This is a genomic window from Paraburkholderia sp. (assembly GCF_035656215.1).
GTDB lineage: Bacteria > Pseudomonadota > Gammaproteobacteria > Burkholderiales > Burkholderiaceae > Paraburkholderia.
The window spans coordinates 1-48,368 of record NZ_DASRSY010000081.1 but is presented as its reverse complement, the minus strand read 5'-3'; the positions used below and the strand labels follow the sequence as shown (position 1 = coordinate 48,368).

The 48,368-nt window shown below is 62.7% G+C and carries 47 protein-coding genes; 14 read left to right on the top strand and 33 right to left on the bottom strand.

From position 1 onward, the window contains the following. The 9 genes from VFE81_RS04625 to VFE81_RS04585 all read right to left on the bottom strand — a co-directional run. A partial coding sequence (locus tag VFE81_RS04625) for a CopD family protein (RefSeq protein WP_325043466.1) occupies positions 1 to 269 on the bottom strand: 269 nt, incomplete at its 3' end. Between the two features lie 124 nt (positions 270 to 393). After that, positions 394 to 1,665, bottom strand: a complete 1,272-nt coding sequence (locus VFE81_RS04620) for a glutamate-5-semialdehyde dehydrogenase (protein WP_325043465.1) — start codon at positions 1,663 to 1,665, stop codon at positions 394 to 396. Positions 1,666 to 1,760: 95 nt separating this feature from the next. Then, complete coding sequence (gene holA, locus VFE81_RS04615) at positions 1,761 to 2,879, bottom strand: DNA polymerase III subunit delta (RefSeq protein WP_325043464.1); 1,119 nt, start codon at positions 2,877 to 2,879, stop codon at positions 1,761 to 1,763. Positions 2,880 to 2,963: 84 nt separating this feature from the next. Further along, positions 2,964 to 3,515, bottom strand: coding sequence for an LPS assembly lipoprotein LptE (lptE, locus tag VFE81_RS04610; RefSeq protein WP_325043462.1), 552 nt, complete (start codon positions 3,513 to 3,515; stop codon positions 2,964 to 2,966). Between the two features lie 91 nt (positions 3,516 to 3,606). Continuing rightward, the gene (leuS, locus tag VFE81_RS04605) at positions 3,607 to 6,198 is read right to left on the bottom strand and encodes a leucine--tRNA ligase (RefSeq protein WP_325043461.1); all 2,592 of its coding nucleotides are present in this window, start codon (positions 6,196 to 6,198) and stop codon (positions 3,607 to 3,609) included. A 259-nt stretch (positions 6,199 to 6,457) separates the two neighbouring features. Then, entirely contained in the window at positions 6,458 to 6,889 is a 432-nt protein-coding gene (locus VFE81_RS04600) for a biopolymer transporter ExbD (RefSeq protein ID WP_325043460.1), read from the bottom strand. A 36-nt stretch (positions 6,890 to 6,925) separates the two neighbouring features. Then, a complete protein-coding gene (locus tag VFE81_RS04595) occupies positions 6,926 to 7,636 on the bottom strand; it encodes a MotA/TolQ/ExbB proton channel family protein (RefSeq protein ID WP_325043459.1) in 711 nt (236 codons plus the stop codon). 77 nt (positions 7,637 to 7,713) lie between these two features. Next, the gene (gene dapB, locus VFE81_RS04590) at positions 7,714 to 8,511 is read right to left on the bottom strand and encodes a 4-hydroxy-tetrahydrodipicolinate reductase (protein ID WP_325043458.1); all 798 of its coding nucleotides are present in this window, start codon (positions 8,509 to 8,511) and stop codon (positions 7,714 to 7,716) included. A 183-nt stretch (positions 8,512 to 8,694) separates the two neighbouring features. Continuing rightward, positions 8,695 to 9,525 (bottom strand): outer membrane protein assembly factor BamE, encoded by an 831-nt coding sequence (locus tag VFE81_RS04585; protein WP_325043457.1) that lies wholly within the window; start codon positions 9,523 to 9,525, stop codon positions 8,695 to 8,697. Positions 9,526 to 9,683: 158 nt separating this feature from the next. On the opposite strand from VFE81_RS04585, the gene fur reads away from it, so the two are divergent. After that, complete coding sequence (gene fur, locus VFE81_RS04580) at positions 9,684 to 10,112, top strand: ferric iron uptake transcriptional regulator (protein ID WP_325043456.1); 429 nt, start codon at positions 9,684 to 9,686, stop codon at positions 10,110 to 10,112. Between the two features lie 171 nt (positions 10,113 to 10,283). On the opposite strand, the gene VFE81_RS04575 is transcribed toward fur, so the two are convergent. The 3 genes from VFE81_RS04575 to VFE81_RS04565 all read right to left on the bottom strand — a co-directional run bounded on the left by VFE81_RS04575 (position 10,284) and on the right by VFE81_RS04565 (position 13,282). Further along, positions 10,284 to 10,796, bottom strand: coding sequence for an ureidoglycolate lyase (locus tag VFE81_RS04575; RefSeq protein ID WP_325043455.1), 513 nt, complete (start codon positions 10,794 to 10,796; stop codon positions 10,284 to 10,286). Between the two features lie 13 nt (positions 10,797 to 10,809). Next, the gene (gene alc, locus VFE81_RS04570) at positions 10,810 to 11,820 is read right to left on the bottom strand and encodes an allantoicase (protein ID WP_325043454.1); all 1,011 of its coding nucleotides are present in this window, start codon (positions 11,818 to 11,820) and stop codon (positions 10,810 to 10,812) included. 133 nt (positions 11,821 to 11,953) lie between these two features. Further along, positions 11,954 to 13,282: a C4-dicarboxylate transporter DctA gene (locus VFE81_RS04565; RefSeq protein WP_325043453.1), complete on the bottom strand. Its 1,329-nt coding sequence runs from the start codon at positions 13,280 to 13,282 to the stop codon at positions 11,954 to 11,956. A 226-nt stretch (positions 13,283 to 13,508) separates the two neighbouring features. On the opposite strand from VFE81_RS04565, the gene VFE81_RS04560 reads away from it, so the two are divergent. Then, on the top strand, positions 13,509 to 14,201 hold the full coding sequence (locus tag VFE81_RS04560; protein ID WP_325043452.1) for a FadR/GntR family transcriptional regulator: 693 nt from the start codon (positions 13,509 to 13,511) through the stop codon (positions 14,199 to 14,201). Positions 14,202 to 14,281: 80 nt separating this feature from the next. Here VFE81_RS04560 and gap read toward each other — a convergent pair whose 3' ends face one another. Together gap and tkt are read right to left on the bottom strand one after the other, a co-directional pair. After that, complete coding sequence (gene gap / locus VFE81_RS04555) at positions 14,282 to 15,292, bottom strand: type I glyceraldehyde-3-phosphate dehydrogenase (protein ID WP_325043451.1); 1,011 nt, start codon at positions 15,290 to 15,292, stop codon at positions 14,282 to 14,284. A 97-nt stretch (positions 15,293 to 15,389) separates the two neighbouring features. Next, positions 15,390 to 17,411 (bottom strand): transketolase, encoded by a 2,022-nt coding sequence (gene tkt, locus VFE81_RS04550; protein WP_325043450.1) that lies wholly within the window; start codon positions 17,409 to 17,411, stop codon positions 15,390 to 15,392. A gap of 281 nt (positions 17,412 to 17,692) precedes the next feature. On the opposite strand from tkt, the gene speE reads away from it, so the two are divergent. The 3 genes from speE (at position 17,693) to VFE81_RS04535 (ending at position 19,870) form a co-directional block, all read left to right on the top strand. Next, on the top strand, positions 17,693 to 18,583 hold the full coding sequence (gene speE / locus VFE81_RS04545; RefSeq protein ID WP_325043468.1) for a polyamine aminopropyltransferase: 891 nt from the start codon (positions 17,693 to 17,695) through the stop codon (positions 18,581 to 18,583). A gap of 113 nt (positions 18,584 to 18,696) precedes the next feature. Further along, positions 18,697 to 19,110, top strand: a complete 414-nt coding sequence (locus VFE81_RS04540) for a VOC family protein (RefSeq protein WP_325043449.1) — start codon at positions 18,697 to 18,699, stop codon at positions 19,108 to 19,110. Between the two features lie 19 nt (positions 19,111 to 19,129). Then, a complete protein-coding gene (locus VFE81_RS04535; protein ID WP_325043448.1) occupies positions 19,130 to 19,870 on the top strand; it encodes a 16S rRNA (uracil(1498)-N(3))-methyltransferase in 741 nt (246 codons plus the stop codon). A gap of 241 nt (positions 19,871 to 20,111) precedes the next feature. Here the strand turns inward: VFE81_RS04535 and VFE81_RS04530 are convergent, their stop codons facing one another. The 3 genes from VFE81_RS04530 to VFE81_RS04520 all read right to left on the bottom strand — a co-directional run bounded on the left by VFE81_RS04530 (position 20,112) and on the right by VFE81_RS04520 (position 23,851). After that, positions 20,112 to 20,672: a barstar family protein gene (locus VFE81_RS04530; RefSeq protein WP_115783446.1), complete on the bottom strand. Its 561-nt coding sequence runs from the start codon at positions 20,670 to 20,672 to the stop codon at positions 20,112 to 20,114. Positions 20,673 to 20,688: 16 nt separating this feature from the next. Beyond that, a complete protein-coding gene (locus tag VFE81_RS04525; RefSeq protein ID WP_325043447.1) occupies positions 20,689 to 21,099 on the bottom strand; it encodes a ribonuclease in 411 nt (136 codons plus the stop codon). Positions 21,100 to 21,511: 412 nt separating this feature from the next. Next, a complete protein-coding gene (locus VFE81_RS04520) occupies positions 21,512 to 23,851 on the bottom strand; it encodes an NADP-dependent malic enzyme (RefSeq protein WP_325043446.1) in 2,340 nt (779 codons plus the stop codon). Between the two features lie 207 nt (positions 23,852 to 24,058). On the opposite strand from VFE81_RS04520, the gene thiL reads away from it, so the two are divergent. From thiL to VFE81_RS04500, 4 genes are all read left to right on the top strand, one after another. Continuing rightward, positions 24,059 to 25,057 carry a thiamine-phosphate kinase gene (thiL, locus tag VFE81_RS04515; RefSeq protein WP_325043445.1) on the top strand — a complete coding sequence of 333 codons (999 nt, stop codon included), beginning with the start codon at positions 24,059 to 24,061 and terminating at the stop codon, positions 25,055 to 25,057. Further along, positions 25,047 to 25,619, top strand: coding sequence for a phosphatidylglycerophosphatase A (locus VFE81_RS04510; RefSeq protein WP_325043444.1), 573 nt, complete (start codon positions 25,047 to 25,049; stop codon positions 25,617 to 25,619). Before thiL ends, VFE81_RS04510 begins: the two co-directional genes overlap by 11 nt. A 73-nt stretch (positions 25,620 to 25,692) precedes the next feature. Further along, on the top strand, positions 25,693 to 26,193 hold the full coding sequence (locus VFE81_RS04505) for a CinA family protein (protein WP_325043443.1): 501 nt from the start codon (positions 25,693 to 25,695) through the stop codon (positions 26,191 to 26,193). 41 nt (positions 26,194 to 26,234) lie between these two features. Continuing rightward, positions 26,235 to 26,747: a cupin domain-containing protein gene (locus tag VFE81_RS04500; RefSeq protein ID WP_325043442.1), complete on the top strand. Its 513-nt coding sequence runs from the start codon at positions 26,235 to 26,237 to the stop codon at positions 26,745 to 26,747. A 143-nt stretch (positions 26,748 to 26,890) separates the two neighbouring features. On the opposite strand, the gene pyrF is transcribed toward VFE81_RS04500, so the two are convergent. The 16 genes from pyrF to mpl form a co-directional block, all read right to left on the bottom strand. Then, a complete protein-coding gene (gene pyrF, locus VFE81_RS04495) occupies positions 26,891 to 27,706 on the bottom strand; it encodes an orotidine-5'-phosphate decarboxylase (RefSeq protein WP_325043441.1) in 816 nt (271 codons plus the stop codon). A 121-nt stretch (positions 27,707 to 27,827) separates the two neighbouring features. Then, positions 27,828 to 28,880, bottom strand: a complete 1,053-nt coding sequence (locus VFE81_RS04490; RefSeq protein WP_325043440.1) for an aldose 1-epimerase — start codon at positions 28,878 to 28,880, stop codon at positions 27,828 to 27,830. Positions 28,881 to 29,102: 222 nt separating this feature from the next. Then, positions 29,103 to 30,059, bottom strand: a complete 957-nt coding sequence (locus tag VFE81_RS04485) for an SMP-30/gluconolactonase/LRE family protein (protein ID WP_325043467.1) — start codon at positions 30,057 to 30,059, stop codon at positions 29,103 to 29,105. Next, entirely contained in the window at positions 30,050 to 30,850 is an 801-nt protein-coding gene (locus tag VFE81_RS04480; protein WP_325043439.1) for an SDR family NAD(P)-dependent oxidoreductase, read from the bottom strand. Before VFE81_RS04480 ends, VFE81_RS04485 begins: the two co-directional genes overlap by 10 nt. A 52-nt stretch (positions 30,851 to 30,902) precedes the next feature. Then, entirely contained in the window at positions 30,903 to 31,919 is a 1,017-nt protein-coding gene (gene araH, locus VFE81_RS04475; protein ID WP_325043438.1) for an L-arabinose ABC transporter permease AraH, read from the bottom strand. A 54-nt stretch (positions 31,920 to 31,973) separates the two neighbouring features. Next, positions 31,974 to 33,515, bottom strand: a complete 1,542-nt coding sequence (gene araG, locus VFE81_RS04470; RefSeq protein ID WP_325043437.1) for an L-arabinose ABC transporter ATP-binding protein AraG — start codon at positions 33,513 to 33,515, stop codon at positions 31,974 to 31,976. Between the two features lie 265 nt (positions 33,516 to 33,780). Next, complete coding sequence (locus VFE81_RS04465) at positions 33,781 to 34,779, bottom strand: arabinose ABC transporter substrate-binding protein (protein WP_325043436.1); 999 nt, start codon at positions 34,777 to 34,779, stop codon at positions 33,781 to 33,783. Positions 34,780 to 34,970: 191 nt separating this feature from the next. Beyond that, positions 34,971 to 35,747, bottom strand: coding sequence for an SDR family oxidoreductase (locus VFE81_RS04460; protein WP_325043435.1), 777 nt, complete (start codon positions 35,745 to 35,747; stop codon positions 34,971 to 34,973). After that, on the bottom strand, positions 35,744 to 36,424 hold the full coding sequence (locus tag VFE81_RS04455) for a 2-dehydro-3-deoxy-6-phosphogalactonate aldolase (protein WP_325043434.1): 681 nt from the start codon (positions 36,422 to 36,424) through the stop codon (positions 35,744 to 35,746). Before VFE81_RS04455 ends, VFE81_RS04460 begins: the two co-directional genes overlap by 4 nt. A gap of 36 nt (positions 36,425 to 36,460) precedes the next feature. After that, complete coding sequence (locus VFE81_RS04450) at positions 36,461 to 37,522, bottom strand: 2-dehydro-3-deoxygalactonokinase (protein ID WP_325043433.1); 1,062 nt, start codon at positions 37,520 to 37,522, stop codon at positions 36,461 to 36,463. Next, complete coding sequence (locus VFE81_RS04445) at positions 37,519 to 38,496, bottom strand: IclR family transcriptional regulator (protein WP_325043432.1); 978 nt, start codon at positions 38,494 to 38,496, stop codon at positions 37,519 to 37,521. Before VFE81_RS04445 ends, VFE81_RS04450 begins: the two co-directional genes overlap by 4 nt. Positions 38,497 to 38,871: 375 nt before the next feature. Next, positions 38,872 to 39,600: a monofunctional biosynthetic peptidoglycan transglycosylase gene (mtgA, locus tag VFE81_RS04440; RefSeq protein WP_325043431.1), complete on the bottom strand. Its 729-nt coding sequence runs from the start codon at positions 39,598 to 39,600 to the stop codon at positions 38,872 to 38,874. 49 nt (positions 39,601 to 39,649) lie between these two features. Then, positions 39,650 to 40,513, bottom strand: a complete 864-nt coding sequence (gene aroE, locus VFE81_RS04435) for a shikimate dehydrogenase (protein WP_325043430.1) — start codon at positions 40,511 to 40,513, stop codon at positions 39,650 to 39,652. Beyond that, positions 40,510 to 42,624, bottom strand: a complete 2,115-nt coding sequence (locus VFE81_RS04430) for a ribonuclease catalytic domain-containing protein (RefSeq protein WP_325043429.1) — start codon at positions 42,622 to 42,624, stop codon at positions 40,510 to 40,512. The genes aroE and VFE81_RS04430 overlap by 4 nt, the downstream gene beginning before the upstream one ends. A 176-nt stretch (positions 42,625 to 42,800) precedes the next feature. Next, entirely contained in the window at positions 42,801 to 43,403 is a 603-nt protein-coding gene (locus VFE81_RS04425) for a YqiA/YcfP family alpha/beta fold hydrolase (RefSeq protein ID WP_325043428.1), read from the bottom strand. Continuing rightward, positions 43,400 to 44,806: a UDP-N-acetylmuramate:L-alanyl-gamma-D-glutamyl-meso-diaminopimelate ligase gene (gene mpl / locus VFE81_RS04420; RefSeq protein ID WP_325043427.1), complete on the bottom strand. Its 1,407-nt coding sequence runs from the start codon at positions 44,804 to 44,806 to the stop codon at positions 43,400 to 43,402. Before mpl ends, VFE81_RS04425 begins: the two co-directional genes overlap by 4 nt. Before the next feature lie 212 nt (positions 44,807 to 45,018). Here mpl and VFE81_RS04415 point away from each other — a divergent pair, with 212 nt between their 5' ends. From VFE81_RS04415 to VFE81_RS04395, 5 genes are all read left to right on the top strand, one after another. Further along, positions 45,019 to 45,672: a UDP-N-acetylmuramate--alanine ligase gene (locus VFE81_RS04415; RefSeq protein ID WP_325043426.1), complete on the top strand. Its 654-nt coding sequence runs from the start codon at positions 45,019 to 45,021 to the stop codon at positions 45,670 to 45,672. 11 nt (positions 45,673 to 45,683) lie between these two features. Further along, positions 45,684 to 46,232, top strand: coding sequence for a TlpA disulfide reductase family protein (locus tag VFE81_RS04410; RefSeq protein ID WP_325043425.1), 549 nt, complete (start codon positions 45,684 to 45,686; stop codon positions 46,230 to 46,232). Between the two features lie 194 nt (positions 46,233 to 46,426). Next, positions 46,427 to 46,882 (top strand): type II 3-dehydroquinate dehydratase, encoded by a 456-nt coding sequence (gene aroQ / locus VFE81_RS04405; protein ID WP_325043424.1) that lies wholly within the window; start codon positions 46,427 to 46,429, stop codon positions 46,880 to 46,882. Positions 46,883 to 46,958: 76 nt separating this feature from the next. After that, positions 46,959 to 47,426, top strand: coding sequence for an acetyl-CoA carboxylase biotin carboxyl carrier protein (accB, locus tag VFE81_RS04400; protein WP_325043423.1), 468 nt, complete (start codon positions 46,959 to 46,961; stop codon positions 47,424 to 47,426). Positions 47,427 to 47,554: 128 nt separating this feature from the next. Then, on the top strand, positions 47,555 to 48,368 hold an 814-nt coding region (locus tag VFE81_RS04395), incomplete at its 3' end, for a biotin carboxylase N-terminal domain-containing protein (RefSeq protein ID WP_325043422.1).

Below are 48,368 nucleotides of genomic sequence, written 5' to 3'. Positions count from 1 at the left end.
ATCAGCAACACCACCACCCCGACCTTCGCGTGAATCCAGCCTTGCCCGCGTCCAATGCCGACCGCGAGCCACAGCCACAGTCCGCATGCGAGCGCCGGCACCGCGATGAACGTCATGAAGCGAAACAGCTTGCGCGCCATGATGAGCAACCGCGCCGTGGCGGCCGGTTCAGTCTCCATCGCCAGATTGACGAAGATGCGCGGCAGATAGAACAAGCCGGCAAACCAGGAAGCAATCAGAACGATGTGAAACGTTTTTACCCAAAGCATCAGCGGCCCTCGCGATTTGTATCGTGGAAATCAGCGCTCGTGGCGGCGCGTTCGTAGTGAAAAATGCGTGACCGACAGCACTTATCGGCGGCGTTCGCGATGAAACGCTCAGCCGGCAGGCGACTTACTGCCGGCCTTCGCCATGCCCAAGCACGATGTACTTCAGCGACGTCAGCCCTTCCAGTCCCACCGGCCCGCGCGCATGCAGCTTGTCGTTAGAAATACCGATTTCCGCGCCCAGCCCGAATTCGAAACCGTCGGCGAAACGCGTCGATGCGTTGACCATCACACTCGCCGAATCGACCTCGCGCAGGAAGCGCATGGCCCGATCGTGGTCTTCGGTGACGATGGCATCCGTGTGCTGCGAACTGTAGGTGTTGATGTGTTCGATCGCCGCGTCGAGATCGTCGACCACCTTGATCGCCAGCACCGGCGCGAGATATTCGGTGCGCCAGTCTTCTTCGGTCGCGTCGACGAGCGGGCCGACGCCCGCATGCGCGAGCACCGTACGCGCTGCGGCATCCACGCGCAGTTCGACGTCCTTGTCGCGATACAGCTTGCCCAACGGCGGCAGCACTTCGGCTGCGATGCCCCGCGCGACCAGCAGCGTCTCCATCGTATTGCACGTGCCGTAGCGGTGCGTCTTGGCGTTGTCGCAAACAGTCAGCGCCTTCGCCAGATCCGCGCGATCGTCGACGTACACGTGGCAGATGCCGTCGAGGTGCTTGATCATCGGCACGCGCGCTTCATTCATCAGGCGCTCGATCAGGCTTTTGCCACCGCGCGGCACGATCACGTCGACGTATCCGGTCATCGTGATCAGCTTGCCGACCGCGGCGCGATCCGACGTTGCGACCACTTGCACCGCGTCCTGCGGTAAACCAGCGGCTTCCAGCCCTTCGCCGATCAGCTTCGCCAATGCCGTGTTGCATTCCAGCGCTTCCGACCCACCACGCAGAATTGTCGCGTTGCCGGACTTCAGACACAGCGCGGCGGCGTCGATCGTCACGTTCGGACGCGATTCATAGATGATGCCGATCACGCCGAGCGGCACGCGCATCTGACCAACCTGAATGCCGCTGGGCCGATACTTGAGATTGCTGATCTCGCCGATCGGATCCGCCAGCGCGGCGACTTGCCGCAAGCCTTCAACCATCGTCTTCAGTGCCTTGTCCGACAGCGTCAGACGATCGATGAACGCGGCGTCGAGACCTTTTCCGCGTGCGCGGGCTACATCGCGCGCGTTGGCCTCTTTCAGCAGCGCGGCATCGCGTTCGATCGCCTGCGCAACCGCGGCAAGCGCGGCGTTTTTCGCCGCCGTCGACGCACGGGCCATCGCACGCGAAGCGTGACGGGCGCGGCGGCCGAGGTCGGTCATGTACTGGTCGATATCCATGGTGATTCTCATGATGCCGCGCACATCGAGGTGCGGCGGACAGGCAGAACTAGCGAAAGATGAAGCGATTGTAAGTCGGGTGACCGAGCTTTGCTTCAGACTGGCCTTCGGGCCGGCGCACCTGGCGCGGCACGAGGTCGTGATGGCGGCACTGGCGCTGTTTGCGGCGAAGCGACTGTCATCGCCAGTTCGAACAGGCCATCCCACGGATCGGGCGGAAGATCGTTACGATGATTGCCCGGCGTGCCGCCCGACAAACCCTTCACCTGCCGATCCAGCCGCGCCGCCAAAGCAAGCGCCTTCTCCAGCGCGCCCTCGGTGACGCGCGACAGCGCCGGCCCAATCAACCGCTCGCGCGGCCCCCACACGCGGTTCTCGCGCACCAGCATCGCGAGCGGCTTGCCCGCCGCGACGCCGCGCTTGATCCGCAACAGCGTGCGCACTTCTTCGACCACCGCCCACAGCACCAGCACGGCAGCCTCGCCTTCACCCCGCAAGCCATCGAGCATGCGCGACAAACGGCCAACATCGCCCGCGAGCATCGCCTCGTTCAGCTTGAAAACGTCATAACGGGCGACGTTCAACACGGCGTCCTGAATCTGGTCGAAGCTCAACGAGCCGGCCGGATAGAGCAGCCCGAGCTTCTGGATCTCCTGATGCGCCGCAAGCAGATTGCCTTCAACGCGCTCGGCGATGAACGCCAACGCGCGCCGCCCTTCTTCGCCGGTAACGACCCTCTGGCCCTGAGCCGCGAGCCGTTGACCGACCCAATTCGGCAACTGCGCGCGCTCAACCGGATCGATCTTCAGCGCCACACCTGCATCGGAAAGCGCAGTAAACCACGCCGACTTCTGCGTGGCCGCATCGAGCCGCGGCAGCGTGATCATCGTCAGCACGTCGTCATTCACGGCGGCGGCGAGCGCCTTCAGCGTATCCGCACCTTCCTTGCCGGGCTTGCCCGACGGAATGCGCAACTCGACCAGTTGACGGTCGCCGAACAGCGACATCGATTGACTCGCGCCCAGCAGCGAACTCCAGTCGAAACCGCGCTCGACGGTGAACACCGAGCGATCGGTAAAACCGGCTGCACGCGCCGTCGCCCGAATCCGGTCGCACGCTTCCTGCGCGAGCAGGTGCTCGTCGCCGTACACAACGTACAGTCCGGCGAGTCCCTTGGCGAGATGCGCTTCGAGCGCGTCAAGTCGCAGTTGCATGGCTACCGATCGGCGAGGTTAAACGAGTACATGCGCGCGTGCACAAGCAAGCGCAGCAAGCTAAACAAAGACACAGCACGACGCTCACAGCGGCGGCGGCGGCAACGGCGCGCGCGGCGCAACCCCCGGCACCTGCTGACCCGGCGCCGGATGCAGCGAGCGCACCAGCGATAGCCGGCGCGTAAGCTGGTCGATCGCGTCGGTCTCCATGTCCGCGAACAGGATATCGGCTTCAGCAGCCTTGGCCTGCGAGTACTGGTCGCTATAGGTCATTGCGCGGTTCAGCGCGATCACGCTCGGCGGAATCAGCACGGTGCCGTCCTTGCCGACCAGCGAGTAGGTCATCGACAGCGCCATTGCATATTCTTCGACGACACCAAGCGAGTTCAGCGTGAGCGTATTGACGCTGCGGCCCTCGCTGATCTGCAGCGTCGCGTCGGAATTCGCGACGGAACTGACCACGACCGTATCGCTACCGCCTTGCACCAGGCGCGTCAACCGCGCGCCAGCCGCGGCCGATCCGCCGGAGATAAAGAGTCGTTTGAATGCGTAGTCCTGCTGGCCGCGCAGCTGGAAGCCGCAGGCGGACAACATCAGCACGCTGCATACCAGCGTCAATAACGATCTGCGAGTCACATTGGCTCCTGGTTCGCAGTAGATTCCGCAGCGAGAGGCAAGCGCCGCCGCGCGCAGTGGCGTTTGTCTGCTGTCATGTTTCGGTGGGCTGTCAAACGACAACGTTCACGAGGCGGCCCGGCACCACGACGATCTTCTTCGGTGCCTTGCCTTCGCTGAACTTCTCGACCGCCTCATGAGCGGCAGCGAGCTTTTCAATCGCGTCACGGGAAGCATCTTTCGCCACCGTGATCGCGCCGCGCACCTTGCCGTTCACCTGCAGCACGAGTTCGATCTCGGCTTGCTCCAGCGCCTGTTCGTCGACCTTCGGCCATGCTGCGTCAAGCAGCGAGCCGAATTCGTCCGCGTAACCGAGTTCCTGCCACAACTGGAACGTCTGATGCGGCACAACCGGATACAACACACGCAGCATCACGCTGTACGTTTCGCGCAGCACCGCTGGTTGCGCGCCCTTCGCGCTGTCGAGCGCGTTGAGCATCTTCATCGCCGCCGACACTACCGTGTTGTACTGCAGCCGCTGGTAATCGAAGTCGGCCTGCTTCAGCACGCTGTAGATCTCGCGGCGCAACACCTTGTCGACTTCGCCGAGTTGCGCGGCGTCGAACTTGCCGCCGGCGCGCAGCGCAGCTTCATTCGCGTGACCGAAGCTCCACACGCGGCGCAGGAAGCGGCTCGCGCCTTCCACGCCCGAACCCGACCATTCGAGCTGCTGCTCGGGCGGTGCGGCGAACATCACGAACAGACGTGCGGTGTCCGCGCCGTGTTGATCGATCAGCAATTGCGGATCGACGCCGTTGTTCTTCGACTTCGACATTTTCTCGACGCCGCCGAGGACCACCGGCTGGCCGTCCGCGTTCAGCACGGCGCCGACCGGGCGGCCTTTGTCGTCGAACGAGACGGTGACATCGGCCGGGTTGTACCAGGTCTTCTTGCCCGCGTCGCTTTCACGGTAATAGGTTTCGTTGAGCACCATGCCCTGCGTAAGCAGGTTCTTGGCCGGCTCGCCGAACTTGATCAGGTCCATATCGCGCATCACCTTCGCCCAGAAGCGCGAATACAAGAGGTGAAGAATCGCGTGCTCGATGCCGCCGATGTATTGATCCATCGGCGCCCAGTAATCGGTACGCTTGTCGACCATGGTCTTCGCGTCCGGCGCCGCATAGCGGTAGAAGTACCAGGACGAATCGACGAAGGTGTCCATCGTATCGGTTTCGCGTTTGGCCGCGCCGCCGCAGGTCGGGCAGGCACAGTTCACGAACGCTTCAGACTTCGCGAGCGGATTGCCCGTGCCGTCCGGCACGAGGTCTTCCGGCAGCACGACCGGCAAATCTTTTTCCGGCACCGGCACGTCGCCACACTTCGGGCAATGGATGATCGGAATCGGCGTGCCCCAGTACCGCTGGCGCGACACGCCCCAGTCACGCAGACGCCACGTGATCTGCTTGTCGCCGAGGCCGAGTTCTTTCAGGTCAGCGGCGATCCGGTCGACCGCATCCGTGTAATTGAGGCCGTCGTACTTGCCGCTATTGATCAGCGTGCCGGTCTTGTCGCCGTACCATTCTTGCCAGCCATCGGTCGAGTATTCCTTGCCTTCAATGGCGACCACCTGCCTGATCGGCAGCCCGTATTTCTTCACGAACGCGAAATCGCGCTCGTCGTGTGCGGGCACGCCCATCACGGCGCCTTCGCCGTAGCTCATCAGCACGTAGTTGCCGATCCACACTTCGACCTGCTCCTGCGTCAGCGGATGCGTGACGGTGAAGCCCGTGGCCATGCCCTTCTTTTCCATCGTCGCGACGTCGGCTTCGGCGACACCGCCGCGCTTGCATTCTTCAATGAAGGCCTGCAGTTCCGGCTTGTCTTTGGCGAGGCGCGTGGCGAGCGGATGCTCGGCGGCGACCGCGCAGAAAGTCACGCCCATGATCGTGTCAGCACGCGTGGTGAACACGCGCAACAGCTTCTGTTCGCCGTCGATCTCATACGGGAAACCGAAGTTCACGCCGAAGCTCTTGCCGATCCAGTTCTGCTGCATGATCTTGACGCGCTCGGGCCAGCCGAGGCCTTCGAGGTCGTTCAGCAGTTCATCCGCGTACTGCGTGATGCGCATGTAGTACATCGGGATTTCGCGCTTTTCGATCAGCGCCCCCGAACGCCAGCCGCGACCATCGATCACCTGCTCGTTGGCGAGCACGGTCTGATCGACCGGGTCCCAGTTCACGGTACCGGTTTTCTTGTACGCAATGCCCTTTTCGAGCATCTTCAGGAACAGCCACTGATTCCACTTGTAGTAATCGGGGCTGCAGGTCGCGACCTCGCGCGACCAGTCAATTGCGAGGCCCATCGACTGCATCTGCTTCTTCATGTAAGCGATGTTGTCGTAGGTCCACTTCGCGGGCGGCACGTTATTGGCCATTGCCGCGTTTTCCGCCGGCATGCCGAACGCGTCCCAACCCATCGGCATCAGCACGTTGTAGCCGTTCATCCGCAGATAGCGGTACATCACGTCGTTGATCGTGTAGTTGCGCACGTGCCCCATGTGCAGCTTGCCCGACGGGTACGGCAGCATCGAGACGCAATAGAACTTGGGTTTGTCGGTGGTTTCCGACGTCTTGTACGCGTCGATGGCGCGCCATTGCCCTTGCGCTGCGGCTTCGACGTCGGAGGGAACGTATTTTTCGTGCATGGTGTGATGGAATCGCTGGGTTCGGTGCTTTCGCACCGGCCGCTTTGGTGCTCTGCTGGATGAAATGGCGTCGTTTCCCCTTCTGCAGGGGAAAGGGCTGATTATACCGTTCACGGACAGGTGCGCCGCGTGGCGTGCTGCGCGGGGGCAACGGGTTGCGCCGGATCGAGGCCGGCGCGGAGACGGTATTGCATGGCGCCGCGCGGCAGCAATAACGGCGGCCCACTGGCTCGTGCCCGGCGACACGATGCCAGCGTTGCTACTGGCTTGCTCCCGGCGGCGGCGGGTCAGTAACGAAGCCGATCCGCTCGAGTCCGGCCTGCTGCGCTGCGCCCATCACCTGCGCGATCACCTCATAGCGCGTGGAGCGCTCGGCGCGCAACTGGATCTCCGGCTGATCGGCCTGTTTGGCCGCCTCGACGAATTGCGCGCGCATCTGCTGCAGCGTAATGACGGTGCCGTTCCAGTACAGCTTGCCGGCGGCATCGATCGAAAGAGAAATGGTTTGCGGCGTTTGCCGTGCGGGCGCTGCCGCGACTCTGGGCAAATCGAGCCGGATCGCGTGCGTGAATAAAGGCGCGGTAATGATAAAAATCACCAGCAACACGAGCATCACGTCGATCAACGGCGTCATGTTGATCTCGGCCATCGGCGCGGCCGTCTGCTTTTTCTCGAGTCCGCCGAATGCCATGTCGCCTCCTTCTCTCTTCTCGCCGCAGCGCCGCGCTTAGTGGGTCCGTGCCTGGACTTGCTGAGGCTGGGGTCGTGGCTGATCCGCTGGCGCGCACACATAGGCATGCAGATCGTGCGCAAAGCCATCGAGTTCTTCAGTCAACTGCCGCACGAGGCGCCCGAGCACGTTATAGGCGAGCACCGCCGGAATCGCGACCACGAGGCCGAAGGCCGTCATGATCAGCGCCTCCCCGACCGGACCCGCAACGTTTTCGATCTGCGCCTGACCGCTCGCCGCAATGCTGCCGAGCGCGTGATAGATGCCCCAAACGGTGCCGAGCAGGCCGACAAACGGCGCCGTGCTGCCCACCGACGCCAGCAGCACCTGACCGAACTCGAGCCTTCGCTGCGACGCGTTGAGCGCCTGACGCAGCGCTCTCAGCACCCGTTCGCCGCGCTCGACGCGCGCGAGCAGCGCGCCGGGAATGTCCACTTCGGCTGCGTGCAGCGCGGCTTCGGCGAGCGGCGTGAAGACGCGCTCGCGGTCCACACGCCTCAATGCCGCGACACCGTCCGACAACGTCGACGCCTGCCAGAACTGCGCAATCGCCGGCGTGGCCTGACGTTTGGCGCGCGTGAGAATCCAGCTTTTGACGATCAGAAAGCACCAGCTCGCAATCGACATAGCCAGCAGCACATACGCGACGCCGTGCGTGATCGCGTCGCTGGTTTCCAGGTAATGAATGATGCCGCTGCTGCCTGCCATCTGACCTCGCCGTGGGAAAGTGATTACAGGGTGCTACAAAGGAGCAAAGCGGGGCCGCAACCGGCCCCGTGACACGCTCAACGCAGACCGAGCACGTCCTGCATGTCGAAGAAGCCGTTCTTGTGGCCTTCGAGGAAACGTACAGCACGAAGCGCGCCTTGCGCATACGACAGACGGCTCGCCGATTTGTGCGTGATTTCGATACGCTCGCCGATGCCCGCGAACAGCACCGTATGATCGCCGACGATGTCGCCACCGCGAATCGCCGAAAAGCCGATCGTGGACGGATCGCGTTCGCCGGTCACGCCTTCGCGGCTGTAGACCGCGCAGTCGTCGAGATTGCGGCCGAGCGCGTTGGCGATCACTTCGCCCATGGTCAGCGCGGTGCCGGAGGGCGCGTCGACCTTGTGACGGTGATGCGCCTCGATGATTTCAATGTCGTAGCCGGTCGCGAAATGCTTCGCGGCGAATTCGAGCAGCTTCAGCGTGACATTGACGCCCACGCTCATGTTCGACGAAAACATGATGGCGATCTTGTCCGCTGCGGCGCGCAGTTGCGCTTTCTGTTCGTTGTCGAAACCGGTCGTGCCGATCACCATTTTGACGTTGTGGCGCTGCGCCGCTTCCAGATGCACCAGCGTGCCTTCGGGGCGCGTGAAGTCGATCAGGTAGTCGGATTCGGCGAACACGCGCTCGATGTCGTCCGTCAGCAGCACGCCCGTCTGTTTGCCCAGAAACGCGCCGGCGTCCTGACCGAGTTGCGGGGAGTCCGCACGGTCGAGCGCGCCGGACAGCGTGGCGCCGGAGTCGTTGAGAACGGTTTCGATGAGCATCCGGCCCATACGGCCCGATGCGCCAGCAATGGCAATTTTCATGGCTACGAGGGTTCGAAAAGGCAAAACCCGGCAAATGCGGGCAAAAGCGGCGGCGGGCAGCACACCCGGGCGCCACGCATACAGAAACAGACAACCTGCACAGGTACGGCAGAAAGGCTGACGGGCGCTGCACACGGCGCGGTGCCCGTGTGCAGCACCCGTCTTAAGACAGGGACAGCGCGATTAGCCGCCCGTTCCCGAAGTCGGCGAAGCGGTCAGCGGCGCGTTCAACGTCGGGCGGCTGCTGCTTTGCGGGCCGGTCGGTCCCACCGGATTCTCCTGCGTGCCCGGAACTTGCGGCGGCGGAGGACGGTGGAACTGAAACTGCGGCTGCCCGGCGGAGGTCGGACCCTGCGACGGAATACCGCCGCCATTCGCAGTCGGCGCTGTAGAGCGTACTGACGACTGCGCCTTCCCAGACGGCGATTGCACCGCGTTGGTCAACCGATTGGCGGCCTGCGCGGCTTCGGCGTTGGCGTCTGTTGACGGCGCGGCCGCTGCGGCAGCGCCGTCGACGGACGGCGAGCGCGTGGTGTCCACGGCAGTTGGCGCCGCAGCTACCGGCGCGCTGGCGCCAGTAGCTGCGCTTGCTACGTTCGGCACGGCGGCTTTCTTCTTGCCGAGCTTGTCACCGTCGATTTCTGCCAGTAATTCGAGGTTGGACGGCAGATCTTCGCCACCCGTCCAGCTGGCGACGCGGTCGCCCGCGAACAGGACCACGAAGTCGCGCTGCTGCACGACGTTAGTCGAGCCGCGCTTGAAATAGAACACGTAGTCCCAGCGGTCCGCATGGAACATGTCGGTCAGCAAGGGCGTGCCAAGCAACTGCTTCACCTGCACCCGCGACATGCCGACCTGCATCTGCGCAGCCGCTTCTTTCGAAACGAAATTGCCTTGCACCACTGTAATACGGTACGGCGTAATGCTTTGGGCAACGCGTTGCGTCAGGCTGTCGTAAGTGGAACACCCGGCAAGAACCGCGACAGTCGCAACAGCGATCAAGGTACCCCGCATGCGGCTCCCCCGGTAGATCAATTGAGATTTTGAAATCATTTCACTCACCGTGCGGGCCCGCTAACGAGCCGCGCGAGTTTCATTCCATCGAAGATGACCAGAACGGCAAAAACACATTACTATGAGAGCCCAGCATTGTACTCTAGGGATCCCTTGTCATGACCAATCCAACCGATCTCAAGAATATCGGGCTCAAGGCGACCCTTCCGCGCCTCAAAATCCTTGAGATTTTCCAGCATAGCCCAGTGCGTCACCTGACTGCAGAAGACGTCTACCGCAACCTGTTGCACGAAGAACTCGATATCGGCCTGGCAACCGTGTATCGCGTGCTGACGCAGTTCGAGCAGGCCGGTCTGCTCTCGCGCAGCAATTTCGAATCGGGCAAAGCGGTGTTCGAACTGAACGAAGGGTCGCATCACGACCACCTCGTTTGCCTCGACTGCGGGCTCGTTGAAGAGTTTTTCGACTCCGAAATCGAGAGTCGTCAGCAATCCATCGCGAAGGACCGCGGCTTCAAGCTTCAGGAACACGCGTTAGCGCTGTACGGCGCGTGTACCAAGGAGAATTGCCCGCATCGCAAGCACTGAGGTTGAATCAGTGCGATGCCGGCCGCGTCGGGGTGCGCGGTTCGGTGAGCAACGAAAAAACCCGGCCGATTTTCATCGGCCGGGTTTTTTTATGGGTGCGACGCTCCGGCCGCGCTGAGACGCCAGCGCCTCGTCGCATGTGGGGCATTGCCGCCGCATGCCGACGCCAGCCTATTCGGCCAACTCGACGCTCGCCTCAAATAGCAGCCGCCAGGGCTCGGCCAATGACAACTCGTCGCAATTGGGCTGCTCGCCGCCACGATCCACCACCACAAAACCGCTTACCCGATCGAGCGCAAGCAGCGGATGGTGCCAAACACCTTTCGCGTAGTTCACGCCCTGCCAGCCGTCGCTCCAGAACGCCCGCATGCGCGCCGGATCGAACTCGCCCGCCGGCGCGACGACCACCAGATAGCGGCACTCCGTTAAGGGAATGAAAGCCTGGCTGCCCAGCGGATGCCGCTCCATCATCGTGATTTCGATCGGCAGCGCGCGCGGTTGCGCCCGAAACAGATTGATCAGCGGCCGCCCGCCGTTTTCCGTTACGTCGACTTCCGCGAGGTCGTGATAGCGCTCGGTTGTGCCGCCATTGATTGGAAAATGGCGCGCGCCGTCCAGTTCGATGACGTCGCCGAACGGCCCGAAGGCCGCGCGCGTCAGAGGTTCCAGGTGCAAAGTCTTCATCGACGCGACTCCGTTATGCGATTTCGCCCCACAAACGCAGGCGCGATACGCCGCCATCCGGGAAGATATTGAAACGCACGTGCGTCACCGGCCCGAGCGGGGCGATGTCGTCCGCGAACGTGTGCACGTGGTCCATCTGCAGCTTCTGTTCGCCGAGCAGCACCGGCCAGAACATCGCCTGCGTGACGAGCGAATCGTCCGTGCCGCCGGTCACCGAGGCTGCCTGCAGCGAACAGCGATCGGGGTAATTGCCCTTGAAATGCGCCGTATCCACTTCGATTTTGCGAATCACACCCGGCCGCGCGAGCGCGACGATCGCCCAGTCGTTGCCTGGCTCGCGACGGCGCCGCGTTTCCCAGCCATCGCCCATATTGACGCCGCGGCCCGGCATCAGCATCTGCGAGGCCGGCCCGAAATGCTGGTTGTTCGCGGCGACGAGGTACGCGCCGTTTTCGATCGCGGCGAGATCCAGCAGCGTGCCGCGCTCGACGCTCTCCCAGTCGCGCTTCGGCTGGCCGTACACGCGCAAACGCGCGAGACCGCCGTCCGGATACAGATTCACGCGCAGATGGGTGAAGGCGCGGGCGTCGTTCACTTCGACGTAATGGTGGTGGTTGCCCTGCAGCGTGGTAGCCGGTACGAGCGCTTGCCAGTCGGCGTTGTCCGGCGGAACGTCGCCGTCCACGTAGCACGCGTCGATTGAAGCAGCCGGCGGGAAATTGCCGGTGAAGTGACTCGTGTCCAGATCGACGCCATACACGACGCCTGGCCGCGCGAGCCGGATCACGCAGTAGTCATGGCCGGTGGTCCGCTTGCGGCGCGTTTCCCAGCCGTCCATCCATTTGCCGTGGTCGTCGTACTTGCCGGGAATGAACACCGCCGGCTGCGGCTCAAGCATGCGTTCTTTCGGCGCGAAGAATTCGTCGCTCGCATGGAGCGCCTGCGCGCCCAGACGCGGGTCGGCGAGGTTCATGTAGCGACGGGTGAAAGCGGGAGCGTTGGGGTCGAGGATCGGATTAGCCATAGTCTCAGTCAGGCGACGAAAGGTGAGGAAGAGCCGGCGGAGTCAACGCATCCGCCGGGGCAGAACGCGCGCTGCGTGGGCGCGCTGATGAATGGCGATAGGTCTGGCCGCAGGGCGACGTGACTGCGCCTGGTCAGACCGCCGGTACGTGTTCGCCGACAGTGGGCTCGGCACCTGCGTCTTCGCCTGCGGGCACGTAGCGCATCGCTTCGTCACGGTTCAGCACGCGATGAGCGCGCGCCCGATCGATATCGTTTTCCCACACCGCGACCACCACCGTTGCGACGCAGTTGCCGATCAGGTTGGTCAGCGCGCGGGCAATCCCGACGAACCAGTCGACCGGCAGAATCAGCACGAGGCCGAGCACGGGGATCGCCGGAATCGCGGACAGCGTCGCCGCCAGAATCACAATCGCCGAGCCTGGAATGCCGTGCGCGCCCTTCGACGTCACCAGCGATACCAGCACCACCACGATCAGATCGTGGATCGACAACGGCGTATTGGTGGCCTGCGCGATGAAAATCACCGCAAGCGTCAAATAGATGGAGAAGCCATCGAGATTGAAGGAGTAGCCAGTCGGAATCACCAGGCCGACGGTCGAATCCTTGACGCCCATCCATTCGAGTTTGCGCATGATCTGCGGCAGCACGGCATCGGACGAAGCGGTGCCAAGCACGATCGACAGTTCTTCGCGCAGATAGCGGATCAACTTGAAGATGCTGAAGCCGGCCAGCCGCATCACCACGCCCAGCACGACCACCACGAACACAAAGCAGCTCGCGTAGAACACCAGCACCAGCATGCCGAGTTGCTTGAGCGACTCGACGCCATACGTACCGGTCGTGAACGCAATCGCACCGAGCACGCCGAGCGGCGCGAGCTTGATGATGAAACCCATCACACGGAAAAACACCTGCGAAAGCTCGTCGATCAAGCTGCTCACGCGCTGTGCCTTATTGCCCAGCAGCGACAGCGCCGAGCCGAACAGCACCGAAAACACGAGGATTTGCAGAATGTCACCGGTCGCGAATGCGTTGATCGCCGTGTCGGGGATGATCTTCAGCAGGAAGCCGGCCGTGTCCTTGAGGCTCTTCGCGTTCTCGGTGTAGGTCGACAGCGAAGCGGGGTCGAGCGAATGCAGATTAATGTTCATGCCGACGCCAGGCCGCGTTGCGTAGGCCAGCACCGCGCCGATCACGAGCGCAATCGTCGTCATGGCCTCGAAGTAGATCACCGCCTTCAATCCAACGCGGCCGACTTTGCGCAGATCGCCGGCGTGCGCCATGCCGCTCACCACCACGCAGAAGACGATCGGGCCGATCACCATCTTGATCAGCTTGAGAAAGCCGTCGCCGAGCGGGCGCAGCGATTGGGCGAAATGCGGGAACACGGCGCCGATCACGATGCCCGCTACCAGCGCTATGACGACCCGGCCAAACAGTGAATTGAAGAATTTCAACACGGCTTCCTCCTGGTTACGATTCGCATCTGTTCAGACTGGTCCGACCAGTTCTGTTATGGCAAATAGTAGGAAGCCGATATACTGACGTCAAGGATTCAAAGCACCGTGTTTACCCGTCTTTTTCTTCACGTTTCGGGGCCGGATTGTGCGTGTATCACGATGCTCGTACGAGCGTTCGGAACGCGTATTACAATGCTGGTCAGACCGCGCACCCGAGTGAGCCACGATGAAAAACGTTCCGCATACCGTCACTGATGCCGCCATCGCGACCATCCGCGAACGGATCGAAGCGGGCGTCTATCCGGTGGGCAGTTTGTTGCCGGCGCAGCGCCAGCTCTCCGAAGAACTGGCGATCAGCCGCGCATCGCTACGCGAGGCGCTCTCAACGCTCGAAGCGCTCGGCCTGCTGATGATCCGGCCTGGCAAGGGCGTGTATGTGGAAAGTGCGCAGGCCACGGCCGCGCAATCGTGGCGCTTCGCGGAGCAGTCGTCGCTGCCGGACACGTACCAGATGCGCTTCGCGCTGGAAGGCTTTATCGCGCGCATGGCGGCGCTGGCCGTGAGCGATTCCGACCTCGCCTGGTTCGAGGACAACATCACAGCCATGCAGACGGCGCTCGCCTGCGACGAACTCGACGAAGCCGCCCGCCTCGACTACGACTTCCACATGCGCATTGTGAGCATTGCGGGCAACGCGGCGATCGAGTCGATCCTGAGCAGTAGCGCGGACATCATGAAGGAAAGCCAGCGGATGCCGTTCTACCGGCGCGAGCTGGTGCTGTCTACGTACACCGAGCATCGGGCAATTCTCGACGCGCTTAAGGCGCGTAATTCCGCCGCCGCCGGCAACGCAATCGAAACCCATATCTCGAACGCCGCGCAGCGCGCCGGCGTCTACTTTCCGACACCGCAGGCGTAAAAAAAGCCGCTCCGAAGAGCGGCTTTTGCGGTTGCCCTGCAGGCCCTAACAAAGCCGCGGGGCAAGCGAAGCGAAACAGCTTACTTAGCGTTGGCCAGCGCCACAGCCGTGTCCAGCATGCGGTTCGAGAAGCCCCACTCGTTGTCGTACCAGCTCGACACCTTCACCAGGCGGCCCGACACCTTGGTCAGCGTGGAGTCGAACGTCGACGAAGCCGGGTTGTGGTTGAAGTCGATCGAGACCAGCGGCGCCGTGTTGTAGCCGAGGATGCCCTTGAGCGAGCCTTCCGATGCTTCCTTCATGATCGCGTTGACTTCCTCGACCGTCGTGTCGCGCGCGGCGATGAACGACAGGTCGACGATCGACACGTTGATCGTCGGGACGCGAATCGCGTAGCCGTCCAGCTTGCCGTTCAGTTCCGGCAGCACGAGGCCGACTGCCGACGCTGCGCCGGTCTTGGCCGGGATCTGGCTGTGCGTGGCCGAGCGCGCGCGGCGCAGGTCTTCGTGATACACGTCCGTCAGAACCTGGTCGTTCGTGTACGCGTGGATCGTGGTCATCAGACCATTCACGAGGCCAATCTTGTCGTTCAGCGGCTTGACGAGAGGGGCCAGGCAGTTGGTCGTGCACGATGCGTTCGAGATCACCGTGTCCGAAGCCTTCAGCACATGATGGTTCACGCCGTAGACGATCGTTGCGTCGACGTCTTTACCGCCCGGCGCCGAGATGATCACCTTCTTTGCGCCGCCCCTGATGTGCGCGCTCGCCTTTTCCTTGGTCGTGAAAAAGCCCGTGCATTCCAGCACGATGTCGACGTTCAGCTCGCCCCACGGCAGTTCTGCCGGGTTGCGATTGGCCAGCACGCGGATCTTGTCGCCGTTGACGACCAGGTAGTCGCCGTCCACCGACACTTCGCCCGGGAACTTGCCATGGGCCGTGTCGTACTGCGTCAGGTGAGCGTTGGTCCTGGCATCGCCAAGATCGTTGATGGCGACGATTTCGATATCGTGCTTCTTGCCGTTTTCATAGAAGGCGCGCAGCGTGTTGCGGCCGATCCGGCCGTAGCCGTTGATTGCGACGCGAATCGTCATGGTCTATCTCCTGATGGCTGAAAAAAAATCGTCCATATTGGTCTGATTTGCCGGAATTGCCGCGCGTGGGGTGCGCGCGGCAAACCTCGAACGCAGATCAGCCGAGTGCGGCTTTAGCCGTCTCTACCACGTGCTCGACGGTGAAGCCAAAATGCTTGAACAGCACGCCAGCCGGGGCCGATTCGCCGAACGTGTCGATGCCGACCACGCCGCCCTCCAGGCCCACGTACTTGCGCCAGAAATCCGACACGCCCGCTTCGATCGCGACACGGCGCACGCCGTGCGGCAGCACGCGGTCGCGGTACTCGGCGTCCTGCTTGTCGAACACGGTGGTCGACGGCATCGACACGACACGTGCCGCGATACCTTCACGAGCCAGCGGCTCGACCGCGTTCAACGCCAGTTCGATTTCCGAACCGGTGGCGATCAGGATGATCTTGCGCGCGACGATCTCGTCATTCCAGTCGCGCAGCACGTAACCGCCCTTCTCGATGTTGGCGATCTGCGCGTCCGTGCGCTCCGAGAACGGCAGGTTCTGACGGCTGAAGATCAGGCACGACGGGCCATGATGCTCGACCGCGTGGGTCCAGGCCACCGCCGTTTCGACCGTATCGGCCGGGCGCCACACTTGCAGATTCGGAATCAGACGCAGGCTCGCGACGTGTTCGATCGACTGGTGGGTCGGACCGTCTTCGCCCAGACCGATCGAGTCGTGCGTGAACACGAAGATCGACGGCGCCTTCATCAACGCGGCGACGCGCAGCGCGTTGCGGCTGTAGTCCGAGAACGTCAGGAACGTGCCGCCGAACGCCTTGAAGCCACCATGCAGCGCGATGCCGTTGATCGCGGCGCTCATGCCGAATTCGCGCACGCCGTAGTTCACGTAGTTGCCGGCAGCTTTGCCTTCAGCGTTCACACGCACCGGCTTGGCGGCCTTCCAGTTGGTCAGGTTCGAACCGGTCAGATCGGCGGAACCGCCGAGCAGTTCCGGCAGCACGGCCGACAAACCTTCGATAGCCTGTTGCGATGCCTTACGCGTCGCGACGGTTTCCGCGCGCTCGTTCGCGCCGGCGATGATGGCCTTCGCCTTTTCCTTCCAGTCGGCGGGCAATTGCTTCGCGTCGCGACGCGTGAACTCAGCGGCTTCCTGCGGGTATTTGGCTGCGTATGCCGCAAACGCCTTGTCCCAATCGGATTCGTTGCGTGCACCGGCTTCCGTCGCGTCCCATGCTGCATAGACTTCTTGCGGGATCACGAACGGCTCCCACTTCCAGCCGATCTTTTCACGCGTGGCCGCGATTTCCTTGTCGCCGAGCGGCGAGCCGTGCGAATCGTGGCTGCCGGCCTTGGTCGGCGCGCCTTCGCCGATCACGGTCTTGCAGCAGATCAGCGTCGGCTTGTCCGATTGCTTGGCCTGCTTGATTGCCGCGTCGACCGCGTCGACGTCATGGCCGACCACGTTCGGGATCACGTTCCAGCCATACGCTTCAAAGCGCTTCGGCGTGTCGTCGTGGAACCAGTGCACCACTTCGCCGTCGATCGAGATGCCGTTGTCGTCGTAGAACGCGATCAGCTTGTTCAGCTTCAGCACGCCCGCGAGCGAGCATGCTTCGTGCGAGATGCCTTCCATCAGGCAGCCGTCGCCAACGAACACGTACGTGTGATGGTCGACGATCTTCGCGTCAGGCTTGTTGAATTCGGTAGCGAGCAGCGATTCGGCGAGCGCCATGCCGACCGCGTTTGCCAGACCCTGGCCGAGCGGGCCGGTGGTCGTTTCGACGCCCGGCGTGATGCCGTATTCCGGGTGGCCCGGTGTCTTCGAGTGCATCTGGCGGAAATTCTTCAGCTCTTCGATCGGCAAGTCGTAGCCGGTCAGATGCAGCAGCGAGTACAGCAGCATCGAGCCGTGGCCGTTCGACAGAACGAAACGGTCGCGATCGGCCCACTGCGGGTTCTTCGGGTTATGGCGCAGATGACGCGACCACAACGCCACGCCGATTTCGGCCATGCCCATCGGCATGCCGGGGTGGCCGGAATTCGCTTTTTGAACAGCATCCATGGACAACGCGCGGATTGCGTTGGCCATCAGGGAGGTGCGTGCGGGAGACGGGGTCGTCATGTCGAGTCCGGAGACAGAGTCAGAAAGCGGTGCGCGCTTGAGGCCCGGATGCTCGAATGCCAGTCCACTTCGGCGCACGGTGCGGCGCCAGGAGACGCGAAACGGGCAGAGCAAACGGACAAGGCTGAAAGCGTGACATTCTAACAGAACGTTGACCCACGCCCCGCTCGGAAAGCCGCCTGCTTGTGTGGCAAGGCATGCCCGGCGGGGCCGCGCGGCGCTTCTGCCCTTTACAATTGGGCAACCTGAACCTACCGCGCTCCTGCCGGAGCCTGCCATCTGTGAGCGCTCCCCTGCTGTTCCAGCCAACCGCCGACGCAATCTACGGATTTCCAAACGCGCGGCCGCTTGCGCGCGTCGATTCGCCCTACCAGCGTATCGAGGTATGGGACACGCCGCAGCTCGGCCGGCTGTTTACGCTCGACGGCCGCCCGATGACCTCCACCGGCGACGAATTCATCTACCACGAATGCATGGTGCATCCGGCCGCTCTGGCGCATCCTTCGCCGAAAGCTGCGTTGGTGCTGGGCGGCGGCGATGGGGGCGCCGCGCGGCAATTGCTGAAGCACCCGGGCATCGAGCGGATCGTGGTCGCAGAACTGGATGCCGAAGTCGTGCGCATGACCCGCGAGTATCTGCCCGAAGTGCACGGCGGCGCTTTCGACGATCCGCGCGTCGAGCTGGTGATCGGCGACGCTGCGGAGTATGTCGCGAGGGCTGTCCGGGCGGAGATGGAAGCCACAGCGCAGTTCGATCTCATCGTTTTCGACCTGACGCCACCTGATTCTCCCGCCGCGAGCCTATACACGCCGGACTTCTACATGCGGCTCAAGCGCGTCATGAGTCCGACCGCAGCGCTCTCGCTCCACCTCGGCTCTCCCTATTTTCACCCGGAGCGCATTGCCGGTCTGCTCGCCGATCTGCGCAATACATTCAGCATCGTGCGCACGATGAGCACCTTCATCCCGCTGTACGGCTCGCTCTGGATGATGGCGACCGCCAGCGACACGCTCGACCCCGCCGCCCTTACCGTCCAGGCACTCACTGGGCAACTTGCCGCGCGTCGAATCGACTCGCTGAAGCACTACGACCCAGCCCTGCATGTCGGACTGTTCTCGGCATCCCGGTCAGTGCGCGATAAACTAAGTCAATTCTTAAAGCCATCAAGCTAACGCGTGGGCAAAATGCACGGTTCGGTCGGCGCGCGCTATCGGTGTATCGATATGCAACCGCCCACCTGGCCTCGCAGCATGCGTCCCGCAAACCCCTAGATCCGGAGAACCCCATGACCGCCTCCCGCCCAGCCGGTGTGCCCTGGTTGACCCCCTATCTGACCGTGCGCGACGCGCGTGCCACGACTGCGTTTTTCGAAGCGGCATTCGGCTTCGAAGAACGTGATAGCGTCCAGGACGACGGTGTCGTCATGCATGTCGAGATGACCTATCAAGGCCAGCTGATCGTGATGTTCGCGCCGGAAGGCGCGTTCGGCTCGGCGGCGAAAACACCCAAAAGCGCGGGCGCGATTGCGCCGCAATCGTTTTATGTCTATGTCGACGATGTCGACGCGGTTTACACGCGGGCGCTAGCCGCCGGCGCAAAATCGCTGAGCGAGCCACAGGATCAGTTCTGGGGCGACCGGTTTGCCCAGGTCGAAGATCTGGACGGCTACCGTTGGGCGCTCGCTCGCCACCTTTCCTGAACCAATGAGTATTTTTTTGATGCCTCGCTTCTTCGTCGGTAAGCCTCTCAAGCCCGACGACATCATGCAGTTACCCGATGACGTCACGCGCCACATCCTCGTGCTGCGTTTGCAGCCCGGTGATTCGATCGTGCTTTTCAATGGCGAAGGCGGCGAATACAGCGCCGAACTCGTCGAGGTCGAACGCCGCTCGGCCAAAGTGAGAATTCACGAATTCCGCAATATTGAAGTGGAGGCGCCGTACCACCTTACCCTCGCGCAGGGCATTGCCGGTGGCGACAAGATGGACTGGCTCATCGAGAAGGCGGTCGAACTTGGGGCATCGTGTTTTGTGCCGCTGACCACCACGCGCAGCGTCGTGCGTCTTTCCGGCGAACGCGCGCAGCGGCGGCATGTGCACTGGCAGGGCATCGTGCGCGCGTCGTGCGAACAGTGCGGGCGTAATCGCCTGCCGGAAGTGATGCCTGTGCGCGAGATCGCCACGTGGCTCGGCGCGCTGCCTCGCACACCTGAAGATGGCGAAATGCGCATTCTGCTGTCGCCGCGCGCCAGCATCAGCTTTTCGGCGCTCCCCGCGAATCCGCCGTTCGGGCGCGTGACCGTGCTGGTCGGGCCGGAAGGCGGTTTTTCGGCCGCGGAAGAAGCCGCGGCGACCGACCACGGATTTACCGCAGTCGGGCTCGGTCCGCGCGTGTTGCGCACGGAAACCGCGGGCATCGCAGTGCTTTCGGCGCTGGCAGCTCGCTGGGGCGCCTGGTAAACCAAGGTGCGCACACCAGCGGCCAGCTTGAGTCTGATAAGCGAAACGGCGGGCAAGAGCTACGCTAGTAAAGCTGTCCAGCCTTAGAGCCAAGCCCGGCTAAATAAAGCGGTGGCTTCGAAGCCAAGCCTCTGATTCAAGCGCCCAAGACAAAGGCCCGCCAATTGGCGGGCCTTTGTCTTTTCTTTGCTGCGGTAAGCGGCACTCAGGCAAACCGCCCGCGCAAACCACCCGGCACATTTCAGGCAAACGAGTAAAACACCCGGAACGCGACCTTGCGCTCGGCCCAGAACTCGGCCGCTTCGCGGAACACGTCGAGAAGCGTCTCACGCCCTTCCTTGTCGAACTTTTGCGCGACCGGCAATTGCTCGAGCACGATCACGAACCCGGGCTGCGCGCCTGCTTTGTGGACCAGATCGGTCAGGCAATCGTAGAGCGCGTCGTAGTTCTTGCCGAAATGCTTCGGAAACAGGAACGATGTAGCAATGGTCTCCAGCACTTCCTGTTTGGACTGAGCGTTCGCGCAGTACGCGTACAGAAAATGCTGGCCGAGTTGATTGGCTTCATCAGCTAGATCCTGCACACGAAACGCGCGGATCGACTGTACGATGTTCGGTCGTACGGTCTTGAAAAGACTCATGGGCTCCTCGTTCGATGAAAGCACAGTGCTGGCTTCGCTCTGGTTATCCCGGCCCTGGTCGCCGGCGCGCATTCGCATGACGCGCTGGAATAAATTGCCGTCGCCGGCCGCGAAAAGATCCGTCGCGACTCCGGAGTCGTGCGCGTAGACGTTGTCGCTCATGCCGTTCATCCCGATGTCATTCAACAATACGATTAAAACTGGTGTAGTGGTCGTCCGAGTAGTAGCAGTTGTCGATCCGCTGTACCGGACCTCCGCAGACGATGCGACGCGCCCCGCGGTTTCGTGCGCGAGGCGTGAGAACGGTGTATTCGTGGTAATAGCCGCGCCGATGCGGCGGTAGCAACCGTTCGCGATTGCCGAATACGATGCCGTCCTTCTCATACGGGTAAGGCCCGCCCGCGGCAATCAAGTTCAATGTATTGACCGCTTCGCGTGGTAACTGCGCCGCCGCGATAGCGCCCTGTGCTTGCGTATCGGCGGGTGCCGTGTAGTCGCGCGCAAACGCGCCAGACACGGAGCCTGATAAAGCGCAGAGCGTCAAAGCACCGATCAGCACGCCTTTAATGCGCTGCCACTTGCGTGCCATGAATCAAGGTTCCCCGCTGTTAGATCACGAGTTTGACGACCATGAAAGTCGTAAGGGTATCGCTAAAACCCCACAGAATCAACGTGCGCCGGACAGGCAAAAGCTTCCAATCACGCGGGAAAGAGCCACGGAACGGGCTTTGACGACTTTTGACAGAATATTTAGCTTGTGCAAGCTAAAATGAACTTATTGAAGCGAATGAGGCAAGCCTAAACCACAGGCGGCTCATCGCGCAGTCCATTCCCTGAAGTGAAAGCCTTGCGGTCCTGCGGTCTCTCGGAGGTGGAATGGTCTCATTCAGCCTCTTTTAGGGTGGCTATCCCCTGTTCACCCGCAGGCGTGCCCATTGCGGGCACGCCTTTTTTTTGCATGGCGCCTTAGTCACAACGCCATTTCAGTCCCGGATCAAGGATCAGCGGGCCGCGATCACGTCGGCAACCAGCAGCGCCGTCATGTTGACGATACGGCGAACCGTGGCCGAAGCCGTCAGCACGTGCACCGGCTTGGCCGCGCCGAGCAGCATCGGACCAATCGCGATGTTGTTGCCCGCAGCCGTCTTCAGCAGGTTGTACGAGATGTTGGCCGCGTCGATGTTCGGCAGCACCAGCAGGTTCGCATCGCCCTCGAGCGTCGAGTCGGGCAGCACTTCGCGGCGCAGATTCGCGTCGAGCGCGAGGTCGCCGTGCATTTCGCCGTCCACTTGCAGTTCCGGCGCGCGCTCGCGCAGGATCGCCAGCGTGTCGCGCATTTTCTGCGCGGTCGGCGCATTGCTCGAGCCGAAGTTCGAATGCGACACCAGGGCGACCTTCGGTTCGATACCGAAGCGGCGCACTTCCTCGGCTGCCATGATGGTGATCTCGGCCAGTTGCTCCGGCGTCGGATCGACGTTCACGTGCGTGTCGACCAGGAAAATCTGGCGGTTCGGCAACACCAGCGCGTTCATTGCCGCGTAGACCTTCGCGCCTGCCTTCTTGCCGATCACCTGATCGATGAAGTGCAGGTGGCGATGCGTGGTGGACACCGTGCCGCAGATCATGCCGTCTGCCTCGCCCTTTTCCACCATCATCGCGCCGATCAGCGTGGTGCGGCGGCGCATTTCGAGCTTCGCCATCTGCTCGGTGATGCCCTTGCGGGACATCATCTTGTGATATTCCTGCCAGAAATCGCGGTAACGCTCGTCATGGTCGGTGTTCACGACCATGTAGTCCTGACCCGGGACCAGACGCAGACCGTAACGCGCGATGCGCTGCTCGATCACCGCCGGACGCCCGATCAGTATCGGCTTCGCGAGCTTTTCGTCGACAATGATCTGCATCGCACGCAGCACACGCTCTTCTTCGCCTTCCGCGAACACGATGCGCTTCCTCTCCGGCTCGACGCCACGCGCCAGCTGGAAAATCGGCTTCATGGTCGTGCCGCTGTGATACACGAACTGCTGCAGATGCTGTTCGTACGCTTCCATGTCTTCGATCGGACGCTCGGCAACACCCGAATCCATCGCAGCCTTCGCCACCGCCGGCGCGACCTTGACGATCAGGCGCGGGTCGAACGGCTTCGGAATCAGATATTCAGGACCAAACGACAGATCCTGGATACCGTACGCAGTCGCGACGATATCGCTCTGCTCCTGGCGTGCCAGTTCGGCAATCGCATTGACCGCGGCGATTTCCATTTCACGCGTCACCGTCGTCGCGCCCGCATCCAGCGCGCCGCGGAACAGGAACGGGAACACCAGCACGTTGTTCACCTGGTTCGGATAGTCCGTGCGGCCCGTGCAGAGCACGGCGTCCGGACGCACTTCGAGCGCCAGTTCCGGCAGGATTTCCGGAGTCGGGTTGGCCAGCGCCAGGATCAGCGGCTTGTCAGCCATCTGCTTGACCATGTCCTGCTTCAGCACGCCGCCGGCCGACAGGCCGAGGAAAATATCCGCGCCGCCGATCGCGTCAGTGAGCGTGCGAGCGTCGGTTTCGCGTGCGAAGCGTTCCTTGTCCGGGTCCATCAGTTCGACGCGGCCCTTGTAGACCACGCCGGCCAGGTCGGTGACGGTGATGTTTTCGAGCGGCAGGCCGATGTCGACCAGCAGATCCAGACAGGCCAGCGCTGCGGCGCCCGCGCCGGACGACACCAGCTTGACCTTCTTGATGTCCTTGCCGACCACCTTCAAACCGTTGGTGATGGCCGCCGCGACGACAATCGCCGTGCCGTGCTGGTCGTCGTGGAAGACCGGAATCTTCATGCGCTTGCGGCATTCGCGTTCGACGATGAAGCAGTCCGGCGCCTTGATGTCTTCAAGATTGATACCGCCGAAGGTCGGTTCCAGCGCGCAGATCACCTCGACCAGCTTGTGCGGATCGGACTCGTTCAGCTCGATATCGAACACGTCGATGCCGGCGAACTTCTTGAACAGGACGGCCTTGCCTTCCATGACCGGCTTCGAGGCGAGCGGCCCGATGTTGCCGAGACCCAGCACGGCGGTGCCGTTCGTGACGACGCCGACCAGGTTGCTGCGCGCGGTGAAACGTGCGGCGTTCAGCGGATTTTCGACGATTTCCTCACACGCGAACGCGACGCCCGGCGAGTACGCCAACGCGAGGTCGCGCTGGTTGATCATCTGCTTGGTCGGGGCGATCGCGATCTTGCCCGGCGTCGGGAACTCGTGATAATCGAGGGCGGCTTCGCGGAGTTTGCTATTGGCGGGAGTCGTCATAAGGCGGGCTTCGAAGTGCGGATTAGAATAGATGTTCGACGGCATTGTAGCCCCAATTGCCGGCTCAATTCCTTCAATACGGGTACAACTGCCGCGACTGAAACAGAGCGAAAGGACGACGCCGTGTGCTTCCGGTTGACCACGAATTGAACCGGAGTTGAGTGCCAATCGAGTGTTTACCCGCATGCACGTCCCTACAATGCACGCCGTTAGCGGCTTTTCGTTGCACTTACCCGTTCACCCACCGCCACCATGCTCTCCGAGTTTTCGCTGATCGATCGCTTCTTCGCCCGCCGTGCAGCCGCCGCGACGTCCCGTGCCGCCGAAGGCACACTCGGCATCGGTGACGACTGCGCCCTGCTTGCGCCACGTCCGGGCGAAATGCTGGCGATATCGACGGACATGCTGGTAGAAGGCCGTCACTTCTTTCCTGATGTTGATCCCGAGGCACTCGGTCACAAAGCACTCGCGGTGAACCTGTCGGATCTCGCCGCAATGGGCGCACAGCCGCAGGCGTTCACCCTGGCGTTCTCCTTGCCAAAAGCCGATGAAGCATGGCTCGCCGCCTTCAGCGAGGGCCTTTTCGCGCTGGCTGAGCGCTATGGCTGCGATCTGATCGGCGGCGATACGACCGGTGGCCCGTTGAATCTGTGCATCACCGTGTTCGGCAGCGTGGGAGCGCATGTTGCGCTGCGCCGTGACGCCGCGCTGCCGGGCGACGACATCTGGATCTCCGGCACGCTCGGCGACGCGCGCGCCGGTCTCGGCGTGCAGCGCGGCGAGTGGTCCGCCGATGCCAGCGACACTGCGACATTCCGTCACGCCCTCGAACGCCCGGAGCCGCGCGTCTTCCTCGGTCTCGCGTTGCGGGGCATCGCCCATGCAGCGCTCGATCTATCGGATGGGCTCGCCGGCGACCTGTTCCACATCCTGGAACGCTCGAACGTGCACGCCACGATCGACGTCGACGCCGTTCCGCGTTCGGCCGCACTGCGCCGCCTCCCGCCCGAGATCCAGCAGCGCTGCACGCTAGCTGGCGGCGACGACTACGAGCTGTGCTTCACCGCGCCGGTTGCGGCACGCGCCAAGGTCGAAGCAGCCGGCCGCGAGACGGCAATATCGGTCACCCGCATCGGTACAATAAGCGCTCTTCAAACGGCGGCCGACCGTCCGGCGATTGGCTGGCGCGATGCCGCCGGCGCACCCCTCACTCTGACGTTGCAAGGTTTCGACCATTTCCATGCAGACTGATCCCCCGCTGGTCCCTGCCGACGATCTCATCGGCAACCCTCAGCCCAACGCGTCCGGTCCGCGCCCGCCGCGTCCCCAGCCGCGTCGCGCGACAGCGCGTTTCATGCTGTCGCATCCGCTACACATTCTGTCGCTGGGTTTTGGCAGCGGCTTGTCGCCGGTTGCGCCGGGCACGATCGGCACGCTGTTCGCATGGGCATCGTTCGCCGTCCTGAGTCGCTATCTGACCGTGATCGAGTGGGGCGTGCTGATCGTCGCCGGTTTTTTTGGCGGCATTGCGATTTGCGGCTTTACCGCGAAGAAGCTGGGCACCGACGATCCGTCGCCGGTCGTCTGGGACGAAATCATCGCGTTCTGGCTGGTGCTGCTGATGGTCACGCCGGTCACGCTGACCGGGCAATTCTGGGCGTTCATCGTGTTCCGCTTCTTCGACATGGTGAAGCCGCCGCCGATCGGCTATTTCGACCGCCGCCTGAAAGGTGGCTTTGGCATCATGTTCGATGACCTTGTCGCCGCGTTTTTCACGCTGCTCGTGATTGCGCTCTGGCGCATGTCGGTTTAACCGTTGGCCGGTGCCGGTCGGCCGCTGCCCGCCGGTACCCCCGCAGCCGTTCCCCGTTTTCCGGATTGACGCCATGCCTACCGATTCCGTGGTTCACCAGCTCGCGATTCGCGTGAGCAACCGCCTGCGCGACGAGCGCCTGATGCTCGTCACCGCCGAATCCTGCACAGGCGGCATGGTGGCGACCGCGATCACCGATATTTCCGGCAGCAGCGGCTGGTTCGAGCGTGGCTTCGTCACGTATTCGAATCAGGCGAAGTCCGAAATGATCGGCGTGCCGGCCGACCTGATCGAAAAGCACGGCGCGGTCAGCGAACAGGTGGCGCGCGCGATGGCCGAGGGCGCGCTGCGCAACAGTCGTGCGCAGGTTTCGCTGTCGATTACCGGCGTCGCCGGTCCGGGCGGCGGCACTGAAACGAAGCCGGTCGGCATGGTGTCGTTCGGCTGGAGCAATCGGCTGCATACGTCGGTGGAAACCAAGGTTTTCAAAGGCGACCGCGAGAAGATCCGCGTGCAGGCCGCCGCGCACGCGCTGCGCGGCATGCTGGCCCTGCTCGACGAGCGCGAACATTAACTTCCAGTTCAGAACCTGAGGCGCCGCACACGATGCCCACGATGTCTGCTTCCCACGTAGCCAAAGACGAGTTGATCCATCGCTTCGATTTGAAGCCGCATCCGGAAGGTGGATTTTTCAGCGAGACATATCGGTCCGCGGAGTCGGTCCGCCGCGATGACGGTTCAACGCGGACGCGCTCGGCGTCCACCGCGATTTACTACCTGCTCTGTGACGGCGCGCATTCGGCGTGGCATCGGATCAAGTCCGACGAGGTCTGGCATTTTTATGCCGGCGAGCCGTTGAACGTTCACGTACTTGACGAAGCAGGCTCGCTGATTACGCATAAGCTGGGCAATGCGCTGTCACATTCGGATGCCGTGTTTCAGGCGGTGGTGCCTGCGGGTCTGTGGTTTGCCGCGCAATGCGCGGACCCGGCGACGTTTGCGCTGGCGGGCTGCACGGTAGCGCCGGGTTTCGAGTTTAGCGAGTTCGAGTTGGCGGATGTCGAGGCGTTGAAGGCGCAACATCCGCAGCATGCGGCATTGATTGCGCGGCTGGGACCGGTGGTTTAACCGGCGTGAATAGCCCCAGAGATCGGGATCGGTTGCCTGACCGGCCTCTGCTGAAGCGAAAGCGAAAGCACATGGGTCACTCGATTCGCGCGAACCACCGGGAGAATTGATTCAAAGTTCGTTCATCACGACGCCCCCCTTGATCACCGGAACGCATTAATCCGGTCACGCGTGTCCATCGCCGCTTTCGCCGCAGCCTCAGCGAAATCCTCGTCCTTGCCGGCGTAGATAATCGCACGCGACGAGTTGATCAGCATGCCCGTGCCGTTCGCCGTACGGCCAGCGTTAACCGTCGCCTGAACGTCACCGCCTTGCGCGCCGATGCCCGGAATCAGCAACGGCATATCGCCGACGATTCCACGCACCACTTCGATTTCCTTCGGGAAGGTCGCGCCGACCACGAGGCCCAGTTGGCCGCTCGCGTTCCACCTGTCCGCCGCCAGTTGCGCGACGACCTGATACAGCGGACGCCCGCCCGTCTCCAGGAACTGCAGATCCGAACCGCCCGGGTTCGAGGTCCGGCACAACACGATCACGCCCTTGCCCTTGTGCTCCAGATACGGCTCGATCGAATCGAAACCCATATACGGATTCACCGTCACCGCATCCGCCTGATAGCGCTCGAACGCCTCGCGCGCGTACTGCTCGGCCGTACTGCCGATGTCGCCGCGCTTCGCATCCAGAATCACGGGCAAGCCGGGGTGATTCGCATGAATGTGCGCGATCAACTGCTCGAGTTGGTCTTCCGCGCGATGAGCGGCGAAGTACGCGATCTGCGGCTTGAACGATGACGCGTACGGCGCGACCGCGTCGACGATAGTGCGGCAGAAATCGAAGATCGCCTCGGGACGGCCCGCGAGCGCGCCCGGGAATTTGCTGGGCTCGGGGTCGAGGCCGACGCACAGCAGCGAGTTCGTGCGCTGCCAGGCGTCGTTGAGTGTCTGGATGAAATTGGACATGGTGAGTCTCGCGGCGAGCCGATAACGGAAGAGGCGCGTATTTTACCCGTCCTGCGCGACAAGCCGCGGCGACGTGTCATGCCGGCGGGGCCGGAACGTGTGCCCCGCCCCCTGTCCTCCGCTACTGCCGCCGCCGCGACCCGCGCGCACCCGGCATCGAGCGTAAACCCGTGCGCTCGATCGTGAAGCGGAACGTGCGCGTCAGGCGCTCACCTCGACCCAGCATCGTCATGCCGTTCTCGCACGCGCCGCCGGCCAGATTCATCGCATTGATCGGATGATCGACCGGCTCGAAACAGAAGAAGTCTTCTCCCGGCGGCGTGTACAGCACGTAGTAGTCGGTGTCGGCGGCGATATTCAGCGACAGCCGCCGCTTCGGCCACACCACCGCCGCCTGCCCACTCCAGCCCGTGAACGCGTGATTGACGATGGCTTCCGGCAACGGATACGCCACGCCGAATTGCCACGCGGGCGGCGCCGGCACATGACGCACCGGCAGCCAGTTATCGCCGGAGAGCCACAGGCCGCCGGCCGCTGCTGACAGTTCGGTATCCGCGTCACGCACGAAAAATGGATGGACGCCCAGCCCGAAAGGCAGCGCTTCGCGTCCGGCGTTCTCGATTTCCAGCGTGATGGCGAGCGTGGGGCCGTCAAGCGTATAGGTTTGCGACGCACGGAATGCGTACGGTTTGCCGTCGTGGCGATCGAGCGTCAGACGGACATTTTCGCGGTCCGATTCGGCGACCTGCCAGGCGGAGAGCCAACCGTCGCCATGAATCGGAAAGGGTTCGTCGGCGCGATTTTGCGGCACATCGACCCGCCGCCCCGCCACATTGAAATGCCCGCCGCCGATCCGGTTCGAATATGGAAGCAGCGGATAGCAGGCGAGTTGGTTCGGCTGAGTATCCGTTGAAACATGACGGCAACGCCGGAAGATCGGCGTAAGCGCGCCGTCGTTGCGCCAGTCGAAACGGGTGACGCCGCCGCCGAGCGTCGGCGCGACATCGAGACGCAAATGCGCGTTGGCAAGCGTGATGCACGCAAGCTCGCCGCCGCTCGTCTCACCGATCGCAACCGCCGACGTACTGGGGCCCGGAAGCACCGGATTGGCCGCTGCGTTGAGTCGCGCGCGTCGGGACTGAGAAGAAGCAGAAACAAGATTCGCAACAGTCATATCTGGCTCCATCGAGAGGCGTGGGACGTTGCCGTCATTGCTGACGGATGCTATTGGGCGATTTTTTTGCACCGGTCGCCTCTGGGTCCGAACTGCATGCTGCCGATTTGCTGCCAGTTTTGCTGGCATTGGGTTTGCGATATCAACTGCTGATTCACCTTCAAAGTCACTGCTCGACTGCACTCCGCTGCTGCCTCGAAACTGAGGCTGAGTCATTCTGCGCTATACGGGCGAGCCTTGGAACACCGGCTCCGGCAAACCTCGTCGGCCGGACGTTGCGATGAACACGCCGCCCGCACGAGAATCGCCCGCGAGCGCCGCGGCATCGAGATCGATGCGCGCGCTCGTGATGTACAGCGTGCCGAGTTGCGCACGCCCCGAAAGAAGTCCCCGTGTGGAACCACCAAACGCAACACAACTCGGCTGCGCGGTCGGCACGTCGACGCGCTCGGTTTCCACGCCGTCGGGGCCATATCGCACCACTCGCCGGCCACCCCATTGGGCGTTCCACAAACCACCGTCGCGGTCGACGGTCGAGCCGTCGGGCTCGCCTGTCGCGTCCGTCAATTTCGTGAAGACGCGGTCGTTGCCGATGCCGCCGTTCGCGCGATAGTCGCAGGCGCGGATTTCACGCGTCGGCGAATCGCAGTAGTACATCGTCGCGCCGTCCGGGCTGAACGCGATGCTGTTCGAAATCGCCGGTGCGGGTAGCGGCAAACGCTCCAGCGACAAATCATGGTTCAACCGATAAAACCCGCCAACCGCTTGCAACGGCGAGCCTTCGTCTTTCGTACCGAAGACAAAACGCCCCTGACGATCGCAGCGTCCGTCGTTCACCCGCGTGTTCAAGCCAGGTTCGACGTCGACGATGCGTTGCGTTTCGCCGGTTGCCAGATCGAAGAACGCCAGATGCGTCGCCAATCCGAGCAGCAGGTAGTGCGGATCGGCGCACAGCGCGAACGTGGCAAGACGCTCCGGCATGCGCCAGAACGTGCTGCGCCCGTCGTTCGGGTCATAGCGCCACAGGCGCGCGCCCTCGATATCGGTCCAGTAGAAGCGGCCGGTTTTCGCGCACCACGTAGCCCCCTCGCCGAGCGTGCACTTTGTGTCGAGCAGCAGCGCCGCACGAGGTGCAGACCCTGCACGCACACCCGCACGCACGTTCGCACTCACGCCCAGCCTCCGTCCACGACGATGTCTTGCGCGGTGATCATCCCGCTGTCGTCGGCGGCGAGGAACAGCGCCATGCGTGCGAGATCGGCGGGCTCCAGTTCAGCGTCGATGCACTGGCCTTCCTTGATCGAGCGACGGCCCGCGTCGTCGAGCCACAAACGCTTCTGCTTTTCCGTCATCACCCAGCCCGGCACCAGCGTATTGACGCGAATATTGAAGTGACCGAGGTCGCGCGCGAGGCCACGCGTCAAACCCTGCACCGCCGATTTCGACATTACGTACACCGGATAGCCGCCGTTCTTCAACATCCAGCTAATCGAGCCGAGGTTGATGATCGAACCCGCGTTGGCGGCTTTCATGTCCTCCATCACCGCCTGGGCCGCGAAGAACTGGTGACGGATGTTCACCGCGATGCCCGCATCGAAAAACTCACGCGTCACGTCACCGATCGCGTGGCGTTTGTCGTTCGCCGCGTTGTTCACCAGCACCTGAATCGGACCGAGCGCAGCCTTCACGTCGGCGATCGCTTTTTGCAGCGCGTCGACGTCGGTCAGATCACAAGGCAGGAACAGCGGCTTGTGTTTCGAATCGCCGAGTTCATCGGCGAGCCCCTCACCCGCGGTCGCATCGATATCGAAAAACGCGACGCGTGCGCCCTGCGCCGCGAAATGCTCGACGAACGATGCGCCGATTCCAGTCGCGCCACCCGTAATCAACACGGTTCGGTCGACGAGACTCGGATAGCGGGCAAACGCGTTATCCGCGAGACGGTCGTTTGCATTGGCCGGAGACGACATCGTTCGATTCCTTTTAGAGCAAAGTAAGCAGGTCGCGAAATGAGTCGCGGGGTTAGTCCCGCGAGCCGCGGTTCTTCAACTGGTCGAGCAGCACAGCGGCGAGCAGAATCGCGCCGCGCACGAGGTACTGATAGAACGCGTCGATGTTCATCAGGTTCATCACGTTCTCGACCGTACCCATGATCAGCACACCGATCACGACACCGGAGATCGTCGCGCGACCGCCGAGCAGCGACACGCCGCCCAACACGCAAGCCGAAATCACGTTCAACTCGAAACCTTCCGCCGCATTCGGCTGACCCGACGTAATCCGTGAAGCCAGAATCACACCGGCCAGCGCAGTGACGGCGCCTTGAATCAGGAAGATATAAACGCGAGTACGTTCGACGTTGATACCGGCGAGACGCGAGGCTTCCGGATTACCGCCGATTGCCAGCGTGTTGCGGCCATACACGGTCTGATTGAGCATCACGCCGAATACGATGAAGCACAGCAGCGTGACCCAGATCGGCAGCGACACGCCGAAGAAGCTCAAACCGCCCAGCGCGATAAACGTATCCGACGACACACCCACTGCCTGCCCGTGCGACACGATAAAACCCAGACCGCGGACGATTTCCATCGTCGCGAGCGTCGTGATCAGCGCGTTGATGCGCAGATACGCTATCACCGCGCCGTTGACGAAACCGATCACGGCACCCGCCGCCACCGCTGCAATGATCGCGATGAACGTATTACCGGTCGCGTTCAGCACCATCGCGCACAGCACGCCGGCGAACGCGACCGTCGAACCCACCGACAAGTCGAAATCGCGCGAGGCCAGACAGAACATCATCGTGCACGCGACCATGCCGATCTGCGAAATCGACAGCGCGAGACCAAGCATGTTCTCGATCGAGAAGAAGTGGTCGACTGTCAGCGACATCGTGATGAACATCACGATGAAGATCAGGATCAGGCTGTACTCGGTGATCTGCTGCCACCATTTCGCCTTGTCGTTGCCTTGCGGAATCAGCGCTTCGGCCGCACTTTTTACGGCTTGTTGCGCGAGGTTTTCTCTGGCTTGCATTTTGAAGACTCCTCCCGTTCCCCACGGGTTGCCGGACTTTCGTCCAAATAATGTTCAGGCCGCTTGCTCGGTGGCTGCGGTTCCAGTTTCGGGCAGCGCGGTCGAGCTTTGCGGCAACGCGAGGTTCAACACCGTTTGTTCCGTTGCTTCCTGGCGTGACAGTTCGCCGGAAATCCGGCCCTGACGCATCACGACAATCCGGTCGGACACGCCGAGCACTTCCGGCAATTCCGACGAAATCATCACGATCGCGCAGCCACGCTCGGCCAGCTGATAAATCACGTTATAGATCTCATGCTTCGCACCGACGTCGATTCCGCGCGTCGGTTCGTCGAGAATCACCACTTTCAGATCGGGCTCGGCCAGCCAGCGCGACAAAATCGCCTTCTGCTGGTTGCCGCCCGACAGGAAGCGAATCTTCTGGCGGCGGCTCGGCGTTTTGATCTTCAGCAGCTTGATAAAACGGTCGGCGGTTTCCGCTTCTTTCTTGCGGTCGAGAAACATCCCCGCGCGCAGATAGTGACGGCGGCAACTGATATTGATGTTCTCCGACACGGTCGCCATCGCGACGATGCCCTCTTCCTTGCGGTCTTCCGGGCACAGCACGATGCCGTGTCTGATCGCTTCGCCGGCGCTGCGCACTTTGATCGGCTTGCCGTCGAGCACGATTTCGCCGCCCTTCTTGTGATCGGCGCCGTACACCAGATGCATCAGTTCGCTGCGTCCCGCGCCCACCAGACCGAAGAAGCCGACGATCTCGCCGCGCCGCACTTCGAAACTAGCCGGCTGCGCGAGCGCATGGCCTTCGATCGCTTTCGCCGCGAAGCGCACGTCGCCCAGCGGACGCGCTGAATAGTTGTAGATATCCGAAATTTCTCGTCCGACCATTTCGCTGACGATGGTGTCGCGCGACACGCCTTCAAGCGTCGGATGCGAGGCGATCTTGCGGCCATCGCGGAAAATCGTGCAGGCGTCGCACAGTTCGTAGATCTCGTCCATGCGGTGCGAGATGTAGATCATTGCGCGATTGTCGGCACGCAGATCGCGCACCAGCTTGAACAGCACTTCGGTCTCGCGATGCGATAGCGAACTGGTCGGTTCATCCAGTGCGATCACTCGCGCGTTACGCAGTAGCGCCTTGCAGATTTCGACCATCTGCCGTTGCGCGATCGAGAGCTTTCTCAGCTTCGCGTTCGGATCGAGCGCCACGCCCATCGCTTCGAGGCGTTCACGCACGAAGCGCTTGGCTTCGCGCTTGTTGACCCAGCCGAGCGAGTTCGGCAACTGGCCGAGCAGCAGGTTTTCCGCGACCGTCAGATCGGGCACGTATTGCAGTTCCTGGTGAATCACCGCGATCCCCGCCGCGATCGACGACGCCGCGCTCGTGAAGCGCACCTCATTGCCGTCGATCATCACGCGACCGGAGTCGGGTTGATATTCACCGCCAAGAATCTTCAGCAGGGTCGATTTCCCTGCGCCGTTTTCGCCCATCAGGCCGTGCACCTGGCCGACGTTGACGTCGAAGGACACACCGTCGAGCGCGCGCACGCCTGGAAAGACTTTGCCGATATTGTCAAAACGTAGCGTCGCTGACACTTCGCCTCCTGTGTCGACGGGAGTTAGCGCTTTAGCGCTTACTCCCGTCCCATACAAAGTTGTCGACCGGAGTTGGCGCTTTAGCGCTTACTCCGGCCCCATACAAGTTAGTTGCTGCTTCGTGTAAACCGTGCTTTTTAGGTGCCACATGGGCACAAAGCGTGATCTGTCTCAACTGCTCATCTTGTGTTGCTGCTGCCGGTACGCCCAATCCTTGGAGAATGACGCACCGGCAGTTCATTTCATTTGACTACGCTACAGCCGCTTAATTTGCCGCGAGGCCCATCTTCTGGCGCACTTCGCCCACGTTGTCACGCGTAGCCAGCATGCCGGTCGTCAGCGTGAGCATCGGCGGTTCCTTGCCTTGCGTGATCCAGTCGTACATCAGCGTCGAGGTTTCTTCGCCGTGACGCTTCGGGCTGATGATGACCGTGCCGTAGAAACCGGTCGGCGACGGCTTCTTGAACTCGTTCATGGCCGATTCCGAACCGCCGATACCGATACCGATCATGTTGTCCGCCTTGAAGCCACGGCCTTCCGCTGCACGCACCGCGCCGAGCACGCCTTCGTCGTTCAGCGCGTAAGCCACCCAGTGCTTGAACTGCGGGTTCTTGGTGAACGCGATGTTGGCTGCGTTGAAGGCGTTTTCCGTGTCGGTCTTCGCTTGCGGCGCTTCAATCACGTTGGCCTTCGGGAAACCGGCGGCGACGAGCGCAGCGGTTGCACCAGTGGTGCGGTCAACTGCGGTGGGCAACTGGTTGTAAGTTACGTCGATCGCGCCCACATCCTTCATGTCCCAGCCGCGCTTCTTGATTTCCGCAGCCAGGCCATCGCCCACTTGCTTGCCGATGTTGTACGCCGAGATGCCCATATGCGGCACCGATGCGATCGGCTTGCCCGCGCCGTCGACAAGGCGGTCGTCGACCGTCATCATCTTCATCCCGTCGGCCTTCGCCTTGGCGACAATGCCCGGTCCGAGCTTGACGTCAGGCGTGCAGATCACAAAGCCTTGTGCCTTCTGAGCCGACAGGTTGTCGATGGCGCTCATCACCTTCTCGCCCGACGGCGCACCGATCTTCACCAGCGTGAAGCCCTTCTCCTTGGCGGCAATTTCCGCAAACTTCCATTCGTCCTGGAACCACGGCTCTTCCGGCTGCTTCACGAGGAAGCCGATCTTGACCGGATCCGCGGCTTGCGCGACCGGTGCGTTGAAGAGCACACCCGCCGCCGCTGCTGCCAGCGTGAGGAAAATTCTTCGTTTCATGATGCGTGTCTCCTGACTAATTGATAACGAGAAGGTATCGGCCGCGTCTTCTTGTACCGGTTGCGACACACGCGGCCAGCGCGTCGTCCGGTGAAACCTGGGTGCTTTGTTTTTGCCTGTTTGCTTCTTGCTGCTTGTTCTTGCGTTGGAGCGGCGAGTCCCACTTCCTGTTGCGTGCTGGTCCGCTACGTTCAGTCGTGATACAGCACGGAGCGACCGCCATCCACGGTGATACAGGTGGCGTTGATGAACGGCGCTTCGTCCGAGGCGAGAAACACCGCCGTCATCGCCACTTCTTCCGGGCGGCCGATGCGCTTCATCGGTTGCAGATCGAGCGTTGCCTGTTTCGCGGCCACCGGATCGGCTTGTTCGTTCCACCAGTCGTGCGTCAATTGCGTTTCGATATACCCCGGCGCGATCGCGTTGACCCGCACGTTCCGCGGCGCGTATTCGATGCCAAGCGCGCGCGTCAGACCGATCACGCCATGCTTCGCGACCGGGTAAGGAAAACACCCCGGAATGATCTTGAACGCGTGCGTCGACGCGATATTCACGATGCTGCCCGCACCGCGTTCCACCATGCCCGGCAACACCGCGCGACATCCATTCCATACGCCGTCGAGATCGACCGCGAAGCAACGGCGCCAATCGTCGTCGGTCATCGTCAGCGGATCGCAGAACACGTTGATACCCGCGTTGTTGACCAGCACGTCGAGCGCGCCGAACGCGTGTTCGGCCTCGCTCACCGCGTGCTGAACCGAGGCCGACTGCGTCACATCCGTCTGCACCGCCAGCGCGCGTCCGCCGGTTTGCGCCTTGATCTGCTCCGCCGTCTGCTGCGCGGTTTCGATATCGAGTTCAGCCAGCACGACCGCCGCGCCTTCGCGCGCAAACGCGAGCGCGATCGCCGCACCAATGCCGCGCCCGGCGCCGGTGATCAAGGTGACTTTGCCGGCGAGCCGCTTCATTTCTTCGAACCTGCGCGAGCGATACGCAACCCGTTGATGAACGCCTTCGCATGCGAGGCCGTCACAGCGGCGCTCTGACCCGGCTTGTACAGCGCCGAGCCGAGACCAAATCCATTTGCGCCGGCGCTGAGGAACGGGCCCATGTTGTCCGGCGTGATCCCGCCGACCGGCACCAGCGGCACTTCCGCCGCGATTACCGCACGCCACGCCTTCACGACCTGGCAGCCGAGTTGCTCCGCGGGGAACATCTTCAGCACGTCAGCACCGTTTTTCAGCGCGATGAAGGCTTCGTTCGGTGTCGCCACGCCCGGCGCGCAGGCCATGCCGTGCGCTTTCGCGGCACCGACGACCTCTGGGTCGCTATGCGGCATCACGATCAGTTCGCCGCCGGCCGATTTCACGTCGTTGACGAAACTGGAATGCAGCACCGTGCCCGCACCGACGATCGCATCGGCCGGCAACGCTTTGCGGATCGCCGCGATGCTGTCGAACGGCCGCGGCGAATTCAACGGCACTTCGACGATGCGAAAGCCCGCTTCGTAAAGCGCCTGGGCATGCTCGGCGGCATCCGCAGGCGTCACACCGCGCATGATCGCGATCAGCGGACAGACCTCGAACGCGGCGATCAGACCCGCGTGCGGCATGTACGGGGCGGGCAGATTGATGTGAGGTTGCATCTCGGTTCCTTGTTTCGTGAGCGGCGGCGCTGCCGGTTAGCCGACGTGCGCCGCTTGAGGCGTAGGATTGACGAGCCCCGCCTGGGTAGCGACGCGCCACAGACCGCGCTCGGTGGCGTGCTTCACCTGCTCCGCGTGAGTGCAGCCGAATTGCGCAAGCGCCACGCGATAACGTTCGCACAGCGCTTCATTGCCGATCAGGCGCAAGTGCTGCCGCGCGAGCGAGTTTTGCTGTTGCGCGAGCACGGCTTCGAGACCGGCCAGTTCGTGCCCGATCAGCAAGCCCGACAGATAATCCGGCTGCTGTTCGCGCGAAAGTTGTCCGGTAAGGCCGAGCGTGCGTGAGCTGAACACGGTGGCCAGCATTCCCGCCTGACCTTTATCGCGGGCGATGTTCACACCGCGCAGGAATGCTTCGTTATCGGGACGATCCGGCGTGACCATCGTGCGGCCGAGAATGGTGTGCTCGCGCAATGCCGCGAACACTTCACCGGTCATGAAGGTATGAAAACGTTCGATGCGCCCCGACTCCACGACGGCCCATTTCGCGTGGGTGCCAGGCAAGCCGATCAGCGTGCGCTTGCTGCTGTCCACGGCACCCGTCTCCTGACCGAGTGCGCCGAAGATCTGCGTTTCCTCGCCGCGCATCACGTTCGGCAGTTCACCACGTTGCAGGACACCCGGCACGATGTGCAGCGTCGCGCCGCACGCGGCTTTTACCCGGACGATGCCGGCCACCAGCGCATCGGCATTCGCCGGCGCGTCGACATACGGCGCTTCGACCCAGCCTTGCGCGCTGCCGACCATACCGGCTGCGATCACCGGCACGGCGGCCGTCTGCTCCAACCAGGCGCCGCACGCGTCGTCGAAGGCGGCGTCGAAGCCGCCGTGCTCGGCGCTACGCGGCAGATTCATGATGCCGGCCGTCGATGCCCGCGTCGCCAGCACCTCGCCGGCCGCGTCGTACAGATAGGCGCGCAGCGACGTCGTGCCCCAGTCGAGCGCAATGAGCGCTGCGTGCTGGAAGTTGGCGTCGGCGGTCGCGGCGGCGTCATTCAGCGGATTGACCGCGTGCGTGTGAGAACCCGCTCGCTTCATCGCTTGATCCTGCGGGTTGCGGGTTGCGGGGCACGCCAGCCGAGTTCTTCCGAGATCGCGCGCGCTTCGCGCTGCACGACCGGAATCAGTTCATCCATGCGTTCGAGCGACATATACGGAATCGTGCTCGCCACCGACAACGCAGCCACCACTGCGCCCGATGCATCGCGCACCGGCGCCGCGACGCAACGGATCGACGCTTCGTTCTCTTCGAGGTCGAAGGTGTAGCCACCGGCGGCGTAGTTGGTCATACGCTGCATGAAGGTCACCGCGTCGGGGCGGTTATCCGGCTTGAAACTGACACCGGCGAGCGCGCGCCGCGATGCTTCGAAGAGCGACTGCCACACGTCCGGTGTGAGGTCGAGCATCATGGCTTTACCAATACCCGTCGACGCCAGCGGCATCCGGTGCCCCACGCGCGAACGCATTTCGAGGCCACGAGTGCCGGGAATCTTGTCGATGTACAGCACGTCGTCGCCGTCGCGCACGCCGAGGTGAATCGTGTCGAGTGTCTGTTCAGCGAGCGATTCGAGATGCGGACGCGCGACCGCGGTGAGCGGCATCTGTTCGAGCGCGATGGTGCCGAGTTCGATCAGCTTCGGGCCGAGCAGATAGCCCCCTTGCACCTGGCGCAGATAGCGCGCCTGCACGAGGCTGCTCACCAGCCGATGCGTGGTGCTGCGGGTCGTGCCAAGCGCGGCGCCGAAGGTGCGCAGATCACGCACGCCGGCGGCGGCGGCTTCCAGAATCGCGAGACCGCGCAGCAGCGTTTGCGTGCCGGCTTGTTGCGGCGTGATGTCGAGCAGCGTGCTCGGCAACGCGATTTCGTCGATCACAGCCGGTTGCGCGCTGGCGCGGTGTGCTTTAGCGGCGTTGGCGGCCGGCTGCGGCGCAGCGCCGGCCACATGATCGGCTTGCGGTGCCAGATCGGCTTCGGACGCACGGACGGCGTGAGTGGGCATCGCTTTGTTCATGGCGATCTGCTTTTCGGTGGTTTTTTGCGCTTACAGCGCGGGGCCGGAGAGGAGGCCAGTTTTGCTCGCGGCGCAGTACGTATTGCCGGTGGCGCGGGCATGCGGGTGCTGCCTTTGGGTCTTAGGCATGGTTTGACTTGTCTCCGGTTTTTTCTTGCTGTCGCTGGTCGCGGCCGGTTCTTCTGGCTAGCGGTAGCGCGTTGGATGGATTGTAGGGCGGTTTTTGAGAAAGCTCCAATATGTGAGTGTCGGATTCATATATTGGGAAAATTTGACGAAGACGGACGTGCCGGTTCGGACTCCGCGCGGGAGTCTGCGAGTCAAGCGTCTTTGGTCAGTGAAGCATGTCGGCGGCGTAACGCGCCGATGAGGAGGTCACTGTGAATCCGGCAATTCCGCGGCGCCCATCCGCCGGGCAATCACGCGCGAACGCTGAGCAAGGTACGCCGAGCCCCTGTGCTCATCAAAATACTTAGGCTGCGGCAGCATCACGGCCAGGCGGGCCGACTGCCCAGCAGTCAATTTGGCAGCAGACGTCTTGTAGTAATAATGCGCAGCCGCCTCAGCACCATAAACCCCATTCCCCCACTCAACAGAGTTGAGATAAATCTCAAAGATCCGCTGCTTGTCCATCAAGGTTTCGAGCATCCACGTGATGATCAATTCCTGACCCTTGCGGATATAACTCTTCTCCCGCGACAAAAACAGATTCCGCGCCAACTGCTGGCTGATCGTCGAACCGCCGCGAACAATCTTGCCCTTGCTCTTGTTTCGCTCCCACGCCTGCAAAATGGCATCCGTCTCGTAGCCATTGTTATTCACGAAATTCGCGTCTTCGGAAGCGATAATCGCCCGCTTCAGATTGTGTGAAATCTGCTCATACGGCACCCACGTATGCTGCACCGACAGATCCGGCCGATCCTCGGACAACTGCCACGCATCCGAGCGCATGAAAGCTGTCGACTGGGGGTTCACGTAATTCCATACCGCGATCTGCGCGAAGTAAAACGCCTGCGTCGCAAGCCACGCAATCGCCACCACGGCACCCAGATAAAACATCCATCGCGCCGGACCTGGCCGGCTCGCGCGCCGCGTTGCTGTCATCGTGGTCTCAGTCCCCGAGTCGGTGAGTTCCGGAAAGTAAAACAGCGGTCTAGGCGTGCGACGGCGCCGTCAACAGCGCGCGCAATTCGGCCAGCACCGGCGCGCCGTCGGGCCGCACCCCTCGCCACACGTAAAACGATTCGGCCGCCTGCTCGACCAGCATGCCGAGACCGTCGGCGCCGCGCGCACCCAGCTTCTGCGCGTGTTCCATGAACACGATCGGATGCGCGCCGTACATCATGTCGTAAGCGAGCGTCCCGCTGCCGAACGCGCGGTCGTCGCACTCGGGCAACGAAGCATCCAGACTACCCGCCGTCGCGTTGACGATTACGTCGTACTCGCCCGCTTCGATCGCTCGCGCGCTGCCGCCGGTCAGCCGGCAGGCGGCGTCGCCCGCGGCTTGCGCAAACTGGTCGACGAGCGCTTCAGCCTTCGCCGCCGTACGGTTGACGATTGTCAGCGTGTGCGGCGCGCGGTCCAGCATCGGCAGCACAACGCCGCGCGCAGCGCCGCCCGCGCCCAGCAGCAAAATCCGCGCACCCTTCAACGAAACGCCGAGATTCACTTCGATGTCTCGCACGAGGCCGAAGCCGTCCGTGTTGTCGCCGTAGACGCCGCTCACATCGAACCGCAGTGTGTTCACCGCGCCAGCCGCCGCCGCGCGCGGCGACAGGGTGTTGGCAAACGCGTGCGCGTCGAGCTTGAACGGCACCGTCACGTTCAGGCCGCGGCCGCCCGCTTCGATAAAAGCGCGCACATGTGGCACGAACGCATCGACCGGTGCCAGCAGGTGGCCGTACTCGATCGGCTCACCGGTCTGCGCGGCAAAGCGGCCATGAATGAACGGCGATTTGCTATGGCCCACCGGGTTGCCGATGACCGCGTAGCGGTCGCGTGAATCGCTCGCGCTCATCGCCCCGGCTCCGCGACATGCTGCTGATCGGCTGCCGCATCGCTGGCGCCGTCACCGTTTTCGGCGTCGCCCGGTTCAGTTGCACCGCCGTCGAGGTCCGCTTCGGCTTGTGCCTCGGCTTCGCCTTCGGCGCTTTCATCCGCCCCGTCGATGATTTCCTCTTCACCCTCGTCGGCTTCTTCAGCTTCGCTGCCGCTCGTCACAGTCGGCGCGTCAAGCACGTGCAGCAGGCGCACGGACGCTTCGACGGTCAGTTCGTCGATCGACATCACTTCCATCTGCAAGCGCGTACCGCGTGCATGCACGCCGAGGCCCGGCACATGCAGCAGCAGCGGAATTTCTTCAAGGCGCACGAGATCGCCCTTCACCACCGACGCCACCACCTGCTTGCGGTTCTCCTGCTTCAGCCACCGCAGGCACCAGAAGTACTCCATGCGGCGCTGGTGATCGGCATACGCGGTGTAGGTGTCGTCGAAACCTTGCACGACAGCGAACAGATCGGCGTCCTTAGGCTTGAACGGCGCGGCCAGTTTCGCGGTGACGCCATGCTGCACGCAGGCGAGCAACTGCCACTGGTTCACGAGGTCGACGTAGCGGCGCAGCGGCGACGTGCTCCACGCGTATTGCGTGACGCCCAGACCTTCGTGCGGCGCGGCGTTGGTCTGCATGCGGGTGCGTTTCGGGCCAGTCGGCGCGCCGAACGCGCGTTGTGTGCGGTAGATGCCCGGCACGCCGTGGTCGTGCAGGAACGCGCCCCACGACGAGTTGGCGAGAATCGCGAGCTCCGCGACGATCGTGTCGAGCGGCGACCCGCGCCGACGCGGCGTAATCGTGATGTGCTCGTCTTCCACGTAGAAGTTGAAATCGGTATTGCGCTGCACTTCGCGGCGCAGGCCGTAACCGGCGCGCGCGGTCTGACGTTTTTCGAACAGCGCCTGAGCGAACGGCCACAGCACGGCGATGTCTTCCTTGTGCGGATAGTCGCCGGTGCCCGCCGCGAGCGCCTCTTCGGTAACCAGTTCGTCCAGCGTGTTGTGGCGCAGATTGTTCTTCACGAACACGCGCTCGGCGCGCGTTTCGCTCGCCACGATTTCCTGCGTCTCGCGATTGATGATCACATACAGCGACAGAGCCGGCCGCAAGCCGCCTTCAGCCAGCGTGAACGCTTCGACGACGCTATCCGGCAGCATCGTGATCTTGTCGCCCGGCATGTAGACAGTGGACAAACGCGTGCGCGCGATCGCATCGACATCGTCGCCACGCACGATGCCGAGCGCTGGCGCGGCGATGTGCACGCCGATCCGCACACGGCCGTCGGCCAGATGCTCGACGGAGAATGCATCGTCGATTTCAGTCGTGGTGATGTCGTCGATCGAGAATGCCTGTACATCGGCTTCCGGCAGATCTTCAGGCAACGCGCCGACCGTGACCGGCGGAAAACCGGTGCCGTGCGGGAAAAACTCGGAGAGGAATTTCGCCTCGTGCAACGCGCGTGCCGACGGAATAGCGCCGCATTCGAGCATCAGCCGCGCCTGCGAGATGCCGCGCGCCGCTGCCGCGCCTTCGAGCGCCTTGTATTCGATCGTGTTCTTGTCCGGCCGGGTGAGCAAAGCCAGCGCCTTGGCGCCGCTGAAGCCTTCCGGCAGACGGCCTGCCTTCAGTTCGTCTTCGTAGCCAGCCTGCACCAGCGCCTGCTGACGCTTACGCTCCAGCCCGGCGAGCGCCATCTTGAGTTGCTCCTGCGGCGCGCGCTGATACATGCCGCGGCCCTTGCGGCGAAAGTACACCGGCGAACCGTGCATGCGCAGCACCAGCGCCGCGCGCTCGATCGAACCAAACGATTCGCCGAAGTACTCGGCACCCAGCGTGGCAAACGGAAATTCGTCATCTGGCGCGCATTCCCACAGGAAGTCCAGATCGATATCCTGCGCGGCGGCGTCCGCCTGCTGCATCAACTCGCCGGCGGTCGGCTTTTCAAATTCGATCAGCACATCTTTCGCGCGCACCTTGGCGCGCCGGCCGCCCGGCAGCTCGACCTGAAACGCATCGCCCTGGCGCGACAGCACGCTGCCCGCCTTGAAACTGCCCGATTCCTCGAAGAAAACGTTCACTCAATACTCTCGTTCTGACTTGCAGCTGCCGGCGCGCCCGATTGGGTTCAGCTATCGGTCACTGCGTGCGCGGCACGGCAACGTGTTCGTGGTAGTGGATCCGCGGCGCGATACGCGCGCGCCGGCGGCATGAATCTGGTGATCCGCAACGGCCTCGCTGCAGGATCGTCGGGCTGTCAGGCCGCTTCGCGCGGCGCCGGCGGCTCGACGTCTTCGGCATCGCAAAAGGCCAGCACATCGTCGACGTATTGCGCGAATTCGCTGATCGCGTGGTCACTCCCTTCGATCAGCGTAGTGCGCGCGCCCGGATAGTGCGCAAGCATTTCACGGTAATCGAGCACTTCGTCGCCAGTGGCAGCCATCAAATAATAGCGTTCGGGCCGCGTGATCGACGCGACGCCGAGCGCGCGCAGCTCGTCCAGATGATGCGGCTCGACCGTGATGCTGCCGCCACCGTGCCATAACGGCTGCTCGCCGAGGTAGGCGCTCAGGTCGCGTTGCGGCACGACTGCCGGGTTCAGCAGCACCGCCGGCCAGCCGTGCTTTTCGGCCAGATGCGTGGCGAAGTAGCCGCCAAGCGAACTGCCGATCACCGTGATGGTGTCAGGTTTCGCGGCCTCCACCATCGATTCGGCGAGCGCCACGGTCTCGAACGGCGAAACCGGCAGCATCGGGCAGCACCATTCATTACTGCGGCCGAGTTCGACGAGACGTGCGGCTAGCACGCGTGCCTTGAACGAATTGGGTGACGAACGGAAACCGTGCAGATAAAGGATCACGACGTGCCTCGCGCGGAAAGTGCTGCGGACAATGCATCAAGCAGCTTCTGATGCACACCGCCGAAGCCGCCGTTGCTCATCACCAGAATCTGGTCGCCGGGGCGCGCTGCGTGAACCACCGCTTTGACCAGCGCGTCGAGATTGTCGAAAGCCTGCGCTTTACCGCCCAGCGGCGCGAGCGCTTCACCGAGATCCCAGCCGAGTGCGTCGCGGCCGGCCGGCGCGCCGTAGCCGAACACCAGGTCGGCGCCGGCCAGACTCGCTGGCAGTTGCGCCTTCATCACGCCGAGCTTCATGGTGTTCGAGCGCGGCTCCAGCACGGCCAGGATACGTGTGTTTTCGTGGCCGACGCGCGCGCGCAGCCCGGCCACCGTGGTTTCGATCGCAGTGGGGTGATGGGCGAAATCGTCGTAGACGGTCACGCCGTCGACGCTGCCGCGCACTTCCATGCGGCGCTTCACATTCCGGAAACTCGCCAGCGACTTCGCGGCTTGCGCTGGCGGCACGCCGACATGGCGCGCGGCGGCGATCGCGGCAAGCGCGTTCATGCGGTTGTGCTCGCCCTGCACCAGCCACTCGACCACACCGACGCGCTCGCTGTTGTGATACACGGCGAAACGTTCGTCGACGGGCACACCGTCGTCCGCTGGCAGGGTTTCCCAGCCGCCTTGCACGCCGAACCGCTCGACTTCGCTCCAGCAACCGCGCGTCAGCACGCGCTCCAGCGCGTCTTCACGACCGTTCGTGACGATTCGGCCAATGCCCGGCACCGTACGGATCAGATGATGGAACTGCGTTTCGATCGCGGCCAGATCCGGGAAAATGTCGGCATGATCGAACTCGAGGTTGTTCAGGATCGCGGTTTTCGGCCGGTAGTGAACGAACTTGGAACGCTTGTCAAAGAAGGCCGTGTCGTACTCGTCGGCCTCGATCACAAAGAAGCTCGAATCGGTCAGCCGCGCCGACACGCCGAAATTCAGCGGCACGCCGCCGATCAGGAAACCCGGATTGAGACCCGCATCTTCGAGCAGCCAGGTCAGCATCGAGCTGGTGGTGGTCTTGCCGTGCGTGCCGGCCACTGCCAACACCCACTTGCCGTTCAGCACATGTTCGCCGAGCCATTGCGGACCGGAGACATAAGGCAGGCCGCGATCGAGGATCGCTTCCATCAGCGGGTTGCCGCGCGTAACCACATTGCCGATCACGAACAGGTCGACGTTGAGGCCGTTCAACTGCTCAGCGTCATAACCTTCGATCAGACGAATGCCTTGTGCCTCGAGCTGCGTGCTCATGGGCGGATAGACGCCAGCGTCGCAGCCCGTCACGGTGTGACCCGCGCCGCGCGCGAGGACCGCGAGTCCGCCCATGAACGTGCCGCAGATACCGAGGATGTGGATGTGCATAAGCCTGTCGTGCCGCGCGGGCGTATTTTGCGAGGGATGGGAGTGCAAGGAAGCGGTCGAAACGACCGCCTGCAAAGGACGCTATTGTAACCGACGCCTCTGAATCGCCCTATGAACGGGGCGGTCAAGGTAGCCGCCCGGCTTGCCCACGTAAATCGCCCGGTGCGAACCGTCCAGAAAGGGCTGTCGTCAATCTCTAGTATGATTCAGAGATGGTTCACAAATCACATTTCGATCCGCAGCGCGTGCGCGAGGAAATTGCCATCGCGGCTGCCAGGATGATCGCTGAAGACGGTCTGGACTATGCAACGGCCAAGCGTAAAGCGGCACGGCAGGTAGTCGGCGAGAGCCGTGTTGCCGGCGAATGGCTGCCGGATAACGACCAGATCGAAGCAGAAATCCGTGAATATCAGTCGCTCTTCCAGGGTGACAGCCAGCCGGCGCTATTGCGGCGGTTACGCCGCATCGCCATCGACTGGATGGAGCGGCTCGCGCCGTTCAATCCGTATCTGACCGGCGCGGTGCTCGGCGGCACAGCCGGCGAACATTCGGATATTCACCTTCAGGTGTTCTGCGACAACCCGAAAGAAGTCGCGATCTATTTTCTGAACGCCAACATTCAGTACGACGTTTCGGAGACGCGGCATTTTGCCGGCCGCGGCTACGTCGAGACGCTGAGCTTCCTGTGGCGCCCCACGGACGAAGGGCGCAATGGGGAGCCGGCCGGCATCCACGTCGCCCTGTACGAAACGGACGACTTGCGCGGCGCGGTCCGGGCCGACGCGCGCGGTCGCACTGCCCGCGCGAATCAGCAGGCGGTCCAGGCCCTGCTCGACAGTAGCGGCGTCACCCCTTCAACTAATTAGACAGACCTGAAATGAATACGAGACGGATTCTGGCAGGCGCGCTTGTCGCGCTCGCCGCTGCGGGCGGCGGGGTGCTGGCCAATCATTTGCTGAACGGCAGCCCGGAAGTCGCTCATGCGACTGAGCCCGCTTCCTCGCAAAGTGCGGTCGAGCAACTTTGGGCCGCGCCCGTCACGAATGTCGACGGCAAGCCGCAATCGCTAAGTTTGCTTAAAGGTCACCCAATCGTCGTCAACTTCTGGGCGTCGTGGTGCGGACCGTGTGTCGAAGAGATGCCCGCTCTTTCGCAACTTCAGCGCGAATATGCAAAGAAAGGAATCCAGTTCGTAGGACTTGGCGTCGATTCGGACAAAAACGTCCAGGCGTTCCTGCAGAAGGTGAAAGTCGCTTATCCGGTCTATGTGACGGGGTTCGGCGGCGCCGACCTCGCGCGCGCGTTCGGCAATACTGCCGGCGGCCTGCCCTTTACCGTCGTAATTGACGCAAAAGGCAACATCCGCTCGACAAAATTAGGGCAAATCGACCCGCAAGCGCTGAAACAGACGCTCGACGCGCTCTAAATTTCACATTCTTTTGACGATCAGATAGGGGCAAAAGGCTCGAAATTACGCGCAAATCGCTCAAATTTGAGAGAAGATGGGCGCCCGGAGAAGCGGCGGAAGGTCGCTGGGATCGTTTCGAACGCGCAGGAAACTAGACAAGTTTCTCTAATCAGCGCTAAAGTGCGCCCAATTCCACGGAAAAAGAAGCGACCATGACGCGACTGCTGGTACTGCACGGCCCCAACCTCAACCTTCTCGGCACCCGGGAACCCGAGGTCTATGGCCGCGTAACGTTGCCGCAGATCGATCAGGCGCTGGCGGACCGCGCAGCGGACGCAGGCGTCGAACTCGCGTCGTTCCAGAGCAATCATGAAGGCGCCCTGGTCGATCGCATCCAATCCGCCCGGACTGAAACAACCGATTTCATACTGATCAATCCCGCCGCGTACACGCACACCAGCGTGGCTGTTCGGGACGCACTGGCGGGGGTCGGCATCCCGTTCGTCGAGATTCATCTGTCGAACGTACATCGCCGCGAACCGTTCCGGCATCACTCGTATTTCTCCGACCAGGCAGAGGGCGTGATTTGCGGCCTCGGCTGGAAGGGGTACATGTACGCGCTCGAATTCGCGCTCGACCGGCTGTCCGCCGGCTCATCGCGCGGCTGATTCCAAACACGTCCAATTTAAGCCGGGTATTGCGATTGCACGCGCCGGCACTTTACGCATTGAAAGGGGCTTCCTGATGGATCTACGTAAACTGAAAACTTTGATCGACCTCGTCTCGGAGTCCGGTATTTCCGAACTCGAAGTGACTGAAGGCGAAGGCAAGGTCCGCATCGTCAAGAATGCGCCGCCGGTTTACGTGCAACCGTCCGCTTCGTATGCTCCGCAATATGCGCAGCCGGCACCGATGGTAGGCGGCGAAGCGCCGGCTGCTGCGGGCGCCCCCGCGACGCCGGCGCCCGTCGTGCCGCAAGGCCACGTGGTGACCTCGCCGATGGTCGGCACCTTCTACCGCGCGCCGTCTCCGGGCGCCGAACCGTTCGTCCAGGTGGGCGACACGGTCAAGGAAGGCCAGACGATCTGCATCATCGAAGCGATGAAGCTGCTCAACGAAATCGAGTCGGACAAGTCCGGCGTGGTGAAGGAAATCCTCGTCGAAAACGGCCAGGCAGTCGAGTACGGCCAACCGTTGTTCGTAGTCGGCTAACGCGGCACGCTTTGCGCTTTTTTTGCGCTTGCCGCCCGCGTGCCTGCTGTCCGAGGCGCGCGACCGATCCTCTGAGGTGGCCTGTGTTGTGATCAACCGGGCGCCTATTGATGAGTCGAAAATCCGCTATGTTTGAAAAAATCCTCATTGCCAATCGTGGCGAGATCGCGCTTCGTATCCAGCGCGCCTGCCGCGAACTCGGCGTCAAGACGGTTGTCGTCTATTCGGAAGCCGACAAGGAAGCCAAGTACGTGAAGCTCGCCGACGAGGCGGTCTGTATCGGCCCGGCGCCTTCGAATCTGAGCTACCTGAACATGCCGGCGCTGATCAGCGCGGCAGAAGTGACGGACGCCGAAGCGATCCACCCCGGCTACGGCTTCCTGTCGGAAAACGCCGACTTCGCCGAACGCGTCGAGCAGTCCGGCTTCACCTTCATCGGCCCTCGCCCGGAAACGATCCGGATGATGGGCGACAAGGTGACCGCCAAGCAAACCATGATCAAGACCGGCGTGCCCTGCGTGCCGGGTTCTGAAGGCGCGTTGCCCGACGATCCGAAAGAGATCGTGAAAATTGCCCGCCAGGTCGGCTATCCGGTGATCATCAAGGCCGCCGGCGGCGGCGGTGGCCGCGGCATGCGCGTGGTCCACACCGAAGCAGCGCTGGTCAACGCGGTCAACATGACGCGCGAAGAAGCCGGCCGTGCGTTCGGCAACCCGCAGGTCTACATGGAGAAATTCCTGGAGAACCCGCGGCACATCGAAATACAGATCCTGGCCGACTCGTTCAAGAACGCAGTCTGGCTGGGCGAGCGCGATTGCTCGATGCAGCGCCGCCACCAGAAAGTGATCGAAGAAGCGCCAGCGCCGGGCATTGCACGCCGCCTGATCGACCGCATCGGCGATCGTTGCGCGGACGCCTGCAAAAAGATGGGCTATCTTGGCG

Coding starts and splice junctions, on each gene's coding strand:
- VFE81_RS04620 (WP_325043465.1), bottom strand. CDS start 1,665: ATGGATATCGACCAGTACATGACCGACCTCGGCCGCCGCGCCCGTCAC.
- holA (WP_325043464.1), bottom strand. CDS start 2,879: ATGCAACTGCGACTTGACGCGCTCGAAGCGCATCTCGCCAAGGGACTC.
- leuS (WP_325043461.1), bottom strand. CDS start 6,198: ATGCACGAAAAATACGTTCCCTCCGACGTCGAAGCCGCAGCGCAAGGG.
- VFE81_RS04600 (WP_325043460.1), bottom strand. CDS start 6,889: ATGGCATTCGGCGGACTCGAGAAAAAGCAGACGGCCGCGCCGATGGCC.
- VFE81_RS04595 (WP_325043459.1), bottom strand. CDS start 7,636: ATGGCAGGCAGCAGCGGCATCATTCATTACCTGGAAACCAGCGACGCG.
- dapB (WP_325043458.1), bottom strand. CDS start 8,511: ATGAAAATTGCCATTGCTGGCGCATCGGGCCGTATGGGCCGGATGCTC.
- VFE81_RS04585 (WP_325043457.1), bottom strand. CDS start 9,525: ATGCGGGGTACCTTGATCGCTGTTGCGACTGTCGCGGTTCTTGCCGGG.
- fur (WP_325043456.1), top strand. CDS start 9,684: ATGACCAATCCAACCGATCTCAAGAATATCGGGCTCAAGGCGACCCTT.
- VFE81_RS04575 (WP_325043455.1), bottom strand. CDS start 10,796: ATGAAGACTTTGCACCTGGAACCTCTGACGCGCGCGGCCTTCGGGCCG.
- alc (WP_325043454.1), bottom strand. CDS start 11,820: ATGGCTAATCCGATCCTCGACCCCAACGCTCCCGCTTTCACCCGTCGC.
- VFE81_RS04560 (WP_325043452.1), top strand. CDS start 13,509: ATGAAAAACGTTCCGCATACCGTCACTGATGCCGCCATCGCGACCATC.
- gap (WP_325043451.1), bottom strand. CDS start 15,292: ATGACGATTCGCGTCGCAATCAACGGCTACGGCCGGATCGGCCGCAAC.
- tkt (WP_325043450.1), bottom strand. CDS start 17,411: ATGACGACCCCGTCTCCCGCACGCACCTCCCTGATGGCCAACGCAATC.
- VFE81_RS04540 (WP_325043449.1), top strand. CDS start 18,697: ATGACCGCCTCCCGCCCAGCCGGTGTGCCCTGGTTGACCCCCTATCTG.
- VFE81_RS04535 (WP_325043448.1), top strand. CDS start 19,130: ATGCCTCGCTTCTTCGTCGGTAAGCCTCTCAAGCCCGACGACATCATG.
- VFE81_RS04530 (WP_115783446.1), bottom strand. CDS start 20,672: ATGAGCGACAACGTCTACGCGCACGACTCCGGAGTCGCGACGGATCTT.
- VFE81_RS04525 (WP_325043447.1), bottom strand. CDS start 21,099: ATGGCACGCAAGTGGCAGCGCATTAAAGGCGTGCTGATCGGTGCTTTG.
- VFE81_RS04520 (WP_325043446.1), bottom strand. CDS start 23,851: ATGCCGTCGAACATCTATTCTAATCCGCACTTCGAAGCCCGCCTTATG.
- thiL (WP_325043445.1), top strand. CDS start 24,059: ATGCTCTCCGAGTTTTCGCTGATCGATCGCTTCTTCGCCCGCCGTGCA.
- VFE81_RS04510 (WP_325043444.1), top strand. CDS start 25,047: ATGCAGACTGATCCCCCGCTGGTCCCTGCCGACGATCTCATCGGCAAC.
- VFE81_RS04505 (WP_325043443.1), top strand. CDS start 25,693: ATGCCTACCGATTCCGTGGTTCACCAGCTCGCGATTCGCGTGAGCAAC.
- VFE81_RS04500 (WP_325043442.1), top strand. CDS start 26,235: ATGTCTGCTTCCCACGTAGCCAAAGACGAGTTGATCCATCGCTTCGAT.
- pyrF (WP_325043441.1), bottom strand. CDS start 27,706: ATGTCCAATTTCATCCAGACACTCAACGACGCCTGGCAGCGCACGAAC.
- VFE81_RS04490 (WP_325043440.1), bottom strand. CDS start 28,880: ATGACTGTTGCGAATCTTGTTTCTGCTTCTTCTCAGTCCCGACGCGCG.
- VFE81_RS04480 (WP_325043439.1), bottom strand. CDS start 30,850: ATGTCGTCTCCGGCCAATGCAAACGACCGTCTCGCGGATAACGCGTTT.
- araH (WP_325043438.1), bottom strand. CDS start 31,919: ATGCAAGCCAGAGAAAACCTCGCGCAACAAGCCGTAAAAAGTGCGGCC.
- VFE81_RS04465 (WP_325043436.1), bottom strand. CDS start 34,779: ATGAAACGAAGAATTTTCCTCACGCTGGCAGCAGCGGCGGCGGGTGTG.
- VFE81_RS04460 (WP_325043435.1), bottom strand. CDS start 35,747: ATGAAGCGGCTCGCCGGCAAAGTCACCTTGATCACCGGCGCCGGGCGC.
- VFE81_RS04455 (WP_325043434.1), bottom strand. CDS start 36,424: ATGCAACCTCACATCAATCTGCCCGCCCCGTACATGCCGCACGCGGGT.
- VFE81_RS04450 (WP_325043433.1), bottom strand. CDS start 37,522: ATGAAGCGAGCGGGTTCTCACACGCACGCGGTCAATCCGCTGAATGAC.
- VFE81_RS04445 (WP_325043432.1), bottom strand. CDS start 38,496: ATGAACAAAGCGATGCCCACTCACGCCGTCCGTGCGTCCGAAGCCGAT.
- mtgA (WP_325043431.1), bottom strand. CDS start 39,600: ATGACAGCAACGCGGCGCGCGAGCCGGCCAGGTCCGGCGCGATGGATG.
- aroE (WP_325043430.1), bottom strand. CDS start 40,513: ATGAGCGCGAGCGATTCACGCGACCGCTACGCGGTCATCGGCAACCCG.
- mpl (WP_325043427.1), bottom strand. CDS start 44,806: ATGCACATCCACATCCTCGGTATCTGCGGCACGTTCATGGGCGGACTC.
- VFE81_RS04415 (WP_325043426.1), top strand. CDS start 45,019: ATGGTTCACAAATCACATTTCGATCCGCAGCGCGTGCGCGAGGAAATT.
- VFE81_RS04410 (WP_325043425.1), top strand. CDS start 45,684: ATGAATACGAGACGGATTCTGGCAGGCGCGCTTGTCGCGCTCGCCGCT.
- aroQ (WP_325043424.1), top strand. CDS start 46,427: ATGACGCGACTGCTGGTACTGCACGGCCCCAACCTCAACCTTCTCGGC.
- accB (WP_325043423.1), top strand. CDS start 46,959: ATGGATCTACGTAAACTGAAAACTTTGATCGACCTCGTCTCGGAGTCC.